General features: G+C 65.0%; 52 protein-coding genes, 2 tRNA genes and 1 pseudogene (2 of these 55 running past the window's edge). 21 read left to right on the forward strand and 34 right to left on the reverse strand.

What is annotated here, in order from left to right:
• The 6 genes from HSEST_RS02265 to HSEST_RS02290 form a co-directional block, all read right to left on the reverse strand.
• Positions 1-436, reverse strand: partial view of an A24 family peptidase gene (locus HSEST_RS02265; RefSeq protein WP_229121950.1) — the start only. Its footprint begins 620 nt before the window's first position; the window shows 436 of its 1,056 coding nt (coding positions 1-436); the start codon lies at positions 434-436; its stop codon lies beyond the left edge, outside the window.
• Positions 437-554: 118 nt separating this feature from the next.
• Entirely contained in the window at positions 555-2,960 is a 2,406-nt protein-coding gene (locus tag HSEST_RS02270; RefSeq protein ID WP_229121951.1) for a DUF2309 domain-containing protein, read from the reverse strand.
• The gene (locus tag HSEST_RS02275; protein WP_229121952.1) at positions 2,950-4,446 is read right to left on the reverse strand and encodes a proton-conducting transporter membrane subunit; all 1,497 of its coding nucleotides are present in this window, start codon (positions 4,444-4,446) and stop codon (positions 2,950-2,952) included. The genes HSEST_RS02270 and HSEST_RS02275 overlap by 11 nt, the downstream gene beginning before the upstream one ends.
• A 271-nt stretch (positions 4,447-4,717) precedes the next feature.
• Positions 4,718-5,191, reverse strand: a complete 474-nt coding sequence (locus HSEST_RS02280; RefSeq protein ID WP_229121953.1) for an Lrp/AsnC family transcriptional regulator — start codon at positions 5,189-5,191, stop codon at positions 4,718-4,720.
• A gap of 162 nt (positions 5,192-5,353) precedes the next feature.
• Positions 5,354-6,268, reverse strand: coding sequence for a serine/threonine-protein kinase RIO2 (locus HSEST_RS02285; RefSeq protein ID WP_229121954.1), 915 nt, complete (start codon positions 6,266-6,268; stop codon positions 5,354-5,356).
• A 161-nt stretch (positions 6,269-6,429) separates the two neighbouring features.
• Complete coding sequence (locus HSEST_RS02290) at positions 6,430-7,413, reverse strand: hypothetical protein (RefSeq protein WP_229121955.1); 984 nt, start codon at positions 7,411-7,413, stop codon at positions 6,430-6,432.
• 179 nt (positions 7,414-7,592) lie between these two features.
• Between HSEST_RS02290 and HSEST_RS02295 the strand changes: the two genes are divergently transcribed.
• Entirely contained in the window at positions 7,593-8,153 is a 561-nt protein-coding gene (locus tag HSEST_RS02295; RefSeq protein WP_229121956.1) for a DUF7097 family protein, read from the forward strand.
• Here the strand turns inward: HSEST_RS02295 and HSEST_RS02300 are convergent.
• Positions 8,144-8,662, reverse strand: coding sequence for a hypothetical protein (locus HSEST_RS02300; protein WP_229121957.1), 519 nt, complete (start codon positions 8,660-8,662; stop codon positions 8,144-8,146). The genes HSEST_RS02295 and HSEST_RS02300 overlap by 10 nt on opposite strands.
• A gap of 87 nt (positions 8,663-8,749) precedes the next feature.
• On the opposite strand from HSEST_RS02300, the gene HSEST_RS02305 reads away from it, so the two are divergent.
• A complete protein-coding gene (locus HSEST_RS02305) occupies positions 8,750-9,301 on the forward strand; it encodes a GMP synthase subunit A (RefSeq protein ID WP_229121958.1) in 552 nt (183 codons plus the stop codon).
• 155 nt (positions 9,302-9,456) lie between these two features.
• Positions 9,457-11,319, forward strand: coding sequence for a DUF2070 family protein (locus HSEST_RS02310; RefSeq protein ID WP_229121959.1), 1,863 nt, complete (start codon positions 9,457-9,459; stop codon positions 11,317-11,319).
• 40 nt (positions 11,320-11,359) lie between these two features.
• Here the strand turns inward: HSEST_RS02310 and HSEST_RS02315 are convergent.
• Positions 11,360-11,444: transfer RNA gene (locus tag HSEST_RS02315), tRNA-Ser, on the reverse strand.
• A 108-nt stretch (positions 11,445-11,552) separates the two neighbouring features.
• On the opposite strand from HSEST_RS02315, the gene HSEST_RS02320 reads away from it, so the two are divergent.
• On the forward strand, positions 11,553-12,500 hold the full coding sequence (locus HSEST_RS02320) for an AAA family ATPase (RefSeq protein WP_229121960.1): 948 nt from the start codon (positions 11,553-11,555) through the stop codon (positions 12,498-12,500).
• A 16-nt stretch (positions 12,501-12,516) separates the two neighbouring features.
• Here the strand turns inward: HSEST_RS02320 and HSEST_RS02325 are convergent, their stop codons facing one another.
• The 4 genes from HSEST_RS02325 to HSEST_RS02340 all read right to left on the reverse strand — a co-directional run bounded on the left by HSEST_RS02325 (position 12,517) and on the right by HSEST_RS02340 (position 16,706).
• A complete protein-coding gene (locus HSEST_RS02325) occupies positions 12,517-12,999 on the reverse strand; it encodes a DUF7519 family protein (RefSeq protein ID WP_229121961.1) in 483 nt (160 codons plus the stop codon).
• Complete coding sequence (locus tag HSEST_RS02330) at positions 12,996-14,936, reverse strand: DUF58 domain-containing protein (RefSeq protein WP_229121962.1); 1,941 nt, start codon at positions 14,934-14,936, stop codon at positions 12,996-12,998. Before HSEST_RS02330 ends, HSEST_RS02325 begins: the two co-directional genes overlap by 4 nt.
• Complete coding sequence (locus tag HSEST_RS02335; protein WP_229121963.1) at positions 14,929-15,849, reverse strand: DUF4129 domain-containing protein; 921 nt, start codon at positions 15,847-15,849, stop codon at positions 14,929-14,931. The genes HSEST_RS02330 and HSEST_RS02335 overlap by 8 nt, the downstream gene beginning before the upstream one ends.
• A gap of 783 nt (positions 15,850-16,632) precedes the next feature.
• Positions 16,633-16,706, reverse strand: a tRNA-Tyr gene (locus HSEST_RS02340).
• Between the two features lie 109 nt (positions 16,707-16,815).
• On the opposite strand from HSEST_RS02340, the gene HSEST_RS02345 reads away from it, so the two are divergent.
• From HSEST_RS02345 to ftsZ, 4 genes are all read left to right on the forward strand, one after another.
• Positions 16,816-17,049 carry an RING finger protein gene (locus HSEST_RS02345; RefSeq protein ID WP_229121964.1) on the forward strand — a complete coding sequence of 78 codons (234 nt, stop codon included), beginning with the start codon at positions 16,816-16,818 and terminating at the stop codon, positions 17,047-17,049.
• 69 nt (positions 17,050-17,118) lie between these two features.
• A complete protein-coding gene (locus HSEST_RS02350) occupies positions 17,119-17,685 on the forward strand; it encodes a double zinc ribbon domain-containing protein (RefSeq protein ID WP_229121965.1) in 567 nt (188 codons plus the stop codon).
• Positions 17,686-17,913: 228 nt separating this feature from the next.
• Positions 17,914-18,102 carry a ribbon-helix-helix domain-containing protein gene (locus HSEST_RS02355; protein WP_229121966.1) on the forward strand — a complete coding sequence of 63 codons (189 nt, stop codon included), beginning with the start codon at positions 17,914-17,916 and terminating at the stop codon, positions 18,100-18,102.
• Between the two features lie 3 nt (positions 18,103-18,105).
• Entirely contained in the window at positions 18,106-19,296 is a 1,191-nt protein-coding gene (ftsZ, locus tag HSEST_RS02360) for a cell division protein FtsZ (RefSeq protein WP_229121967.1), read from the forward strand.
• A gap of 145 nt (positions 19,297-19,441) precedes the next feature.
• Here ftsZ and ncsA read toward each other — a convergent pair whose 3' ends face one another.
• The 4 genes and pseudogenes from ncsA to HSEST_RS02380 form a co-directional block, all read right to left on the reverse strand.
• The gene (ncsA, locus tag HSEST_RS02365; protein WP_229121968.1) at positions 19,442-20,407 is read right to left on the reverse strand and encodes a tRNA 2-thiolation protein NcsA; all 966 of its coding nucleotides are present in this window, start codon (positions 20,405-20,407) and stop codon (positions 19,442-19,444) included.
• 71 nt (positions 20,408-20,478) lie between these two features.
• Positions 20,479-21,636, reverse strand: a pseudogene (locus HSEST_RS02370) (5-(carboxyamino)imidazole ribonucleotide synthase); the annotation flags it as partial.
• 36 nt (positions 21,637-21,672) lie between these two features.
• Positions 21,673-23,505, reverse strand: coding sequence for a flippase activity-associated protein Agl23 (locus tag HSEST_RS02375; RefSeq protein ID WP_229121970.1), 1,833 nt, complete (start codon positions 23,503-23,505; stop codon positions 21,673-21,675).
• 83 nt (positions 23,506-23,588) lie between these two features.
• Positions 23,589-25,418: a flippase activity-associated protein Agl23 gene (locus HSEST_RS02380; protein ID WP_229121971.1), complete on the reverse strand. Its 1,830-nt coding sequence runs from the start codon at positions 25,416-25,418 to the stop codon at positions 23,589-23,591.
• A 179-nt stretch (positions 25,419-25,597) separates the two neighbouring features.
• Here HSEST_RS02380 and ribH point away from each other — a divergent pair, with 179 nt between their 5' ends.
• Together ribH and HSEST_RS02390 are read left to right on the forward strand one after the other, a co-directional pair.
• Entirely contained in the window at positions 25,598-26,005 is a 408-nt protein-coding gene (ribH, locus tag HSEST_RS02385; RefSeq protein ID WP_229121972.1) for a 6,7-dimethyl-8-ribityllumazine synthase, read from the forward strand.
• Between the two features lie 16 nt (positions 26,006-26,021).
• Positions 26,022-27,182, forward strand: a complete 1,161-nt coding sequence (locus HSEST_RS02390) for a pyridoxal phosphate-dependent aminotransferase (RefSeq protein ID WP_229121973.1) — start codon at positions 26,022-26,024, stop codon at positions 27,180-27,182.
• A gap of 50 nt (positions 27,183-27,232) precedes the next feature.
• Here the strand turns inward: HSEST_RS02390 and HSEST_RS02395 are convergent, their stop codons facing one another.
• The 3 genes from HSEST_RS02395 to HSEST_RS02405 form a co-directional block, all read right to left on the reverse strand.
• Positions 27,233-28,756: a PAS domain S-box protein gene (locus HSEST_RS02395; protein ID WP_229121974.1), complete on the reverse strand. Its 1,524-nt coding sequence runs from the start codon at positions 28,754-28,756 to the stop codon at positions 27,233-27,235.
• 121 nt (positions 28,757-28,877) lie between these two features.
• Positions 28,878-29,303, reverse strand: a complete 426-nt coding sequence (locus tag HSEST_RS02400) for an adenylyltransferase/cytidyltransferase family protein (RefSeq protein WP_229121975.1) — start codon at positions 29,301-29,303, stop codon at positions 28,878-28,880.
• Entirely contained in the window at positions 29,300-29,815 is a 516-nt protein-coding gene (locus HSEST_RS02405; RefSeq protein WP_229121976.1) for a Mov34/MPN/PAD-1 family protein, read from the reverse strand. Before HSEST_RS02405 ends, HSEST_RS02400 begins: the two co-directional genes overlap by 4 nt.
• A 96-nt stretch (positions 29,816-29,911) precedes the next feature.
• Between HSEST_RS02405 and HSEST_RS02410 the strand changes: the two genes are divergently transcribed.
• A complete protein-coding gene (locus HSEST_RS02410; protein WP_229121977.1) occupies positions 29,912-31,816 on the forward strand; it encodes a DHH family phosphoesterase in 1,905 nt (634 codons plus the stop codon).
• Positions 31,817-31,818: 2 nt separating this feature from the next.
• On the opposite strand, the gene HSEST_RS02415 is transcribed toward HSEST_RS02410, so the two are convergent.
• The 3 genes from HSEST_RS02415 to HSEST_RS02425 form a co-directional block, all read right to left on the reverse strand.
• A complete protein-coding gene (locus tag HSEST_RS02415; RefSeq protein ID WP_229121978.1) occupies positions 31,819-33,438 on the reverse strand; it encodes a phospholipase D-like domain-containing protein in 1,620 nt (539 codons plus the stop codon).
• A 64-nt stretch (positions 33,439-33,502) separates the two neighbouring features.
• Positions 33,503-34,765 carry a HEAT repeat domain-containing protein gene (locus HSEST_RS02420; protein ID WP_229121979.1) on the reverse strand — a complete coding sequence of 421 codons (1,263 nt, stop codon included), beginning with the start codon at positions 34,763-34,765 and terminating at the stop codon, positions 33,503-33,505.
• A 59-nt stretch (positions 34,766-34,824) separates the two neighbouring features.
• A complete protein-coding gene (locus HSEST_RS02425; protein ID WP_229121980.1) occupies positions 34,825-35,520 on the reverse strand; it encodes a protein sorting system archaetidylserine synthase in 696 nt (231 codons plus the stop codon).
• A gap of 121 nt (positions 35,521-35,641) precedes the next feature.
• Between HSEST_RS02425 and HSEST_RS02430 the strand changes: the two genes are divergently transcribed.
• Positions 35,642-36,049, forward strand: coding sequence for a cupredoxin domain-containing protein (locus HSEST_RS02430; RefSeq protein WP_229121981.1), 408 nt, complete (start codon positions 35,642-35,644; stop codon positions 36,047-36,049).
• A gap of 83 nt (positions 36,050-36,132) precedes the next feature.
• Here the strand turns inward: HSEST_RS02430 and HSEST_RS02435 are convergent, their stop codons facing one another.
• The 5 genes from HSEST_RS02435 to HSEST_RS02455 all read right to left on the reverse strand — a co-directional run bounded on the left by HSEST_RS02435 (position 36,133) and on the right by HSEST_RS02455 (position 39,718).
• The gene (locus tag HSEST_RS02435; RefSeq protein WP_229121982.1) at positions 36,133-36,753 is read right to left on the reverse strand and encodes a 30S ribosomal protein S3ae; all 621 of its coding nucleotides are present in this window, start codon (positions 36,751-36,753) and stop codon (positions 36,133-36,135) included.
• On the reverse strand, positions 36,750-37,004 hold the full coding sequence (locus HSEST_RS02440; RefSeq protein WP_418886530.1) for a KEOPS complex subunit Pcc1: 255 nt from the start codon (positions 37,002-37,004) through the stop codon (positions 36,750-36,752). The genes HSEST_RS02435 and HSEST_RS02440 overlap by 4 nt, the downstream gene beginning before the upstream one ends.
• Complete coding sequence (locus tag HSEST_RS02445) at positions 37,001-38,125, reverse strand: hypothetical protein (RefSeq protein WP_229121983.1); 1,125 nt, start codon at positions 38,123-38,125, stop codon at positions 37,001-37,003. Before HSEST_RS02445 ends, HSEST_RS02440 begins: the two co-directional genes overlap by 4 nt.
• Positions 38,126-38,590 (reverse strand): 30S ribosomal protein S15, encoded by a 465-nt coding sequence (locus tag HSEST_RS02450; RefSeq protein WP_229121984.1) that lies wholly within the window; start codon positions 38,588-38,590, stop codon positions 38,126-38,128.
• 210 nt (positions 38,591-38,800) lie between these two features.
• Entirely contained in the window at positions 38,801-39,718 is a 918-nt protein-coding gene (locus HSEST_RS02455; RefSeq protein ID WP_229121985.1) for a PLP-dependent cysteine synthase family protein, read from the reverse strand.
• A gap of 135 nt (positions 39,719-39,853) precedes the next feature.
• Between HSEST_RS02455 and HSEST_RS02460 the strand changes: the two genes are divergently transcribed.
• The 3 genes from HSEST_RS02460 to HSEST_RS02470 all read left to right on the forward strand — a co-directional run bounded on the left by HSEST_RS02460 (position 39,854) and on the right by HSEST_RS02470 (position 43,836).
• Entirely contained in the window at positions 39,854-40,726 is an 873-nt protein-coding gene (locus HSEST_RS02460) for an aminotransferase class IV (protein ID WP_229121986.1), read from the forward strand.
• Between the two features lie 232 nt (positions 40,727-40,958).
• Complete coding sequence (locus tag HSEST_RS02465; protein WP_229121987.1) at positions 40,959-42,368, forward strand: dihydrolipoyl dehydrogenase family protein; 1,410 nt, start codon at positions 40,959-40,961, stop codon at positions 42,366-42,368.
• 91 nt (positions 42,369-42,459) lie between these two features.
• Entirely contained in the window at positions 42,460-43,836 is a 1,377-nt protein-coding gene (locus tag HSEST_RS02470; protein WP_229121988.1) for a UDP-N-acetyl glucosamine 2-epimerase, read from the forward strand.
• On the opposite strand, the gene HSEST_RS02475 is transcribed toward HSEST_RS02470, so the two are convergent.
• The 4 genes from HSEST_RS02475 to HSEST_RS02490 all read right to left on the reverse strand — a co-directional run bounded on the left by HSEST_RS02475 (position 43,833) and on the right by HSEST_RS02490 (position 49,080).
• Positions 43,833-45,275, reverse strand: coding sequence for an MATE family efflux transporter (locus HSEST_RS02475; protein ID WP_229121989.1), 1,443 nt, complete (start codon positions 45,273-45,275; stop codon positions 43,833-43,835). The two genes, HSEST_RS02470 and HSEST_RS02475, sit on opposite strands and share 4 nt — an antisense overlap.
• A gap of 180 nt (positions 45,276-45,455) precedes the next feature.
• Complete coding sequence (locus tag HSEST_RS02480) at positions 45,456-46,205, reverse strand: metallophosphoesterase (RefSeq protein ID WP_229121990.1); 750 nt, start codon at positions 46,203-46,205, stop codon at positions 45,456-45,458.
• Positions 46,205-47,809 (reverse strand): hypothetical protein, encoded by a 1,605-nt coding sequence (locus tag HSEST_RS02485; RefSeq protein WP_229121991.1) that lies wholly within the window; start codon positions 47,807-47,809, stop codon positions 46,205-46,207. The genes HSEST_RS02480 and HSEST_RS02485 overlap by 1 nt, the downstream gene beginning before the upstream one ends.
• Positions 47,806-49,080 (reverse strand): Single-stranded DNA binding protein, encoded by a 1,275-nt coding sequence (locus HSEST_RS02490; RefSeq protein ID WP_229121992.1) that lies wholly within the window; start codon positions 49,078-49,080, stop codon positions 47,806-47,808. The genes HSEST_RS02485 and HSEST_RS02490 overlap by 4 nt, the downstream gene beginning before the upstream one ends.
• Before the next feature lie 149 nt (positions 49,081-49,229).
• Here HSEST_RS02490 and HSEST_RS02495 point away from each other — a divergent pair, with 149 nt between their 5' ends.
• Complete coding sequence (locus HSEST_RS02495; protein ID WP_229121993.1) at positions 49,230-49,391, forward strand: hypothetical protein; 162 nt, start codon at positions 49,230-49,232, stop codon at positions 49,389-49,391.
• A 112-nt stretch (positions 49,392-49,503) separates the two neighbouring features.
• On the forward strand, positions 49,504-49,938 hold the full coding sequence (locus HSEST_RS02500; protein WP_229121994.1) for a universal stress protein: 435 nt from the start codon (positions 49,504-49,506) through the stop codon (positions 49,936-49,938).
• 19 nt (positions 49,939-49,957) lie between these two features.
• Here HSEST_RS02500 and HSEST_RS02505 read toward each other — a convergent pair whose 3' ends face one another.
• On the reverse strand, positions 49,958-50,848 hold the full coding sequence (locus HSEST_RS02505) for a DUF4380 domain-containing protein (protein WP_229121995.1): 891 nt from the start codon (positions 50,846-50,848) through the stop codon (positions 49,958-49,960).
• A gap of 117 nt (positions 50,849-50,965) precedes the next feature.
• The gene (locus tag HSEST_RS02510) at positions 50,966-51,955 is read right to left on the reverse strand and encodes a transcription initiation factor IIB (RefSeq protein WP_229121996.1); all 990 of its coding nucleotides are present in this window, start codon (positions 51,953-51,955) and stop codon (positions 50,966-50,968) included.
• Positions 51,956-52,187: 232 nt separating this feature from the next.
• On the opposite strand from HSEST_RS02510, the gene HSEST_RS02515 reads away from it, so the two are divergent.
• The 4 genes from HSEST_RS02515 to HSEST_RS02530 all read left to right on the forward strand — a co-directional run bounded on the left by HSEST_RS02515 (position 52,188) and on the right by HSEST_RS02530 (position 56,330).
• Positions 52,188-53,051: a bacteriorhodopsin gene (locus HSEST_RS02515; RefSeq protein WP_229121997.1), complete on the forward strand. Its 864-nt coding sequence runs from the start codon at positions 52,188-52,190 to the stop codon at positions 53,049-53,051.
• Between the two features lie 157 nt (positions 53,052-53,208).
• The gene (locus HSEST_RS02520) at positions 53,209-54,384 is read left to right on the forward strand and encodes an NAD-dependent epimerase/dehydratase family protein (protein WP_229121998.1); all 1,176 of its coding nucleotides are present in this window, start codon (positions 53,209-53,211) and stop codon (positions 54,382-54,384) included.
• Between the two features lies 1 nt (position 54,385).
• The gene (locus HSEST_RS02525; protein WP_229121999.1) at positions 54,386-55,324 is read left to right on the forward strand and encodes an NAD-dependent epimerase/dehydratase family protein; all 939 of its coding nucleotides are present in this window, start codon (positions 54,386-54,388) and stop codon (positions 55,322-55,324) included.
• A 25-nt stretch (positions 55,325-55,349) separates the two neighbouring features.
• A complete protein-coding gene (locus HSEST_RS02530; RefSeq protein ID WP_229122000.1) occupies positions 55,350-56,330 on the forward strand; it encodes an NAD-dependent epimerase/dehydratase family protein in 981 nt (326 codons plus the stop codon).
• 65 nt (positions 56,331-56,395) lie between these two features.
• Here HSEST_RS02530 and HSEST_RS02535 read toward each other — a convergent pair whose 3' ends face one another.
• A protein-coding gene (locus HSEST_RS02535) for a TrmB family transcriptional regulator (RefSeq protein WP_229122001.1) crosses the window boundary here: on the reverse strand, positions 56,396-56,709 show its end. 526 nt of this gene lie beyond the right edge of the window; only the last 314 of its 840 coding nucleotides appear in the window; its start codon lies beyond the right edge, outside the window — the gene reads right to left on this strand; its stop codon occupies positions 56,396-56,398.

Raw genomic sequence — 56,709 nt, forward strand, 5'->3', positions numbered from 1 at the left:
GCGCGAACACGCCGAGCGTGGCCTCGAACCACGGCAGCGTGAACCCGGGGAACAGAAATGTCGGATACAGCGGGAACAGGATCGCAAGCGTCATCAACGCTTTCGCGTCCGCACCGCCGAACCCGCCGAACCACCAGAATGCGTAGGCAAACGGCACCAGAAAGCCGACGCTGATCACCGTCCTGATGGCAAACAACTCGAGGGTCTCGGCGGCCTCCGCTTCGATGCCGACCTTCAGACCGTCAATGGTGAGAGTCCACACGGTGTCGGTCCAGACCGCGAGCGCGTCCCAGCTCAGGAGGACGATCCCGAGTGCGATCAGGGGCAGCCACGTCTCGTTCGGGACGCGCCGGGTCTTGACGTCTCGTATGGCTGCCCAGCCCAGCACCGGAACGGTGAGCAAACGCAGTAGATCAGTGAGTGCTGCGGCGAACACGCTTGTCGAAGTCTCGACAGGCAGCCTGTTATCACTTACGGAGCTCCGGGTCCCCGCTCGGTCGGCAGTCCGCAGGAGGACGCTCCCCCCGGGATGGTTCATCTCTGTGCGTCCGACCCTAGTCGTCCGCGACCACGGGCGCAGCCGGCACCGGCTGGTCGGCTTCAGGTCGTTCGGATACCGGCGTCCACTCTAGGTCGCTCTGGTACTGGAACGCGTGGTGGTCCTGCGTCGGATCGACGACCGTCAGCGAGAGCCAGTCGTTGTCGAGCAGCGTCGCCAACTCCTCGTGGCTAGCAAGGATGCCGGTGACACGTTCGACCGGGGCGTGGACGACCGTCGAGAGGCGGAGCGGCTGGTGGTGCGGTTCGTCGTCGGCTGCCATGAGCGACTGCAACGGCAGGCCGGCCATCAGGTCGCCGCCGTTGCCCTGATAGACGCCGATGTTCCCGACCGGGTTGTGCGTCACCTTCGACCCGCTGCCGTAGACGGCGTTGTCGACCGTCGAGAAGTAGTACTGGGCGTTGATCCACTGGGTGACGATCATCGGACCAGTCATGATGGCCTCAAGGGCCTCGCCGTCGGGATCGGTCGACCAGTCGTAGGAATGGAGGAACGAGCGGCCGTCGAGGTCGAGATCGCTCGTCAACTCGCGGGACCCGACGACGAACCCCGCGTTGCCGGCCAGTCCCCACTCCGGGCGGACCTCGGCCCAGTCGGCGGCCCGGCGCTCGGTCTCCCTGGTACTCGCCGATCCGTCGCTGCCCATCGACTCGGCACGCTCGGCGGCCGCGTGCTCGCGAGCGGTGTCGAGGTCGCCGCGCAACTGTTCGAGATCGTCGGCATGGGTCTCTGGCACATTGCCGTCGTACAGCTCGATCTCGTCAGTCGTGGTGTTGTGCTGGCCGGCGAGGAAGACGGTGTCGTCCGGGATCTCGAAGCCCTGCTCGCGTAGCTCGGTTTTGACCTCTGGGTCGTTGCAGATCGCCGCGAGGACGCGGGCGTTCGGGCCGCCGGGGTTGCCGGCGCAGGCCCCGCAGTCCAGGCTCGCATCGTAGGGGTTGTTCGTCGTCTCGCTGGCGTGGCCGACGAAGACGACGAGGCGGCCGAACTCCTCCCAGCCCATCAGATCGAAGGCGGTGGCGGCGTACTCGACTTTCTCCTCGGTGGTGATCCCCACCGGTAGATCGCCCGCGTACTCGTGCTGGTGATGGACGAGCGGCTCACAGAACTCCTGCTTGTTAGGTACCGACTCCTCTGTGGCGCCCAAGAGGTCGTACACGCGCTCGGGGACGAGCGTGCGGGCTGCGAGCGCGAGCCCGTACCCGCTCCCGGTCGTCTCGACGAAACCGTAGGCGGTGGCGGCGTTGGTCTCCAGCGACTCGATAACGTCGGTCGCAGCCTCGCGGATGCCGGTCCAGCGGTCGTGGCGTGTCCGCGTGTCGCTGTCGGTCGGGAAGTCGGTGACGTGGTGCTCTGCGTCCAGGATCGGTGGGCAGGAATCGACTGACACGTCGGCGTCGTATCCCTGGTACTCCATGGGGATACCGAAGAAGCCGGCGTACCCGCGGGTCTCGTAGCCGCCCGCCGCCTCGATGTGGCGACGGATAATCTCCGAGCGGGTGTCGATACAGAACACCAGCTGGGCGTCCGGCCGGCCCGACGGATCGCTGTCGGCCATCGATCGACTCTCCGCGGCGACGGTCCCGACGAGGTCAGCGCGGTAGGTCGCCTCCCACGCGCGAAGGAAGGCCTGCGCGAGCTCGTCGACCCCATTCGTATCGAGGCTGCCGGCTGCGGGTTCGATGTCGGCATCGACGGCATCCAGGAGCGCCAGCCGAGCCGCGAGGTATCCCTCCAGCGAGATCGGGTACGCCGACTGCCACTCGTTGCCGCTCTCGGCGCGCTGCTTGATGTACCCCGTCCAGCCCGGGAGGGCAGCCAGTTGCTCCTCGAAGATCGGGACCCACTGGCTTTCCGGGTACGGCTCTAGTACCGTCTCGATGGCCTCGATCGGTGTCTCCGGCAGATCTTCGAGGACTCCCGCATCAGGAACGTCGCTATCGTATTCGACCACCGCTCTGAAGGCTGTGTAAAATCCCGACTCGCGGTTGGGCATCGGCCAGTGGGCGCTCCCCTCCTCGAGGAAGGCGGATAGCCACTTCGCCAACACCTGATCGACGTGCTCCGTGGCAGTGTCCGTCTCACTCGCTGGGGCGTCGGTCGCGTCGGCCATGCGACCGAGCAGCTCCGCAGGGTCGTCCTCGTAGCCGGCCTCGGCGAGTTCCGTTTCGAGTATCTCCGGATCGATCTGACCGCGCTGAAGCGCCGTCCGGAACGTCTCGGCGCTCGGGTAGCCGCGGCCGCCCAACAGGGCAGCCGCCTGTTCGACCGCCTCGCCGAACGGCTGGTCTTCGAACCCCGAGAGCGGATTGGCCGTCACGAACGAGTGCAGTGGCCAGACCGAGCCGACGGTGGTCGCTGCCCTGTCGATGCTGTCGCGGATGGCGGATTTAGTACTCATTGTAGTCCTCCGTGGTAGTCAGGACGGTGTCGGGCGACGGCTGGCCGGCGTTCAGCAGTGTCACGTAGAGGCGCGTACTGTGCTCGTGGACGCCGGTCTCGATCGCGACGTAGATCCCGACGAAGACGGCGGCGACGATGCCGTGGAGCAGGGTCAGCTCGGTCGGTGCCGTCACCACGGCGAGCCCGGACAGGAATTCGGACACTCCCTCGTACACCACAGCGTAGACGCCGATAGCCGGGAAGAAGACCAGCGGCACGGCCCCGTACCGGGTCAGCGTCGACAGCGACGTGTGCTGGACCGCGTTGTGTGCCGCGTGGAGCGTGGTAAACACCACGAAAAACGTCAGCAGCAGTCCGGTGTCGACTCTGGTTCCCTTCCCAGTCAGCGCCGCGAACAGCGCGCCCCCGGCCAGCCCGGTCAGCAGCGTCACGGTGACGCCGGCGACGTTCGCCACCCGCCCCGTCGTGTGTGTTGCCCCATCGCCTGGACTGGTGTGTTCGACCTGCTCGCCCGAACGCAGGAACTGGTAGGCCTTGTAGAAGCCGTGCAACACGAGATGAGTGATGGCCGCCCCGAAGAAGCCCAAGCCGGCCTGCATGATCATGAATCCCATCTGGCCGACTGTCGAACAGCCGAGCCTGCCCTTGATGTCCGTCTGGACCGTCTTCAGGACCTTTCCGAGTAACGCGCTGGTCGCGCCTACTACGACCACCGCGAGCATGAGCGTGGGGTCGACGGTGATAACCGGGGCGAAGCGGGTAAGCAGGATCCCGCCGGCGTTGACGAACCCGGCGTGCATCAGTGCCGACGCCGGCGTCGGGGCGGTCATCGAGGAGAGCAACCAGCCGTGGAACGGCACCAGGGCGGACTGGATCATCGCAGCGAGCACGAGTGCGGCGGCAGCGACCAGCCACAGTGGGCCACCGAGCCCATTGGCAGCTGCGGCGACACCGGAAACTGTCGTCGCGCCGGTTGTCCACCACAGCGCCGAAAGCCCGATTGCCAGTAGCGCGCTACTGGCGAGAAAGTACCTGCGGGCGACCGCCGCGGCCACCTGTGCCTGTCCCCAGCCGCTGACGGTACCGATGAGGTTTGCCATCAACAGCCCCATCGCTAGCCACAGGAGCGCGAACAGTGCGAGGTGGTCGGCAGCGACCAGCCCTATTACGGCCGCTGTGAAACCGAACACAGTAGCGACAAATTTCGTCTCGTGGGTGCTTCCAGCCATATAGCGGCGCGAGTAGCTGTGGACGATGCCGCTGAAGAAGGTGACGACCACCCACATCAGTACGGTCAGTCCGTCGATGGCGACTATCCCGGGAATCTCCCACGTGCCTCCGGTCCGGACCCGGATTGCAACCGTTGCGATGCTCGCGGCGAACAGCGACCACACGAGCCACGTGAGTGCGACGGGCACGAACGGCGACTCCGACGCCGTGTCCGGAAGCGATCCGACCGTTGTCGTTGAGCTGTGTCCTGACATCGTTCGGTCCATCTGTGACCGCTCGGCAACCGGGCGTCCCGGAACGCCGATTCTGGTCGTCTCTACTATCTATGCGAACGTACTGTTTGTTAAATCCTTCTATATTACCAGAACGTTCTCAAAATGGGGGATAATAGAACATTATGGTTTCAGTGCTGGGAAGCGATACTGGGTTGGCGCTACAACTGTCTCCAGTAGTCGATACCCAACGAACCTACAGTCAGAGCAGGCCGCGTGTCCCGGGATCGTTCGGCAATCGAAGATTTCGGGATTACTTACTGTTTTCGGGGTCGAACGTCCCGAACGGCGTCGTCTCGTGGCTCCGGACGAGTACTTCGTCGGCGACTGTCAGCCCCATATCTAGCAGTTCCTGCGCGACGGGCGTGATATCGCTATCCGACTCGCCGACGACCGTCACGAGGAGGTTCTGTTCACCGGTCACCAACTCCTGGACCGACACGACGCCGTCGATCGCAAGTATCTCGGGGATCAGGTCCCCACGTTCGGGTATCGAAGCCGTACAGTACAGCAGCATTCGGAGTGGGAACCCCGACTGCTGGTAATCGACGCTGGCACTGTAGCCTTTGATCACGCCGTCGGATTCGAGGCGCTGGATGCGCTTGCGGACAGTGCTGTCGGAAGTGCCAGTCCGTTCAGCGATATCTCCGGATGACATGTTTCGAGCATCTTCCTGTAGTGCATACAGAATCGCTCTGTCCACGTCGTCGATTTCTTCGTCAGCCATACTAGAGTGTCCACGACAGAGGCACTTTATTTGCCCCCATGCTCGTCGCGTGCGCTGTTCCAGTGTCAAAACCACACTCTGTAGCTGGCGGCCTGGGCCGATCGGGCATCCCTGTATCGAGACGAATATCCTACACCCGTATTCTATATTGCGAAATATAATTTATTCTCCGTCAAACGACGCCATCGACTCGAACTCCCCATCCCGGATCGCACGGCTCAAGTCGTCGATATCTACCGGTTCAGACACCTGGCTGGGGTACTTTCGCTGGACGTATCCGACGATGTTGTCGATATCGCGTTTGAGCAACTCGTCGCTGTTCTCGTGGTCGGTCGGCACGGCCTGGGGCCAGTCGAAGATGGTGATCCCACCGCTGGCGACGAAGATATTGTACTCGCTGATGTCGGCGTGGACGTACCCTTCCTGATACGCTGTCTGGATCTCCCGGAGGATCATCTCCAGCAACGGCCGCACTTGTTCGCTGTCGATTCGCGCCTGTGAGAGCTCCACACCGTCCATCCGTTCCATGGCGATCGCATGCCGGTTGTGGTCGATCGGCTGTGGGACCGCTACGTCCGGATACAGCGTTTCCAGCGCGTCGTACTCCTTCTCGGCCGCCTTGCGTGCGGTGTACTGCCAGGAGACGTGTTCGCGGTCGGCGGTGTACTCCCGTTCGCGCATCACTTCCCGGAAGTTCGTGTACCCTTCCCGGTGGAATTTCAATGCCAGTGGCCGGTAGGATTGGGCCTCGTAGACGTCGCTCTCCTTGCCGACCCCCAGCGGTGCGCCGACACCGCTGATGGTCTCTCGCTCGGCGAAGGTATGCAACGCCAGCGCGTCGTACCCCTCGAAGGTGAGGGTGTACCCCTCGTACTGGATGGTTTTTCGCTCGATCAACTCTCGATCCATACAGCGATCGAGCCGGTATTCGACGTCCTCGGCTGTCAGCCGCGAGTACTCCGGAATCTTCTCACGCTGGACCCACTCCGAGAACCGCATCCCCTGCTCGATTCCCGAGAGCAGATAGAAATCCTCGGGTTCGAGCTCTGCCATCACCGGCGCGACGTTCTGAACCATGTGCCGGTTCTACTCGCTTGAGTGCTAAAAGGCCGATGTGTCCGGGTATAAATCTTATGTCGATATATGGAATTCTCGATCAACCCCGACTGCACATTGATGGGTTGTAGTGAAAAATCAGCTTGAGCTCTAATTCGTATCGTTACCAGTGGCGTGGCGAGTTAGTACAGCACACTCGACACTACTCCTCCCGTAGTCCATTCAATCGACACGCGGCGACCGCTAATTGAGTAGGATGGTCGCTCTTCGGCTCTGGTAAACTCACCACTCTCGGCAATGTACGTTTTGATATCGTTCTCGTCCACGTCTCGCTCCTCGTCGAAGACGATCACTCTTGTGATATCCACGTCAGTTCCGTTTACCGTATACGTCGTCCCCTGCGCCACCGTTCCGCCGAGACGACCATTTTCTGGGCCCTGATCTCCGCTCAACTCTGTCTCGTTCTGTGTACTGGCGCTTATGGTATGGCCCATCGAGAGGCCGCTCGCGAGCTCACTCATATCGCTCGTTTCGGTATACGTCGGAACTTCCCCCGCGTTCGCGTCGAATAGCAACTCCGCTACACCTTCTGCAGTCGGAAGCGTGTCGGTTTGATCGTTCCCTCCGATGTTGATAACCACATTCTCGTTTTCATCGACGACAAACGCGTCTAGATTTGATTCACCTGCATTTTCCTGTCTAAATAGCGTCCGACTGTCCGTCATTTCGCTGGTCGTTGCGTATCCGGCGCCATACTCGATTTTGTCTCCAATCCAATCAGCATCAAACGAACCCGTATAGATGGTCGCCTCGAAGTCCGAGGAGCCAAAGCTGTCCTCACTGGAGACTCTGGCATTCATCGAGATTCTGTACTCGACGTCTTCTGACGGAAGCGATCCGAACTCGGTCGAAACTCTTTGCGAACTTTTCCACAGTGTGTCGTCGACCGCACTGTAGATTCCCGACGGCGTCCGTGCCGAGAAACTGTAGTGGTTGAGGCCATCACTGATCTCTCCGGGTTCCGGTAGCCAGGAACTGACCGCCGAGAACGATCCCGTTGAGCCGTCGTCCCCGCCCAGGAACGGAACGCTGTTACATCCTGCCAGCCCCATCGCCGAGGCGGTTGCCGCTGCGCCAGTCGCTTTCAGCATTTCGCGCCGCTTCATAACATTTTGCCAATCATATCCCTCTCATATAACTATGACGGAGATGACATCATCTGTGCATTGTGGTGCCGTCTCTCATCTGTTCTACTACCCGGTCCGTTTCGAGTCCGCGCTCGTTATCGCACTATCACAGCAATCCTGATCGACAGGTAATTCCGGTTTCCACCGTACCACTGTCTATGGAGCGAGCACCAGGTGGATCACCGGTCGGCGTGGACGACCCGTACGCGCACGTCGATCGGTGTGACCACGTCACCGACGATGGCCGGTGTCGGTGGGCGCTCGAACGCGACTCCCGTGATCCGGAGTTCGTCGCCGACCGGCGTCGGAACGACTTTCGCTGTCCCGTCGTCGCTTCCGACGCGGATCCCGACCAGGCATCGTCCGAAACACAGCACAGCGACTGGTCGTGGTCGGACTGCCCCCACTTCCGATCGCTGACGGACGGTCGAACCTGCCGCCGCTGTGGTCTCGAAGAGCGGCGTCTCGCCCACGACGATGCGCGACCGCTACTCGAGGAGCATCACCTCTCGTACGCCGATCGAGAGGACGGTCCGGGCCACGAGATCACCGTCTCGCTCTGTCGGTGGTGTCACGCGAAAGTCCACAACTCCTGGGCGCGGATCGACGATTCGGCCCAGCCCGACCCGGAAGCGCTCGCTGTCGCCGAAACGCGAAAGGGCAGAGAGGTCGAGGAGCTGTCCTTCGAGTCCGCGAGCGAGCGATTCGATTATAAATAGCGGTTGACGATGCTGACGACGCGGTTTCGCAGCCCTTCTTCGCCTTCGACGCTTCCGTCGCTGCTGACAATGTATTCAGACCCGTACTTTTCGACGGTGAGCGTCGCCGTCTCGGTGTCCTCGGTCACCTCGAAGCCGTTCTCTTCCAGACGGTCCGTGATCGTCTCGAACTCCTCGGGGACCGATGCAGCGTCGGCCTCCTCGTCAACGACCGTGAGCCGACTCTCGGGGAATCCGTAGTAGTCGATCCCGTGCTCGCGCACGCCGTCGAACAGTCCCCCGGGTGGCACGTCCTCCCAGTCCGGCCACTCCTTCGTGAGCTGGTCGAGAAACGCGATCACGACGAGCTGTTCGTTCGGGTCGTACTCCGGGTTGGACTCGGCGGTCGTGTAGGTCTCGCCGTCGACCTCGTACTCCCAGTCCGCGATCGTCTTCTCGGGCTGGTGGACGACGACGGCCTCGTCCGGATCGTCGTCCTCGCGGTCGAGCACCCGTGTCCCTTCGTTCATCGGTACTCTCTCGGTGGCTCTCACACTTGTCTTTTCCGTCGATCGTTTTCCGCGGGTATTTACCTGCCAGTCGTGTAGCACTGCCCAATGACCCGTATCGACGTCGTGGACAACCACGGCCAGTTCACGCATCTGGAGCAACGCGCGCTTCGTGATATCGGCGTCGAGGTCGAGTTGATCGACAACACGACCCCACCCGAGGAAATCGATGCCGACGGGCTCGTCCTCTCGGGCGGGCCGGATATCGAACGTGTCGGCAACTCCGCCGAGTATCTCGATCTCGATATCCCGGTTCTCGGAATCTGTCTGGGTATGCAACTCATCGCCGACGAACGCGGCGGAACGGTCGGCTCCGGGGAGTACGGCGGGTACGCCGACGTGACCGTCGAAATCGACGATCCGTCCGATCCCCTGGTCGGCTCGCTCGCGCCCGAGACCCGGGTCTGGGCGAGTCACGCCGACGAGGTCAAATCGGTCCCCGAGGGATTCGTCCGGACGGCCCACAGCGACGTCTGTGGCGTCGAGGCGATGGCAGACACCGACGCGGACATCTACGGCGTCCAGTGGCACCCCGAGGTTGCCCATACCGAGCAGGGTGACGTGGTCTTCGAGAACTTCCGGTCGATCTGTGACCGGTAGTCGCCCGATGGCATCGCTCGGGACGACCTCGACACGGCTGCCACCGTGGGATCGTATCCTCGACACGCCTACCACCGTGGGGTCGTATCCTCGACACGCCTACCGCCACCGCTGGGTCGTATGCTTTATCCTGCTCGCAGTTGCCCTTCCAATAGATGACGACGACGCAGGGTAATCTGGCTGCGCTCTCACGGTTCGTCTTCCGGGCGCCCAGGTGGTACACGACGCTGGCGTTCGCGTTACTGATCGCGGCCGTCAGCGGCGTCGCTGCGTTCGACTCGGCGTTCGTTCTCGAGGACGCCTGGCAAGGCGTGTTCTTCCTCGGCATTCCCACTGTCGCCGCGAGCGTGCTGGTCCCGCCGATCGATCGCCGGCTCGGTGGCCGCCTCACCTACAGTCACTCCTCGCTGCTGGCGCTGGCCAACGAGTTGCTGGTCATCGGCGTTCTGACCATCGCGGCTGTCGTCGCGCTGGGGACGCCGCTGGGACAGCCGTTCGTCTTCGACGCGCTGCTGTTGGGGCTGGCTATCGCCTTCGCGGTCTGGTTGCTGATCGTGGTCGCTGTCTCCCGACACCGGATGCTGATCGCTGTGATTCCGGCGAGTATCCAGACCGCCACGGCCGCGTTTTTGCTGTTCGTGTACACGGGGACGCTCCGGTATTTCGAGATCGGCGGGTCGCTATCCAACCGGCTGTTCTCGCGGGCGTCCCACGCGAATCTCCCGGTCGTCTTCCAGCCGCAGGATCTACTCGTACTGGCGCTTATCTGTCTTCTCTACGCCGGCGCAGTCTGGCTATTTCTCGTCGTGATCGACCGGCCCTGGCGGCGCAGTCTGGACGTCAGCGTCCTGGCGTTCATCAGCGGGTTTCTGGGCCATCTCGTGGACGGCTCCCGCGAACTGGAGGATTTCTTCGAGGAGATCGGTGAGACGGCCGTCGTCCCCGTCTCCGTACTCTCCGTTCGCCGGGCGGACGGCTCCGAACGTGACCGGGAGAAGGCTCGGTTCGTCTTGCCGATGATCCATCCCGGGCCGATGGGTGACATCGGCGGCGGCAACCTCCCCGTCCGGATCGACGAGCACGCCGAGGGGCTCGCGTTTCCGCCCCACGCCACCGCCGGACACGACTTCAATCTCGTCACCGAACGAGAGGTCGAGGCGCTCATCGATGCCGCCGATCGCGCCCACGACCGGATCGAGTACGCGAGCACGGCCACGGCCGGCCACCGCGTCGAGGCCGGGGACGCGACGGTGACGGGCCAGGCCTTCGGCGACGACCTCTTCTCGACGGCCACGTTCGCGCCGGGATTCGCTGACGACATCGAGTTCGGCGTCGGCCTGTCCGCGATCGCCGGGGCTCGCACCAGCTACGAGGACGTCATGCTCGCGGACGCACACAACTGCAACGACGGGTTGACTGGCCCTGATCTCGGCCACGTCGTCCCTGGAAGCGAGCGGTCGTTCGATCTGATCGAGGGCGTTGGGGGACTCGCTGACCGCCTGGCCGACGCGTCCCAGTCCCGGTTCGAGCTCGGGACGGCCCACGACGCGACGCCGTGGAGTGTCGAGGACGGTATCGGGTCGCTCGGGATCCGCGTCGCGCTCTTTCGGGTCGACGGTCACACCACTGCGTACGTGCTGATCGACGGCAATAACATGGTCCCCGGACTGCGTGACCGGATCCTCGCGGAGATCGACGGCGTCGATCTCCTCGAAGTGCTGACGACCGATACTCACGCCGTCAACACGATCGACGCCGAGAACCCGGTCGGCGAATCCATCCCCGAGGACGAACTGATCGCGCTGATCGACGACCTCCTCGCGCAGGCCCGAGACGACCTCGAAGTCGTCGAGGCCGGGATGGCCACCGAACGGGCCGAAGTGACCGTCTTCGGCAACGATCGCACGGAGATGCTCGCGAGCACCGCCAACGCCGTCGTGACCCTCGGTGCGCCACTCGCCGGGGCGTTCATCGTCGTGGTACTCGCCGTCAGTGTCCTCCTGTTTTTCCTGACGTGAGGTGCAGACGCCACTTTCGATGGGTTGTCCAGCGCAGAAACGCCGAGGGAGAGATTTGAACTCTCGAGTCCGTGAGGACACCTGCTCTCGAGGCAGGCGCCTTGGCCAGGCTAGGCTACCTCGGCTCATAAGTCCGTATCCGCGAGGGACTTGTATCGGTTTCGATCCACGCCCGGGCTGGCAACGACTGGCATTTCGATACCCTGAAGGGACGGGCCTGAAACAACGAGCGTATGGACGTTGCTGAAGCCAGTGCGGCCTGTGACTCGTTGCTCAGCGAGATCGAGGGGGCAGTCGTCACCGATCGGGAGTTTCTCGAAACGGTGCTGTTGGGTGTCGTCGGTCGGGGACACGTCCTGCTCGAGGACGTGCCCGGGACGGGCAAGACGCTGACGGCCCGGAGCTTCGCGACGGCGCTCGGGCTGTCCTTTTCGCGCATCCAGTTCACCCCGGATCTGCTGCCCGCCGACGTGACGGGGACACACGTCTTCAACGAACGCGACGGCTCTTTCGAGTTCAGCGAGGGGCCGATCTTCGCGAACGTCGTGCTGGCAGACGAGATCAACCGCGCCCCGCCGAAAACCCAGTCGGCACTGCTGGAAGCGATGGAGGAAGGGCAGGTCACCGTCGACGGGGACACCCACGAACTGCCCAAGCCGTTCTTCGTGCTGGCCACCCAGAACCCCGTCGAGATGGAGGGAACCTTCGAGCTACCGGAAGCGCAGGTCGACCGGTTCGCGATCAAGACCGCGATGGGCTATCCCGACGAGGATGGGGAGTTCGAACTGTTGCGACGGCGCGCCGGCCGCACGGAGCAGAGCCCCACCGTCGAGACGGTGCTCGATCCCGAGTCGGTACAGGACCTGCGAACGACGCCGGAGTCAGTCACCGTCGAAGAGGACGTGCTGCAGTACCTGGCTCGACTCACTCGCAAGACTCGCGAGCATCGCTTCGTCGAGGTCGGCGTCTCCCCGCGCGGGACGCAGCGCCTGTTCGAAGTCGCACGCGCTCGCGCGACGATTACTGGTCGGGAGTTCGTCACGCCGGACGATGTCAAGCGAGTCGCGCAACCGGCGCTCGCGCACCGGCTCGTACTCACGCCGGACGCGCGGGTCGAAGACGTTCACAAATCCGCCGTGATCGAGGACGTACTCGACAGCGTCGAAGTCCCGACGGTCTAACGTCTCGCTCGTCGGTTCACCGTCCGAGCGCGAGCACGACCAGCACGACTCCGAACACGAGCAGCGACAGCGCGATCTCGGGCTGGCCCGCACTGGCGACCAGGTAGACGCTGTACCCGGCGACTGCGACGGTGAGCGTGACCGTGCTCACCGCCGCGGCGTGTACGATCTCGGCTCGCTCGCCCGCGCCGGTCCGGAGCTGTCCGGCCATCGAGATGGCGTTCTCGCCGACGTCCCAGGCCAGCACCGTTCCGATCATTGCGACGACGACCGCTTCCGGAGCGCCGCCGCCCGCTCCGGCGAGCACGACGCCCGCGAACAACAGCGCCACGCCGCCGGCCAGGATCGCTCGCGACGTGCGATAGACGCCCGCGATCGCCACGGGGACACCGGCGATCGCCGCGGCGCTTCCGCCCAGCAACGCACCGATGGCGGCGACTGTCCCGGTGAGTCCAGTCAGGACGAGCCCGGTGGCGGAAGGTGTGCGCTCGACGCTCATCGCGACCACCGCCGTTGTGCCCGGTTGATGGCGATCCCGAGCGGCTCGCTTCGTCGCCAGTCGATCACTCGCACGTCCGCATCTCTGAGCCGCGACAGCCGAAGCCGGCGCTCCAGATGGGCGACGGTCTGCCCGGGCGTGGCCGTCGCCGTCGCGTCCGGTGCGACGACCGTCATCGGGTAGCCATAGGCGTGCAACCGGCGTGCCATCGAGACCGCAGTGTCGTCGGCCAGCGGGGAGAACAACACGAGTTGCGCGTTTTTCGGCAGCCGTTTCCGGAGTCGTCCCATCGCGAGCACCGGATAGAACGTCTCGTCGCTGCCCTCGGTGAACGCGCTCTCGGTCGTCAGCAACCGCTTGGCCAGCGCCCAGTGGCCGTGTCCCGCGCCGGGGGCCAGCCAGCAGTCCGCCGCTCCGAGCGCTCCCAGTCCAACCCGGTCGTCGCTGTCCAGGCGACTGTGGAACACGTCTGCGATCGCACCGAGACTCCGCTCGATCGCGCTCGGGGCGTCGCGTTCCGGCGCGACGAACGCGTCGCTTCGGGCGTCGAGCAACAGCACGACCGTCGCGGCGTGCTCCTCCCGGAACTGCATCGTCGCCAGCTCGCCGCCGCGTGCGACCCGGTTCCAGTCGATCCGTTTGAGTGGGTCCCCGGGTCGGTACTCCCGGATAGAGTGAAACTCCAGGCCGCTGCCGCCGACGTCGGTGACGACGCGGCCGACATTGGGGCTCGTCTTCGCACGGACCGGCACTGAGAGATCACCCGTCGGCTTGGGTTCACACCGCAGCCGCATCTCCCCGGACGCGCCGAGGTGCCCGACGCCCTCGACGGTTCCACTCGCGTCACGCGACACGAGCAACCCCTCCTCGAAGGCGTGCTCGCCGCGCTCGGCTTCGACCACGTAGGCGAATCGTGTCGACGCACCTGGCTGGAGTGCCGTCCCGTGACGAGGCGATCCTTCGACGACGGTAAGGCCCGGCGGGACGCCGTCCAGATACCGGAGATCGAACCCCATCCGATCGCCGACGTTCGTGATCGTCACCGTCACGCGAACCCTCCCGTTCGGGTCCGGTTCGGTGTCGTCGATCGTCCGCTCGATTTCGAGCTGTGGCGTCGGCGTCGATCCGACGTATCTGAGTGCCAGTGGGCCGAGTCCGACCACACCGGCCAGAACCAGTGTGCCCGCGTCGAGCAAGACCCCGATCCCGACCGCCAGTAGCGTAAGTGCGGTCACGATCCGTAGACGGCCCGTCTCTCGGATCTGTGAGTCGACCTCCGATAGCCGTCCGACCCACCCCTCGTCGACCGTCGATCGGGCGCCGGCCTGTTCGGGGCCGCCCCAGTCCCGATCTGTCACGCCCAGTCGGTCCGCGATCGCGTCGATCGCGTGGCGGGCCTGTGTCACGAGCGCGTGCTCGCCCGTGAGGCGCATCCGCAGTCGCTCGCTCCGTGAGAAGGGTGTGCTCGACTGGAAGAAACCGGCCGCGATCCGGTCGTCGGTCCAGCCGCCGGATTCGACGGTCGCCACCCGATCTTCAGGAGCCACTGCCGTTCGTGTCAACACCGAATCCAGTACGGTTCGCAGACGCTTTCGGACCGAACTGATTCGCTTGTACCGACCGAGTGGCCCGTCCGCCGTCGTGCCGGCGAGATCCGCGTCGACCGACGTTCCCGGCACGCTGACTGTCGATCGATACTCGACCAGCGGCGGATCGAATTCCGATCGCTCGCCGCGCAGGTAGTTGACGCTCAGCGACAGCGCTGCGCCGATTCCGACCAGCGGCATCAGATACGCGAGTAACAGTACCGGATCGAACGCCGGTGCGAGACCCGGATCATAGATGAAGACGATCGCCAGCACGACCGCGAGCGATCCGACGACGATCAGTCCCAGCGTCGACCCGGAGAGGCGCTCGGTCGCTTCTCGTTCACTCATCGTTGCCCCCAGCGTACGTTCGCTGTATGCGCCGTAGTGCCTCCCGAGATCGCTGTTCGCGCTCCGGCGTCGGCTGTCGATTCCCGTAGCGCACCTCCTCGAAGACGCGAGTCAGCTCCCGGACGTCCTCGTCGGACATCCCGGCCTCGATCGCGATCTCGGCAAACTCTTCGGGGGTCGTCGTCCGCGGCTGGGCGACATCCAGCGCGTCGGTCATCTCCCGCCAGGCTCGATAGATCGCGTTTTCGAGATCGGATTCCGCTTCGAGCCGGTCGGCGGCTCGCCCGGCCGCCTGTCCGACCGCCTGCACGGACGACGGTTCGTCGGTTTCGTCCGTTCCTTCCTCGAGTGCGATGTCGACATCGGTACCGGAGTACCGATAGACTGCCGCGGCCAGCAATACCATCGCCAGCCCGACGATGCCGAACAGCAGTGGGGTAGCCTCGGTACTGCTCCGTGGCGAGTCCGACGCCGCCTCGCCGCCGGTCCCGCCGCCGCCACCACCGTCTGTCCCGTTTTTCGGCTCCATCTGGACGCCGCCCATCTCCGGCACCGTATCCATGAGCGCCCCCAGCACGAGCAGGCTGACGACGGCGACGACGCCGATGACTATCGCGAGGCCCACGGTTCGACGAGGCGTGAGCCACTTCGCAAACATGGCCAGCGTGGTCAGCACCCCGACGACGAAGACGATCACTCCGAGGACCACAATGAGTCTGCTCTCGCCGCTGTCGTCCGTCCCGGAAGACGACCCCGGAGCGTCGGACGCCCCCTCGTCATCCTCGCCCGCGGCCTCACCGGGTCCAGTTCCCGGGTCCGAACTCGACGGCGTCGATACCGTCGCTGCAGCAATCGCGAGCCCGCCGACGCTCAGCAGTACCACCGCCACGACGAGAAGCTGGTTGCTATTCACTCACAGCCCGTTTCGTGTCTCCCTGATTTCGGTTTATCGGTCTCCGTCGGTGCTCGGTTCCCACTCTGGCTATGCGTCACACGACCGTCCGACAAATATAAGAAAACAGTCAAATGTTTCCACAGGAATGGTCAGTTTGCGTATGGTAACTCCTGCTCTTATCATCAGAAAAACTACTCATAATGGCTTACGGCAGCCGGATAGATCTATAAACATGGTCCGGTCGTAAACGTCCAGAGCGAGTCCACGCCGGACGCACAACTCTCGATAGGCGGGGCTTCACGCGCGCTTCGTGGCATATGTCGGAGGTCCGCTCGTTGCGTATCCCATTTCGAAGTGATTCGACACGACGGTCCGGCGAACATCTGTACGACCGAGTGGCCGGCGGTATCACTCGTCGATCCACTTCGTCGCTCGGATGTCGTAGCTACCACACTCCGGGCAGGAATGATACTGCACCGAAAGGTCTGCCCCACAGGACATACACCGATACGGATGCGTCTCCGTATCTCCCCTCGCGAACCACGTTGTGCGATCGAGGACACCCATCGCTCTCTATCTGCGTAGACGCGTCGCAGTCACAAAAAAGGGTCTGACTGTTCACGACCGTCCCCTTTGTTGATTCGTGACATCGGTACTGGCCACTCTCCGCGGGTTCGATCGGTACCTGAACGAGTGCGCACTGGACGGATGGGGCGTTATGTCTGCAGAATGATCATCTCGCTCAAATCGGGTCAGGAAGAATACACACGCGGCGCTCGCGAGTGAGCGCCGCGAAAAGTATCCGCCCTCCCCGATTTGAACGGGGGGCAAGTCGATCTACAGTCGACTGCTCTACCAGTCTGAGCTAAGGGCGGTCGCATCTCAACGTAGTCCGCCTGGCAGACTTAAGGATTATTATTCGGGCCGGTGGTCGGGCGGGCCCGACGCCAATTGTTATATCACTGTGGGACGAATTTTCGGCCGATGCAGGCGCTCGAGTCGTGCCACTACTGCGGTGAGAAACTCGCCACGGGCGGCCGACCTGTCACCTGTGACGAGTGCGAAACGGGCTTTCATCTCGACTGTGCCGACCGAGCCGGTGAACTCACGATAGACGTCAACTCCCGACTGCTGCGCTCGGACACCTACGAGATCGAATGTCCCGAGTGTGAGCACCGCTGGAAACTCGGTTTCGATCCCGACGAGTGGCTCGGGTAGCGATATGACGCCCGTCAGACGGTCGGGAAGATTGAAATAGTTCGGCTGACAACGTGTATGACGAGTCGGATGAGCAAGATAACGTTCCGGGCCGATGACGACCTCATCGCGCAGCTTGAGGAGTTTGACGCCTCCAAAAGCGAAATCATGCGTGAGGCTCTGCGCGCGTACCTCGGGGAGACGTCGGTCGAACGCCCGTCGTCCGTCGAGGCCTCGCAATCGGAACCCGTGTCCGACGCGGCTGACAGTCTCGACGAACTCGTCGCCGAGCGCGTCGATGCGCTCGTCGCGGAACGGCTCGAAACGGCGTTTACACCCAGTCAGCCCCAGGATATCAATGTCAACATCACTGTCGACGGTGCTGATGCTGACACGCAGCCTGCGGCGTCACACACTACGTCAGATCGCGACTCCTCCGAGCGTAAGACAGACGTTTCCGAGGACGATGACCAGCGTAACACGTGTGCACAGTGTGGTGAAACCCTGTCGTCGTCGGACGTTTACTGCCCGAACTGCGGGGAGAAAGCGTCACACCGAGTCTTCTGTGAGTGCGGCGATGAACTCCGGTCGGACTGGGCGTTCTGTCCCAGCTGTGGCCGGCGCACTCCAGCAGCGGATGTCCTCGACAACACCTAAAGTCTCGAAAACACATGGTAAACACTCTCTACTCTCGTAAACGACGGATTGTCATACGTTAACCCTAACCTTTATTATCCCTTGGTCTGTGGTATTTTGTGCGTAAGACGGTCGTCTTACACAGTGGCCGCGGAACCGACTATCACGTCGCTTCCGTGCGATTTCACTGTGTAAACGCAGCGTGGACGTGAGTTCACCGCCGTCTTACCCAAAGGGGAACGACAAAACATGGAGCGTGTGACACTACGGATTCCGAAACAGCAGATCGAGGAAGTCGAGCGAATGGTCGAGACGGGGGAGTACCCCAACCGGAGCGAGGCGATCCGGTCGGCCGTTCGTGAGATGATCAACGAAGAGGGCACCGAGCAGGAGCGCCCCTCTGAAAAACGTAAGCGCCGGACCTGGGCCAAGGTGTAGACCATGCAGGACATAGTCAACGACGCCCTCAAGAACGCGGAGGCGGAGCAGCGATCGATGGACGACGCGGACGGTGGCGAGTTTGGGGATCCCCGGATCGTCATCGTCGGCTGTGGCGGCGCCGGCAACAACACGGTCAACCGTCTGTACAACATCGGCGTCGACGGTGCCGACACCATCGCGCTGAACACCGACAAACAGCACCTGCAGATGATCGAGGCCGACACGAAGATCCTGGTCGGCAAGTCCTTGACTAACGGGCTCGGCGCCGGTGGCGACCCCGGGATGGGCGAGCGTGCCACCGAGATGGCTCAGGGCACGATCAAGGAGATCCTCGGCGACGCGGATCTCGTGTTCGTGACCGCCGGGATGGGCGGCGGCACGGGGACCGGCGCGGCGCCGGTCGTCTCCAAGATTGCCAAAGAGCAGGGCGCGATCGTCGTCGGCATGGTGTCGACGCCGTTCAACGTCGAGCGTGCCCGCACGGTCAAAGCCGAGGAGGGCCTGGAGAACCTCCGCAACGAGGCAGACTCGATCATCGTCCTCGACAATAATCGACTGCTGGACTACGTCCCGAACCTCCCCATCGGGAAGGCGTTCTCGGTGATGGACCAGATCATCGCCGAGACGGTCAAGGGGATCTCCGAGACCATCACCCAGCCGTCGCTGATCAACCTGGACTACGCGGACATGACAGCGATTATGAACCAGGGCGGCGTCGCTGTGATGCTCGTCGGCGAGACCCAGGACAAGAACAAGACCGACGAGGTCGTCAAAGACGCGATGAACCACCCGCTGCTGGACGTCGACTACCGCGGCGCCAGCGGCGGCCTGGTCCACATCACCGGTGGCCCCGACCTCACACTCAAAGAGGCCGAGGGCATCGCCGAGAAGATCACCGATCGTCTCGAAGCGAGCGCCAACGTCATCTGGGGCGCCCGGATCCAGGAAGAGTACAAGGGCAAGGTGCGGGTCATGGCGATCATGACCGGCGTCCAGAGCGCCCAGGTACTCGGTCCGACGACCCAGAAGCAGGCCGACAAGTCACGGCAGGCCATCAGTGACCCCGACGAGGTCGACTTCGACGCGAGTCAGAACGTCGAGAGCAGCTCGGCCGGATTCGGCGAGACCGACGGTGGCCGCAGCGACCTCGAACGGAACAACGGCCTGGACGTCATCCGAACCAACGATTAATACGATTTCGCCCCGACCGCGACGCGTGCGGTCGGGACGGAATCGATAGACGACACCCACGTCGGCACGTGCACACGCCGTCCATCGAGGGGTGGTACGGCGTGCCGGTTCCACTCTTTCGAACGACCGTGTTCAGTTCCACCGACTACACCGGTTCTTCCAGCGCCTCGACCAGCGCGCACTTCCGACAGATGTCACGAGCAGTCGGCGCACCACAGCGCTCACATTCGCCGTACTCCTGGCGCTCTGCACCGTATGCGTCCGCGGCCAGCGCGGCGAGTTCCTCGTAGCCGGCCATGATCGAGTGGCGCGTCCCGGGATGGTTCTCTTCGAGGTCGAGCATCAGTCGCTGAATTTCGCCGCGGAAGGCCTCCTCTGCGTGGGGGCATTCGGTGATGTGTGCCGGCAGGTCTTCGAGTTGCGCGTACAGCGCGACTTCCTTCTCGGGAACGTCCCGAAGCGGTTTCGCGCGCGGGACGTGATGCTCCTGTTCGGTCCGTTCCTCAAGCGGGCCGAGGCTGGCGTCGAAGTGCTTCGCGATCTGCTCGATGTCGCCTTCGAGGACGTTCATCAGCGCGGTCTCGGCCTCGTCGTCGAGGTTGTGGCCGGTCAGCATGAGATCGGCGTCCAGTGCCTCGGCATACCGCGAGAGGAGGTCTCGACGGAACACGCCACAGTACGCACAGGGTGCCATGTTCTCCGGGTCATCCTCGACGACGTCGTCCATGCGAACGCCGAACTCCTCGGCGTAGCTGACGGTTTCGTGTCGGATATCCAGTGCGTCGGTCAACTCCTCGCAGGCCGCCAGGCTCTTGTCGCGATATCCCTCGATCCCCTCGTGAATGGAGAGCGCGACCAGCTCGATCCGCGGGTCCTTCGCGAAGGTGTCGTGCAGGATCTCCGTGAGGACGACACTGTCTTTCCCGCCGGAGAGACCGATCACCCAGGTCGACGGGTCCGCGGGCGTGGCCTCCTCGGGGACGAGTCCGTCCTCGCGGATCCGTCGGCGGACCCGCTTTTCGACGCTCCGGGTGAAATGTGTCCGACAGAGATGGAGCCCGGAGTAGGCGGCGTGCATGACCGCCTCGGCGTCGCATTTGTCACACTTCATCTGGCCGTCTTTACCGATACGGTCGTATCACGGTTTCGGCTTCGGAACTCGGCGGTCGTCGAGAGGCGCCCTCACCTGAAGGTCAGCTCGTCGCGGACGGCCCGCGTGGCGTCCAGTAGCTCGCTCGGGTCGTCGTCGATCCCGCCGGTCTGGGTGAGATGGCCCATCTTCCGGAGTTCGTACACTTCGTCTTTGCCGTAGTAATGGAGGTGACAGCCGTCGGCCTCCAGCGCGCGGTCGACGTTCGACAGCGTCGCCCGGCGTCGGTCAACGTCACCCAGAATGTTCGCTGTCACCGTCGGACACCGTCGTTCGGTCGAGCCCAGCGGCCAGCCCAGCACGGCCCGGACGTGCTGTTCGAACTGGGAGGTCACACAGCCTTCGATCGTCCAGTGACCGGAGTTGTGCGGCCGCGGTGCGATCTCGTTGAGCAGGATCTCGCCGTCGGTCGTCTCGAACAGTTCGATCCCGTAGACGCCCCGTCCCGACATCTCCCCGAGTACGTCCCGGGCGACCGCTTCGGCGCGCTCGATGGTCTCCTCGTCGGTCCGGGCGGGCGTGACCGTCTCCCGGAGAATCTCCTCGCGGTGGATCGTTTCAGTGACGGGAAACGTGTCGATCTCGCCGTCGCCTTTGACGCCCATGATCGCCAGCTCGCGCTCGTAGTCGACGAAGCCCTCGACCATCGCGGGGCCGCCGATCCGCTCCAGGGCCGGTTCGACGTCGCTTTCGCCCTCGATGGCGACGTTGCCGCGGCCGTCGTATCCGCCCATGCGGGCCTTGAGCATGAGCGGATAGCCCAACTGTTCGGCCGCATCGTGGACATCGGCTGCGTCTTCGACTTCACGAAACGGCGCAACGGCGATCCCAGCCGATTCCATCCGTCGCTTCTGGATCAGTTTGTCCTCGATCAACGACAGCGTGTCCGGATGGGGGTGGACCGGCGTGTCCGTCTCCTCGCTGACGGTTCGCAGCGTCTCGGGGTCGACGAGCTCGATCTCGAAGGTCAGTACGTCGACTCGTTCGGCGAGTCGGCGGACGGTATCCGGATCCCCGAACCCCCCGGGGAGCTGCTCGCGGGCGACCGGCGCGGCCGGCGCGTTTTCGGTCGGGTCCGAGACGATCACGTCGACGCCGAGCGGCGCGGCGGCCTCGGCGAGCATCCGTCCGAGCTGGCCGGCACCGACGATCCCCAGCGTCGGGCCTGGAAGCGTCGTCATATACCTGCGGGTATCCTGCCGGCGGCGAAAAGCGTTGTTATGTCGTCACTCCTCAAGTGCGGCCGGGTCGAACAGGATCACGGTCTCGGTGCCGCTGGTCCGAAGCTCGTAGACCGAGTACTCGTAGCCGCCGATCCCTTCGAGTTGCTGTGAGAGGATCGGGACCGACCGCTCGCGGGTGACGATGATCGGTGGGGGATCGCCGCTGACTCGATCGAGGTCCAGGGAGTTTTGAATGCACGTGACGTTCGCGTCGGCGGCGTAGAGATACCACGACAGCGGCAGTCCGTTGAACCACTCCGATGTGCCCATGCACGCCGGATAGAAGTGCTCGCTTTCGTCGTTGCCGACGAAGTAATTCTCGTAGAGAAGAACGTCAGTCCCGTCGTTTTCGGCGGCGATCCGGTCGAGTTGCTGGAGGTCGTACCGCATGTCGTCGGCTGGCTGTGCGTACTGAATCAGTTTGTTCTTCTCGGCGTCCGTGTCGTTGACGTACGCCGCGCCGGCCGCCGTCGCGACCACCTGACCGAGGACGATCACGAGCAGCAGTGCCGCGACGAGCGAGGTGATGGAAACGTCGTCAGCTAGTGCCGTTTTTGCTTGGCGATAGACCGCGCCAAGTCCGACTGCCGCCGGAAGCGCCAGCATGACGATCGGATGAGTGGCGTTCCACGCCCCGAAGATGTCGAGTCCGAGCGGGTAGCCGATCACCGAGGCGACCCCGCCGTAGGTGAAAAACAGCACCAGGTTCCGCGAGCGCTCGCGACCGTAGCGCTCGCTGAGGAAGCCGATCCCCGCGAACAGCAGCGTGGTGAGGGCGTACTCCCGGAGCACCGTGAGGTACTGGGGGGCGAACTCCAGATACCGCTCCGAGAGCGATGAGTCCTCGCCGCTGGAGAGGGCTTTGTCTGACCACATCGGGTAGTTGCTGTACCAGTAGTCCCAGGTATTTTCGACCAGTGCCGGCAGTTGCAGCGGATTGGCGAGCGCGTCCCCGAATCTGACGGTCCCGATTGCCGCCTCGCTCACGGGGTAGTGCTCGGTGACCGCTCCCCGGGGCGCGAACGTGTACAGCCAGACGAACCCGAGGACTGCGAGCGCCCCGACGAGGTGTAACGCGGGCACGCCCACGCGCCGTCGTGTCTCCGGGTCGGTTTTCAGCCGCCCGGCGTATCGACGTGCCGTCCCTGCGTGCGACCGAAGCAGATCGAGTCCGGACGGGGCCGTCCGCGGGCGAAACAGGGCCGTGTCGACCAACAGTGCCGCCCCGCCGATCCAGACGAGGACGTAGATCAGCGCGTTCTCCTTGGAGGCGATCCCGAACCCGAGAAACAGCGCTACGGGGTAGAGATACCGGGGCTTGCGCGTATCGTAGACCCGAACCAGAAAGCCCAGCGCGGTGAGCATGAACGCCGCGACGAGCACGTCACTGCGAAGAAACCGCGAGTAGTACAACAGGACGGGATTGGCCGCAAACAGGACGGCGAGCAACACCGTTTCGTGATCCCGCAGGTGCTCGCGAAACAACAGCGCCGACAGGGGGAACAGACCGCCGACGACCGCGACCGGGAGTCGGCCGAGCAGGTCGCTCGGCCCGAACAGCGCGAACAGCGGTTCGGCGACGTGATGGATGAACGGCCCGTGGATGATGGGGCGGTAGACGAACGCCCCGGTCTCCTCGTAGCGGAGGATCCAGTAGGCGACCCGAGCCTCGTCCCAGTGGGCCGTCCGGTAGCCGAGCCAGAACAGCCGGGCCGCGAGCGCGCCGAGCGCGATCGCGACCACGGCGAGGACGACCGTGTTGCGACTCCGGAGGGTATCGACCACCTGCGCCGAGCGCTGTCGACCACGAGGCTCCGGCGCGCTACCCGCGTCCATATCGGCACCTGTTCGGCCGGGGATATATGGGTTGTCGTCGCCGGTCGACCCCGGGACGGGTGACCTGTTCGCGTACGAGCACGTCACCGCCGGACGTACAGGCGGATCGTCGGCACTGCCTGCTCGTAGTATCGCAGACTGTAGGCTCCGCGGTCCTCGTAGCGGTCTTCGAGCCACTCGGTCGGAACGCTGTCGTCCCCCAGCCGGGTGATCACGACGTCTGGCTCGTGGCGCTCGACCCGGTCACGCAACTGGAATTCCCTGGCACAGGTCGCGTTCGCGTCCGCGGCCGCCAGGTACCACTGCATCGGCAGGAAGTTCCCGAAGTCGGCACAGACTGGTCGAACGTCTTTCGTCGAGCCGACGTACACCGGCCCGACGATCGATCCGTCCGCGCTGGCGTTGTCATAGACCAGTACGTCGGGGTTCTCGCCCGGCGCGGCCGCCTGTAGTTCCTCGATCACGGGGTCGAGGTCGTCGTGTGGCTGGCCGAACTGGACGAGTTCGTTGCTCTCGTGGGTCGGGTTGAGATAGACGTGGCTCAGCCCGGACCAGGCGACCGTCGAGGCGACCAACACGAGGATCAGTGCCGTCAGGCCGACATCGATCGAGTCGTTCTCGCGATAGGCGTCGCTGCCCCATCGATAGACCGTCGCCATCCCGACGGCGGCCGGGACCGACAGCGGCAGCAAGATATGGACGTTGTTCCACTTCCAGCCGGCGCCGATCGAGAGTCCGAGCGGGTAGCCGACGATCGACGCCACACCGGCATAAAACAGGAAAAAGACCAGCACGCGCCCCTCGGAGACGGCGTATCGCTCGCGGACGAACCCCGCGATCGCGAAGAAAACCAGCGGGGCCGACGTGTAGAACAGCCCGTCTCTGACCGCGGCGCCGAGTCGACCCTGATAGGTTTCGAATGTCAGATCGCCCGACTTGCCGCCCCAGGCGAGGTACTCGCCGCGGAACTGCTCGACGGTCGCATCGATCAACGGCCCCCATTTCGCCGGATCGCTCACGGCGTCCCCCAGGCCGACGGTCTCGGCTTCGACGGCCCCGGTGTACAGCCCTTCCAGCCCGTCGCCTCGTGGCGCGAACATGAACAGCCAGACCAGTGCGAACACTGCAACTGCGCCGATACCGTGCAGCGCGTACACGCCGATGCGTCGTCGCTCGCCTGGCTGGGTCTTCGCTCGTCGTACGACCAGTCGGCCCGCCGCAGCCAGCACGCGGAGTCGGTCGAGGCCGGTCCGGTCCGACCCTGGACGGTCGAGCGCGCGGTCGGCCACGAGCACGCCCGCGCCGAGCCAGGTGAGGACGTACAGCAGCGAGTTCTCCTTGGATGCGACCGCGAGCGCGAGGAACAACGTGCCGCCGTAGAGATACCGAACCCGCCGACGGTCGAACAACCGGACGAGCATGCCGAGCGCGACGAATGCGAAGGTCCCGACCAGAACGTCGCTGCGCATGAACCGCGAGTAGTACAGCAGCACGGGATTGAACGCCAGAAACAGCGAGAGCGCGATAGTCTCTGATCGCCGGAGGTGATCACGAAATAGCAGCGCGGAAAGCGGGAGCAGGCCCCCGATCACCGCCACCGGCAGCCGCATCACGAAGTCGCTCGGTCCGACCAGTCCGAACAGCCAGCGATCGACGTGCTGGATAAACGGGCCGTGGACGATCGACCGGTACGCGAAGTGCCCCTCTTCCTGGGCGTACAGCGTCCAGTAGGCGACGCGGGCCTCGTCCCAGTGGGCCGGCCGCGCACCGAGCGCGACCAGTCGGGCGACAAGCGCAAGGACGGTGACGACTGCGACGCCGAGGAGGACGGCGTCGTACTCGCGAACACGGGAGACGAGCGGATGCGGGCTCGGCGACGGGGAGGTCCGTGCGTCCGGCTGGGCGTCGGACATGCCCGGATGGGTGGTGCGAGCGGATAGAAATCTTCCGGTCGATCATACTGCCGACTGTAACTTCGTGAAAACATTCGCCACCCGGGGTGGCGAAATTCTTCACGTGATTACAGACGGTCGTATCACCGCCTCCGCGCGGGAACGGTACATCTTTCACCGACGGCGCCGACCCGCCAGACATGGTCAGGCTCGGGCTGGTGATCGGCCAGTACGACAAGCACGGAGCGGTCCTCTCGGAGATGGAGCAGTCGGCCCGCGAGGCCGCCGACGAGCGCGGCGCGGAGATCGTCGAGACCCTGGAAGTCCCGGGCGCGTACGATACGCCGCTGGCGGCAGACCGGCTCGCCCGTCGTGACGAGATCGACGCCGTGGTCACGCTCGGGGTCATCATCTCGGGAGACACCGACCACGATCAGGTGATCGGCCACGCCGCCGCACAGGGGCTCACCGACGTGAGTCTCGATCGGGACACACCCGTGACTCTGGGAGTCATCGGCCCGGGCATGAGCCAGGACGAAGCCGCGGCCCGCACCCACAAAGGGCGCGAGGCCGTCGAGAGCGCCATCGACATCGTTTCCGAACTATGAGTCAGGTACACCAACTATGAGCTACGAACCAGATTTCGCCGACCGCGTACAGCGCGTCGAACCGTCCGCGACGATCGCCATCTCGAACCTCGCCGCCGAGCTCGAAGCCGAGGGCAAGGACGTCGTCGACCTCTCGGTCGGCGAGCCCGATTTCGACACGCCCGAACCGATCAAAGGGGCCGCCAAGGACGCGATGGACGCCGGCCACGTCGGCTACACCTCCTCGAACGGCATCCCCGCACTGAAGGATGCGATCGTCGAGAAACTGCACGACGACGGCCTCTCCCAGTACGGCACTGAGAATATCATCGTCACGCCCGGCGGCAAGCAGGCCCTCTACGAGGTCTTTCAGACAGTGATCGACGACGGGGACGAAGTCGTCCTGTTGGATCCCGCTTGGGTCTCTTACGAGGCGATGGCCAAACTCGCCGGCGGGTCGCTGGCCCGCGTCGATACGTCCGCTCACGACTTCGACCTCGAACCCGCGCTGGACGATCTGGCCGAGACGGTCAGCGACGACACCGAACTGCTGGTGGTCAACTCCCCGGGTAACCCTCACGGGTCGGTCTACTCCCGGGAGGCACTGGAAGGCGTGCGCGACCTGGCCGTCGAGCACGACTTCGCCGTGATCTCCGACGAGATCTACAAGGAGATCACCTACGACGACGCCGAGCCGATCAGCCTCGGCACCCTGGACGGAATGGAGGATCGGACGATCACGCTCAACGGCTTCTCGAAGGCCTACGCGATGACGGGCTGGCGGCTGGGCTATTTCGCCGCCCCCGAGTCGATCGTCGAACAGGCCGGGAAACTGCACAGCCACTCGGTGACGTGTGCGGTCAACTTTGTCCAGCATGCCGGCGTCACGGCCCTCGAAGCGGTGGACGAAGAGATCGTCGAGATGCGCGACGCCTTCGAGGAACGGCGGGACATGCTCGTGGATCTGTTCGCCGAGCACGGCAAGGACGTGCCCGTCCCCGAAGGTGCGTTCTACCTGATGCTACCCGTTCGTGAGGACGATCAAGCGTGGGCCGAGGAGGCCGTCGAGCAGGCCCAGGTCGCCACGGTTCCGGGCAGTCCCTTCGGCACGCCGGGATACGTCCGACTCTCGTATGCGGCGAGCAAGGAGCGACTCCGCGAGGGCGTCGAACGGCTGGCCGAGGCGGACCTGTTGTAGGAGTTCGTGCCAGGGGTCCGTCTGAGCCGGATCTGCTACCCGGTGGCAACCTACTCTTCGGTGATATCACGCCCGGAGACGATGAGCGATACCACCTCGTCCTGCTCGTCCCGGACCGGCCTGAACACGGCTTCGACGGTATAGGACGCGCCGTCCGGACGGCGCAATTCGAGATCTCGCTCGACGTACTCACCGTCGGCCGCCCGCTCGATCCCATCGACTATGTGCTCCCGGACGGCACGCGAGTGGTCGAACCACGGCGTCTCCTGGAACGGCTCCCCACGGATGTCATCGAGCGATGCCGTTATGTACTCCAGGGCCGTCTGATTGACGTCCAGCACAGTCCCGTCCGTATCGACCAGCCCCACGAAGATATTCGGGTCATGGAAAATAGCTTCGTATCGACGCTTTTGCTGCCGCAACTCCTGCTCGCGTTTCTTGTGGTCGGTGACGTCGACGATGAACCCGTCGAGAAATTCCTCCCCAGTCATCGGGTCCGCGACGATCTGTCCCTGATCTCGGATCCATCGCTCTTCCCCGTCCTTGGTCGTGATCCGGTACGTCAGATCGAAGCGACCGTTCGCGTCGAGTCCGTCCTTGACGCCCTCCCAGACAGTCTCCCGGTCCTCCGGGTGAATGATCTCCTCGGCGAGGGAGACGTCTTCTTCCAGCTCAGTCGTCGTGTACCCGGTGATCGTCTCCGCTGACCCCTTGACGAACTCCAGGGGCCAGCCCGGTTCGTATCGATGCCGATAGACGTATCCCGGGAGATTGTCGACAATCGACGATAGTTCGTGTCCCGACCGCCGTTTCTCCGTGATGTCCCGACTCGTGACGATGATCCCACCGATGACGGGGTCGTCCAGACGGTTCCGGCCACGGACTTCGAGCCAGCGCAACGAGCCGTCGGCGTGACGGACGCGGAACTCGACTGTCAACTCCGCCTCGGGGTCCTCAAACAGTGTCACGAATGCGTTTTGCGCGACCGGAACGTCCTCGGGGTGTATCGGATCGAACGCGTCGGTGTTCTCTATCTCCTCGCGATCGTAGCCGAGCACCCGCTCGACGGCCGGCGAAACGTACTGCACCTGTCTGTCTTCGTCGACGATCATCACGTAATCGGAGGCGTGTTCCAGAATCGTGCTGAAGTACTCCCGCGTGCGATCGATCTCACGCTCGGCACGGACCTGCGAGACCGCGTTTCCGATACGATTTGCCAGGATGGCGTACTGGTCCGTACCACCCTCCTTCTGGAGGTAATCCGTCACGCCGGCGGAGATCGCTTCGCTTGCGACCTCTTCCGATCCCTTTCCGGTAAACAGGATAAACGGGAGATCCGGATACGTCTCGCGCACGGTCTCGAGGAACTCGATCCCGTTCGTTCGGGGCATATCGTAGTCGGAGACGATACAGTCGATATCCGCTTGCTCCAGCGTCGAGAGTGCTTCGGTGGGGGTCGTGGCCGTCCGAACTGTGACTTCGTCGTGCTCCCGTTCAAGGAACGTCGCCGCCATGTCGACGAACGCCGAGTCGTCGTCGACGTGAAGCACGTCGATCGTGTTACCGCGGGCCATGTATCTTCATCGTTATGATCTTTTCAAAGTTAAGAGGTGGCACTACGTGTGGTTGTGTTCCGATTTCTCGGGACACCTGTGCCGGCTATCGGAGTCTCTCGATGCGCTGTCGTCGCCATAGCTACTCCCGCGTTTCGAGGATCCGATCGATGATCTGACCGGTCGAGAGGAGTCGTTCGTCGGACGACTCGAGCGCGCTCGCCCGCTCGACCGCACAGTCGATCCCGCGGGTCGCGAGCGCGTCCGCGATGGCGGCCTCGTCGTGGTGCTGGTCGTGGCCGAGCACGATCACGTCGGGTTCGATCCGTTCGATCGGGACGAAGATATCCTCGGTGTGGCCGAGGTGTGCCGTCTCGACGGGGTCGAGCGCCTCGACCATCGTCGCCCGCTGGCGGTCGGGGACGATCGGTGGGTCCTTGTGGGTGACGTTCTCCCGGCGAGCGACGATGACGTGCAACTCGGAGCCGAACGATGCCGCCTCCTGAAGGTAGTGCAGGTGGCCGGGATGGAGGATGTCGAAGGTGCCCTGGGCGACGACCCGGGTCACAGGAACCACCCGCCCTGGTCGTCCTCCTCGCTTGGCATCATCTCGCGATCGATGTCTTCCTGGGTGAAATCGAAGAACTCCTCCTCGGGCGGGTCGACGTCGAGCACCGGGAGATCGATCGGTTCGCCCTCGCGGTCGAACGCCTGCCAGTCGTCGCGTTCGTAGGGCGCGCCGACGATGATGTGTACGTCGCCTTTGGTGAACGTGGCGAGGTCGGCGTCGCTGGGCCGGAGGACGCCGTTGGGGTGTGAGTGGACCGACCCTGCCGCGCGCATGTCGTTCGGGATCATGCTGGTCTTGACCGTCGCGCTGACCGGGTTCGATTCCGTCCCGGGGATGATCAGCACGTCCGTCAGCACCGTCCCCGACTGTTCGAGGCCGAGCTTGTGGGCGTCCTCACCCCGGAGCAGTCCCATGTACTCGTTGGGATGGCTGTCCCGAGAGGCTTCGAGCGCGAACGTGAGTGCTGACTCGGCGATGCCGATGATCCCCGAGCTACGGAACAGCCGCATACCCGTATCTGGGGGTGGGTTCCTTCTAAACCTGTCGAGGCAGCCGAGAACCGTTTCCAAAGCTTAAAACCCCGACAGAGCCGAGTTCCTTTCAATATGACAGCATCCGATTCCGAGCCCGGCGACGGCGAGTCCGGGCCGACGGTCTACGATCTCGACCCTCGCTGTGATCGCGAGGCAGTCGAGGCCGGTGCACTCTATCACGCGACGGTCAACGGCGTCGTCGAATACGGCGTCTTCGTCGACATCTCCGATCAGGTCTCGGGACTGGTTCACGAGTCGAACCTGCTCGGCACCTACGAAGTCGGAGACAAGCTCATCGTCGAACTCGACGACGAGCGCGCGAACGGCGATCTGAGTTTCCTCGAGCGTGCACCTGAGACCTACACCACGGAAGCTATCGAGTACGGCGCGGGCACGACCGTTGCTGACCTCAGCGAACACGTCGGTTCGACCGTCCATCTCGAAGGCGCGGTCGTCGGGATCAACCAGACCGGCGGGCCGACCATCTTCCAGGTGCGCGACGAGACCGGCGTCGTCCCGTGTGCGGCCTTCGAGGACGCCGGCGTTCGCGCCTACCCCGAGATCGAACTCGACGACATCGTCCGGCTCAGCGGCCACGTCGAGGAACGAAACGACGGTCTCCAGATCGAGGTCGAGTCGCTCGATCGACTCGAGGGTTCGACTGCCGAACAGTTCCGCGAGCGACTCGGCGCGGCCCTCGAGGAAGCGGCCCAGCCACACGAGGTCGAACCGCTCGTCGAGTGGGGGGCCTTCGAGCCGCTGTACGAGGACTTGCAGGAGGTCGCACACCTGCTGCGCAAGACGATCCTCGAAGGGCGGCCGATCCGGATGCGCCATCACGCCGACGGCGACGGGATCTGTGCGAGCGTTCCACTGCAACTCGCGCTGGAGCGGTTCGTCGAGGAGGTCTACGAGGACAGCGATGCCGCCCGGCACATGCTCAAGCGCCTGCCGAGCAAGGCCCCGTTCTACGAACTTGAAGACGTCACCCGCGATCTCAACTTCGCGCTCGAAGACCGGAGTCGCAACGGGCAGAAGCTCCCGCTCGTGCTCATGCTCGACAACGGCTCGACCGAGGAGGACGTCCCCGCCTACGAGAATCTCGCTCACTACGACATTCCGGTCGTCGTCGTCGATCACCACCATCCCGATCCCGAGGCCGTCGAACCGCTGCTGGAAGCACACGTCAACCCCTATCTCCACGGCGAGGACTACCGGATCACGACCGGCATGCTCTCGGTCGAACTCGCCCGGATGATCGCGCCCGATCTGACCGAGGAGCTCCGTCACGTCCCGGCCGTCGCGGGGCTCTCGGATCGCTCGGAGGCCGGGGCGATGACTGACTATCTCGAACTGGCGGGCGAGGAAGGGTACGACCGCGAGCAGCTCCGGGAGATCGGCGAAGCGCTGGATTACGCGACGAACTACCTCCGCTATGACGACGGCGGTCCGCTAATTACCGACGTGCTCAACGTCGACTGCGACGACCGCGATCGCCACGAGGAGCTCGTCTCGTTCCTGGCCGACCGCTCCGAACGGGACGTACAGAAACAGCTCGAGTACGCGAGCGACCACCTCGAACACGAACGGCTCGACAACGACGCCCACCTCTATCAGATCGACGTCGAGAACCATGTCCGGCGGTTCAGCTACCCCGCGCCGGGCAAGACGACCGGTGCGATCCACGACCGGAAAGTCGAGGAGACCGGCGAGCCGGTCATCACGATCGGGTACGGGCCGGACTTCGCCGTCCTCCGCAGTGACGGTGTCCGGCTGGACATCCCCGAGATGGTCGAGGAGCTTCGCGAGGCGTTCCCGGGCGCAGGTGTCAGCGGCGGCGGCCACCTCGTCGTCGGCTCGATCAAGTTCGTCCGCGGCAAGCGCGAGACGGTCCTCGATGCGCTGGTCGAGAAGATGGCCGACGCCGAACTCGATGCCGACCTCCAGAGCTCCGTCTCGCTCCCTCACGAGGAGTAGCGTTACTCGTCGAACTCGATCCGTCGAGCGAGCAGTGCCGTGGGCGTCGCTGCGATGAGAGGTGCCGCAAGCGACCCGGCAGGGACGAGCGTGATCCCGCCGCGCCAGTCGCGCTCGAAGACCTCGCCGAAGTACGCGCCGACGTCCTGTCCGTGTAACACCAGCGCTACCTCGCGGTTGTTCTCGTAGGCGTTGTCGTTCCAGTTGAGACTGCCCAGCACGACCGTGTCGCCGTCGATGATGACGCCCTTCGCGTGGATCTTCTCGTATCGGCCACCCGGATCGGCCAGTCTGACCGAGAGCGCGACCCCCTCGCGTCCGGCCACGCTCCGAAGGTCGGCGACGAGTCGTCGGTTGTCCTCGCGAGTGTACCACGCGCTCGACAGCAGGATCTGCACCTCGACGCCGCGTTCTGCGGCCGCGATCGCTTCCCGGAGCAGGCGGTCGTCACGCCCGCCGATCGACACCTGGACAATCCGGATCGAATCGGTCGCGTTTGCCAGCAGGTCTTCGACCCGACCGGCCGCGTTGTCGGGCGCGACCAGTAGTTCCGTCCGCTCGACCTCGACCGTCCGCGGTTCGATCCGGGTCGGGTATCGACCGCTCGTGGGCGCTGCCGGCTCGATCGTCGCGTCTGCACGGAACTGCTCCCACGGACGGGCGCCCCGGCCGTTGCTGTCGGCCCGGAACGTCCGGACCAGTCCGTCGACGACCGTCGCGGTGTCGACGACGGCACCCCATCCCCGACTCGACGCGCCGCCCGTGCCCGCCGGCTTCCAGTTCTCGGTGAGCACGACTGCCCGGTCGTCCACGACGGCGTATTTCGCGTGATGAAAGCGATAGCGGGCGCTCTTGCCACCGAGTACGGTGACCGTGACGTTCGCCGCGACCAGCCGATCGAGCGCGGCGGCGCTGCGGTTGGTCAGCCCGCCGACGGGTGCTCCATCGACGAGCACCTCGACCGCGACCCCTCGCTCCCGTGCCGCGATCAGTTGGTCGACCACACGCTCGGAGGTGAGTGTGTACCCCGCCAGCAGGAGTCGACGATCCGCCCGGTCGAGCACGGCCAGCGGAACGCCCGGCGCATCCGGTAGCGTGAACGCTCTGGCCGTCCCGCCGCCGCCCTTGATCGGCTCGAAGGTCGTCGCCCCGAGCGGCCGCCAGCGCCGGTCGCCGCTGGGCCGGAGGACCTCCCCTTCCGGTGCGTCGGCGTAGCGTACCGTCGTCACGTCGCCGTCAGGTCCCGAGAGCCGCAGCGTCTCGCCGCCGTTCGCCAGCGCTGGCACCCCCTCGACCTCCAGCATTGGCCCGTCGACGCTGTCCGGCACGGCACTTTCGTTGGCTGTCAGTACTACTCGCCCTCCGACGGTCCGGTTCGGGAGGGCTGTCTCGCTGTCGTCGTCCCCCAGTCGATACGTGCCCAGATCGGTCCCGTCAGGCACGGAGAGGGTGAGAAACTCGCCGGCGTCGCCGTGTGCGACCGGGTTCGGGTAGACTGCGACGATCTTGGGGGTCGTCGCGTTCTCACCTGCAGTTGCTGTCGCCACGTCAGCGGTCGCGCCGACACCCGCAGCTACCACGATGACGAGCACGACCACCAGCCCCTGCCCGATCCGGGACACGCCACGGGGTGGGGCGACTTCAGGTATAAATCTCGGGGGATGAACGCCCGAAACGGCCGTCCGATCAGGACGACAGCGCGGCCTTTTCGGCTTCGACCTGGACGAGATACGAGTCGTCGGCGTTGTCTTCGACGGCTTCGAAGGCGCGTTCGGTACCGATCTGGACGAGTGCCCACGCCGCGCTGGCACGGACGTTGTCGTCGGGGTCCGCAGCTAGCACGTCCGCGAGCGGTTCGATCGCTCGGGTGTCGCCGATCCGGCCGAGTGTCCGAGCGGCCGCGGATCGGATGTCGGCCTCCTCGGCCGCCAGGCGGTTCGCGACCGTCTGGGTGGCCTCCTCGCTACCGATCGCGCCGACCGCGCGCAGCGTCTCCAGCTGGAGCGAGCGGTCGCCGTCGCCGTCGATAAAGTCGAGCAGTGAATCCAGCGCCTTGGGGTCGCCGATCTTCCCGACGACATTGATCGCCTTCTTGTTTCGCTTGCCCGCCATCGGAAGCACGTCCTCAAGCGCCTCCGGCGGCGCGATACGGGCCAGCGACTGGAGGACGTTCTCCTCCATGAAGTGCTCTTTCCCGCCGGGGAGCTTTTCCAGGGCCAGCAGGATCATCTCGATCGCTTCCTCGTCGCTCCGGTCCTGCTGGTATCGTTTCTCGTAGAGCTTGACTGCGTTCCACTCGGGCGGGTAATCCCTGTGCTCCTCCGGACCGAGTACGTCGTAGAAGCCCTCAGCGGTGAGCTGCTCGCGGACCGTCAGGTCGTCCCAGGACTCGGCGGCGTCGACGTCCTCGGCCAACTCGCCCGTTGCGGTCAACAGCGCCTCGATCGTCTCGCTGTCCTCGTCGGGGTCGAGAGCCAGTTCCGAGAGCGCCCCGACGGCGGCTTCGAGTCGCTCGGCCGGCTCCCCGTCGTCGATCTCCCCGTCGATTTCGTCGCCGATCGCGTCCAGAAACGTCGCCACGGCGTTCGCAAGGTCCGCGTCCCCGTCCTCGGTCCAGCGGGTCCCCTCGATCGTCGAGACGGCGTCCTCGACCGCGCCGATGACGTCGTCCAGATAGGGGCCGCGCTGTTCGTCGAGCTCCCCGCGGAGGTCGCCGATCCGGTCTTCGAGCGCGTCGGTCGGATCGTCCTCGTCTTCGTCGTCCGGTTCGGGCAACTCGGCGGCGTCGAGTGCCTCGGCAGTCGCGTCCAGCGTCGCCTCGATTTCGTCGAGGTCGGCCTCGGTCTCGGCGGCCTCGAGCGACTCGGCTACCGAGTCCAAACGCGACTCGAACTCCTCGAGGTCGGTCGGTGCCGCCTCGTCCTCGTCCGGCTCGTCCCCGTTGCTCATACCCGAGTTTGTGGGTGTCTCGGGCAAGAGCGTTTCCCTTCCGGCCACCGTGGGCGCCGTCACCGCGATCGCGGATACAGCATCGGCGCGAACAATAGATACGCCAGCGCCGCCGCGAGCAGGGCTCGCGGGAACACGCGCGCGAACGCGAGCGGTGCGAGTACGGCCCCGGCCTGCACGACCCCCATCGCCAGCGCGTCCCGCTCGCTCAGCTCCGGATACTCGATCGAGGTGATCATCAGATAGACGAAGACGCCGGTCGCGCCGAGCAAGAGCGCGGGATCGGTGACGCCGGAGAGATACGCCGCCGCCAGGACCGTCGCCGCCAGTGTCGTCTGGACGCCCCGGGTGGTCCGGTCGTCCAGATCGTAGGCGGTGTACATCCCCAGCCTGACGACCGCCGCCGCGACGTACAACGCCGGAATTGCCAGCGCTGTGAGTTCCGGCACTGACAGCGTCGTGAGCTCCAGTTCCCACGACCGGCCGGCGATCGCGTAGACGAACACCGCGGGCGCGACGCCGAAGGACGCGACGTCGGCCAGCGAGTCGACGTATTCCCCGACCTGGGTACTCCCGTGAACCCGCGCGAGGACGCCGTCGAGGCCGTCGGCGATCGCCGCCAGCAGGATGAGCTGTGCCGCGAGCCCCGGATCGGTCATCGCGGCCACGGCGGCGGTAAAGCCCAGCGCCGCGTTGGCGACAGTCACGATGTCGGCCGCGCCGAGGCGACCGAGAAATCGGGGCCGGAGCTGCATACCCGTCTTCTCGCCGAGGGTCGCCTTAGTCCGTTCGGTCTCGGGGTGTTCCACCGAATGATATCAGATATCAAATGTATTCGCCCGAGGTCTCTTTACCACTGAGGCCCGACGGACGGGTATGAAGCGACGGGCGTTTCTCGCGACCGGTGCAGCGACGCTGGCCGGCGGCTGCACGGCCCTGGGGTCGGGCGGCGGTGACTACGACATCGGTATGACCTCGATGGCCTTCGAGCCGGCGACGCTCGAAGTCGAGGTCGGCACGACGGTCGTCTGGCAGAACACGAACTCCCGTGCCCACACCGTCACGGCCTACGAGGAGGGGATTCCTGATGGAGCCGAGTACTTCGCGACCGGCGGGTTCGACAGCGAGGCCGCGGCTCGCGAACAGTGGTACGAGAACGGCGACGGCAACCTCTTCGGTGGCGAGACGTTCAGCTACACGGTCGAGGTGCCCGGGACCTACGAGTATTTCTGTATTCCTCACGAGGGTGGCGGGATGGTCGGCACGATCGAAGCGATCGAGTGATAACTCGGCAATCCGGAAACAACTCGGCAATCCGTCCCTGCCGTGGTGTCACAAACAGTCGCCGAAACGCCGGTGAAAAACCGCTACTCCTCGACGTCGACGCTGGTCTCCTCTTCGGCGGCGACCTCTTCGGGTCGGGCGACCAGTCGTGCCTTCTGGATCTCGACGCGGCGCAGCGGGTAGATCGTCTTGGCCTCGTTGTAGATCGCCGAGGAGAGCCGACCCTCGACGACGGTGTCGATGAGGTCCTCGAAGGTGTGATCGACGGCGGTCTCCTCGACCATGTCGATCATCGTGCGGCGGATGGCCTTCTCCTGGCTCTCGTCGGCGCTCTTGGTCGTGAGTGCGACGGGCTGGATCTGGACGCGGTAGTCGTCGGTCGTCAGGACCGTGATGAACGCCTCGATCTTCGAGGAGCCACGGCGGACGAGACTCCGCATGTAGTCGCGGGTGAGTTCGTGCTTGATGAACTCGGTGTATGCGGTATCGCTGCCGACGTCGTTGATCTTGAAGGTCAGCTTGGTGTTGTTCTCGCTGGCGTCACTGCGGAGTTCGCCCAGCGTGGTCTCGATCTGTCGGTCGTAGAGCTGTTCGACTTCTGTTGCCGGTGTCGAACCGAGTTCCTCCCGCCCGAACTGCTCGGGGGCGAGGACGGTATACCACCGTTTCTGCTGTTTCTGCTTGGATACGGATCGTTCGCTCATATGTTATCGTTGGTGTCGTGGTCGGTCGTACACTGTGCTGCTACGTGGAGATTGACGACGTAATCGTCCGCCGTCGAGTGCAGTCCACCCGTCGTCTCCCGCGTGATTTCCGTCTCGATTTCCTGTCCGTTGAGGTCGGTCGCCATCTCGTCGGTGTTGTCCGGCCGGACCGAGGCGGCGATCGCCTCGGGGTCGTCGTGCGTCGTCCGGACGACGAGCGTTCGCGTCACGTCTGGGTCGCTCTGACTCACGTCTGGATCGCCTCCCTGACGGCCGTGATCACGTCGGCGGTCTCAGCCTCGACGGTCGCGACCGCGCGCCGTCGCGTTCCGAACGCGGTCCCGTCGCCAAGCCGGTCGATCGTGCCCTCGAAGACAGCCGCCAGATCGACCTCGGCCACGGGCGTCGCGGCTGCGGCGGCCCGCCCGTCGGTCAGTGCGAGTACGACTGGTTCGGGCGATCGCGCGTCCCGGAGCAGTCGCGCGACCGTCTCGACGGGCACGTCGCCGTCGTCGCGGGCGACGAACAACCCGTCGTACCGGCCGGTCGTCGCGGCCTCGATCGCGGCGTGTGCGCTCCGGGCGTGGCGTCGCCAGGCATCGAGTGCGGCCTCGCGAACGTCGTGGCCCAGCGCCAGCGCGACGGCGGTTCCGGGGTCCTCTCGGACTGTGGCTTCGAGCACGTCGGCGTAGCCGCCGACCGTCTCGAAGGGACCGCCCTCGTATGGCCGGAGCGCGGCGCCGATCGTCTCGGCGGCTCGCTCGCTCGGACTGTCGTCGAGGACGGAAAGCGCGACCATCGAGGCGACGCGTCGGTCGTAGTCGTCGGCCTCGTCGTCGATCGTCGCCAGTGTGTCGGCGACCGCTTTGGGATCGCCCGAGAACGGCGCGTGCGTCAGTGTCGTGTGTGCCAGCCCGTCCGCGAGATCGTCGGTCGGTACGGCGACGCCGGGTCGCCGTTCGAGACCGGCTCTCTCGGCGAGGTCCGCGGTCGTCGGCGCGTCGGCCATGTGGGACCCGGCCAACGCGAGCACCGGGTCGGCGCTCTCGGCGTCGAGTTCGCGTGCGGCCTCGAAGGCGGCCCCGCTGGCCGAGCCGGCACCCGACAGCGAGAGGTCGCCGTCGATTCCGGTCGGGCCGATCGCGACGGTCAGGTCAGCGTCGGTCGCGCGGTCGGCGCTCGCCCAGGGACGTGCGACGGTCACCTGGAACGGGATCGCATTCCCGTCGAGCGCGCGGGCGAGGAGCCCGGCCCCAGCCAGCGAGTCGGCGTCGGCACCGGCGACGAGCCGAACGAACTCGGCGGTCGCCAGCCTGCCGGCGATGTCACTGGCCTGAGGGGCGTCCTCGCGGGAGCGACCGGTGGTGGACATCTACTCGAGGTACTCTTTGGCGACGTCGTAGCTATATGTGAACTCCTCGTCGAGTTCGTCGCCGCGGTAGTAATTGACCAGGCGACGGATCTTCGACTCGGTGTTCTGCAGGGCGCGCTTGTTCTGGTGGTCGCCGGGGTGCTCGTCCATGTGCTCGCGCAGGCGGACGGCACGCTCGAAGAGGTTGTAGAGATCTTCGGGGAGCTCGGGGTCGGCGTCGTTCTCCTCGAGGATCTCGGTGATCTTCTTGCCGGTCGCGAGCTTGACGTCCGGCACCGGCGTGCCCTGGACGCCCTCGTCGCGCAGTTTCAGCCCGATCTCGCTCGGGCTGAGGCCGTCTTCGGCCAGCTCGACGACGCGCTCTTCGATCGCGTCTTCGTCTACGTCACTCCACTCCGGGGGTTCGTCTGCCACGGGCTTGTCCGAACTGGACGAGCCGCGGCGGCGTGTGTGCATTCGTGCCATTGTTCTGATTGGAACGACACTGACCGCTTCCCGTGTGGCGTCACCATTGCTCGCGCGTCAGCAGCAGATACTGCACTCGGCGCGTGACGCCGGACACGTCCGCAATCCCGAGCCGTCCAATCGGACGGCGTGTCAGATTTGCGGTCGTGTGTTCCCGTCTCCTTCTTCGTGGGCGGCCACTAAACGGTTTCTCTTCCGTTTGCAAGTCCTTTACTCGAACATCCCGGTGGACATGTACCGTTCGCCGCTGTCCCAGAAGACCGTTACCACAAGCGGCGGGTCCTCGCTGTCGGCCGCGTCCGGATCGGCGAGCCGCTCAGCGACCTGCCGGGCGACGACGCCCATCGCGCCGGAGGACTGGCCGACGAGGATCCCCTCCTCGCGGGCGAGCCGCCGACACTCCGCCTCGGCGTCCTCGACGGCGACGGCTTCGAGTTCGTCGATCAATTCCGTATCGAGGATCTCGCTGACGAAGCCCGGCCCCATCCCCTGGAAGTCGTCGTCGCCGGCCTCGCCGGTCGCGAGCACCGCGTTCCCTTCCGGTTCGACGCCCACGATCGTCACTTCGGGGAACGCCTCGCGGAGCCGTCGACCCGTCCCGGTGATCGTCCCGCCGGTGCCGATCCCCGCGACGAAGGCGTCGACCGTCCGGTCGCCGACCTGTTCGATGATTTCCGGCCCCGTCGTCTCGTAGTGGGCCTGCGGGTTGGCCGGGTTCTCGAACTGGCGCAACTGGACCATCCCCTCTTCGCGTTCGAGGCGGTCGGCGACTTCGCGTGCGCGAGCCATGTCCCCCTCGATCAGGTGTAGATCCGCCCCGTAGGCACGCATGAGTTGCTGGCGCTCGATGGACTTGTCCTCGCTCATCACGATCGTGATATCGTAGTCCTTCGCCGCCGCGGCCATCGACAGCCCGATCCCCGTGTTGCCGCTGGTCGGCTCGACGATTCGGTCGCCGGGCCCGAGGTCACCCGCCTCCTCGGCGGCTTCGATCATGTAGGTGGCCGGGCGGTCCTTCGCGGACCCGCCGGGGTTGAACGACTCCACCTTCGCGGCGACTGTCGCACCCGCCGGCGACTCTAGTTCGACCAGGGGCGATCCCAGTGTTTCGAGGATGTTGTCTTTCACTGTCCGGATCTAGGCTCCCGGGCTTTCTTATCCTGTCGACTCTCCCAAGCGTTGCCCTGTGGAACCGTCGGCTGCGTCGAACCCGACCGCCGATAGCCGGAACGCACAAGCCCTCGACCGCCCAACCGCGTCACGATGCAGTTTCACCTCGACGGAAAACTCGTCCCCGAGGACGAGGCGACCGTCAGCGTCCGCGATCGGGGGTTCGCCTACGGCGACGGGGCTTTCGAGACGCTGCGGGCCTACGGCGGGACGGTCCTGGCGTGGGACGCCCACGCCGACCGCCTGGAGCGGACCGTCGCCGCGCTGGGCTTCGCGGAGGCGATTCCCCCGCGCGAGGACCTCCACGAACGGGTTCACGAGACGCTGGACGCGAACGATCTATCGGACGCCTACCTCAAACTCTCGATTACGCGCGGGGTCCAGCCCGGGAAGCTCACGCCCGCCGAACGGGTCGACCCGACGATCGTCGTTCAGGTATCGCCGCTCCCGCGTGGCGGCCTCGACGGCCAAGACGTCTGGGACGAGCCCGCCTCGGTTCAGACAGTGGCAACCCGTCCCGTGCCCGACGCGTCGATCCCGGCCGACGCGAAGACGCACAACTACCTCGACGGGATCCTCGCCCGACTGGAACTGCGACGGAGAGGCGGCCACCGGGCCGACGAGGCGCTCATGCGCGACGCAGGCGGTCACGTCGTCGAGGGCGCGACGAGCAACCTCTTTTTCGTCGACGACGGCGTTCTCAAGACTCCGTCGACCGACCTCCCGCTCCTGCCCGGCGTCACTCGATCGATCGTGCTCCAGCTCGCCGACGAAGAGGGCCTCCCCGTCGAGGCAGGCCGCTACACCGTCGGGGACGTGCACGGGGCCGACGAGGCGTTCCTGACGAACACGACCTGGGAACTCCGCCCGGTCGAGTCCCTTGACGACACCCCGATCGGCGACGGGCCGATGACCGCACTACTCGCTCGCCTCTACGACCAGCGGGTCGAACACCTGTGCTACTGATTCGATCTCGGCGTTTCGAACGCGCCCTCTCTGCCCTGTAGTATTGGGTGAAATACGAATTTCTACTAGGGGTGCTCGGACAGGGGATATCGCGATAAACGTGACATCCAGTGCAGTATTGAATCACCTCTGCCGACAATACCGGCCGGGCAGTCTCCCAAATCTGAATGGTCGAAAATGATTATTGTATCGTTTCCAAATGATTAAGGTTCGCGGTCACTGTTGCCAGAACATGAGTACTCACGTTGCGATTGTCGGTGCATACGGTAGTGCGGGCGGGGCGGTAGCCAAGCAACTCGCCGACGACCCGGAGGTCGAACTCACACTGATCGACGACGGTGACCCCGGCGGCGGACTCTGTATCCTCCGTGGCTGTATGCCTTCGAAGGAAGTCATCTCGGCGGCGAAACACCGGTTTGCGGCCCGGCGCGACGACCGTCTCGTCGGTGACCCCCCCGAGGTCGACCTCGAGCGGACGGTCGAGCGGAAGAACGAGCACACGTCCAACTGGGCTGGCCACCGACGGAGCGGTGTGGAGTCGCTCGCCGAGCGCGAGAACGTCGAACTCGTCCGGGAGACGGCGACGTTCGTCGACGATCGCGTGATCGAAGTCGGTGATCGGACGATCGAGCCCGATTACGTCGTGATCGCGACCGGCTCGACGCCAAACGTCCCGCCGGTCGACGGTATCGATGACGTGACTGTCAACACGAGCGCCGACGTGCTCGATGCGACCGAGTTCGGGGACTCGGCGGTCGTGCTCGGCCTGGGATACATCGGACTCGAACTTGCCCCCTACCTCAGCGAGGCTGGGGGCATGGACGTGACCGCGGTCGACATCCTCCCGGAACTGCTGCCCGAGGCGGACGACGGGTTCGGCGAGGAACTCGCCGACTACTACCGCGAGGAGTTCGACATGGACATCCTGCTCGAAGCCCAGGCGAGTCAGGTCGAGGAGACCGACGACGGCGGCGTCCGCGTCACCGTCGAGGTCGATGGCGACACTGAAGTCGTCGAAGCGGACCAACTGTTCGCGTTCACGGGTCGCAAGCCGGCGCTCGACGGCCTTGGCGTCGAGAACACGTCGCTGTCGCCCGGCGAGGACTGGGTCGGCGACACGATGCAGGCGGCCGATGACGAACGCGTGTTCGTCGTGGGTGACGCCAACGGCCGCGAACCGATCCTGCACATCTCGAAAGAGCAGGCCGCGACGGCCGCGACGAACATCCAGGCACACCGCGAAGGCGGCGACCTCACGGAGCACGACTCCACCCATCACCACGTCATGTTCTCCGGGCTCGCCAGATTGCCGTTCGTCCGCGTCGGCCACTCCGCCGACTCCGCCGAGGCGGCCGGACTCGACTACGTCGCCGTCGACTCCCGCGCCGAGAACGACGGTGTGTTCAAGGCCAAAGACGCCTCCGAGGGCTGGGCCCGGCTGGTCGTCGCGCCCGACGGGACCGTGCTGGGCTATCAGGGGTTGCACTACCACGCCGACGCGATGGCAAAGACGATGCAACTCGCCGTCGAGATGGAACTGGACGTCCGCGAGATCCCCAACCGGGCGTATCACCCCACCACGCCGGAGATCCTCGACGCGCTGTTCCGGAAAGCGACCGAGAAACTGGCCGAGCGCGAGTGACGGGCGATCGGGGTCGGCCACCCTGAGCGGTCGCTGTTCTGCCCGCACTCGAACCAGAACCTACTACCGACTGGTCTCCCGAGAGGGAGATATGCCAGGCGAACTGACGATCTACGAGGACCGGCTCGCTCGTCAGATGGACGCGGGCGAGTTCGTCCTCGCGGTCGTGACGGCGACCAAGCCCGACTTCTACAAGCAGGCCCCGGTCGTCACGGCCGCCCGGGACGCGGGCGTTCCGGCCTTCGTTCTCCACACGGGCCAGCACTACGACGACGTGCTCGGTCACGGTCTCGCCGAGTACGGGATCGAGGACCGCGTCGCGGTCGATCTGGCGATCCGTGGCTCGCTCTCGGAGAAGACCGCGCAGGTCCACCGACGGATCGACGAACTCACCGATACGCTCGAAGCCCAATGGCCCGACACGACGGTCCTGCCGATCGTCCATGGGGACACCCACGCCGCCGGGATCGTCCCGCAGGCGTGGCTGTTCGCCACCAACCAGGCTGTCGCCCACAACGAGGCCGGCCTCCGCGGGATGTCGCCCGATTTCGAGAACTACGAGGACGTTCCCGCGTTCGTCGACGCCCAGTGGTCCGGGGAGTGGTCGATCAACCGCGCCGAGCCGTTCCCCGAGCAGTACGACACCTTCGTCGGGTCGGCGGGCTCGATCTATCACTTCGCGCCGGTCGAACTTAACCGCGAGCACCTCCAGCGCGAGGGGTATCCGGCCGCAGTCGAGGGCGGCGAGCGGATCCCCGTGGTCGGCAACAGCGTCGTCGACGCCATCGAGCTGAAACGCGACGCCGACCTCGAGGAGAGCATCTTCGACATCTACCCCGTCCTCGAAGCGCGCGACGACTGGATCCGCGTCGACATCCACCGCCGGGCGAACCTCCTGCCGGAGCGCTTCCGGGCCATCGTCGAGGGTGTGATCGGACTGGTCGAGGACGGCTACAACGTCAACTTCGTCGAGCTGACCGCGACCCGGAAGGCACTGGAACACTACGGCTATCGCGACCGACTGCTCGAACTCGACGACGAGCGCGAGAACTTCCTGTTTACCGGTCTCTGGAAGAAACACGCCCACGTCTACGAGTTTCTCACCTCCGGGCAGTGTTTCGCCGAGTTCACCGACTCCGGGAGTATGCAGGAAGAGCTCAACGCAATCGACGAGGCGATCTGCCTGACGGCGAGGTTCAATACCGATCGCCCGGAGACGGTCTTCGATGCGGGGACGAACCTGCTGGTCCCGCCGGTCGACGGCGAGTACGTCCGCGAGATGATCGAGTACGTCGCCGAGACCGACGCCGTCCGCGAGGAGATCCAGACTGGGCCGAGCCTCTACGGTGAGGACGTCGGCGAGTCGATCGTCGAGTTTCTACAGGAGAAACGCGAGGCGACGCCCTTCGACTGGGCCCACGAGCGCGTCGGCTTCGAGACGGGCAAGCAGGACTTCGAGTATCTCTAGTCGTTCGCGGGCGCGGCGTCAGGCCGGTATTCCCGGCTGATCGCGCGCCACTTGCCCGTCGCGAAGCGGTAGTAGTTGATCACGGCTGGAATCCCGCTCTCGGCCAAAAAGGCCAGATACAGCCCCCAGACGCCAAGCGGCGTCGTCGCGCCGAGATACGCAAGTGGGATCGCGCCGGCGAACATCCCCAGGGCCTGACTGTAAAATGGCCAGCGGGTGTCGCCGGTCGCGTCGAGGGCCCCTGCGATGGTCGCCTTGACTGCCTGGGGGAGAATAGAGATGCTCGCGGCGTAGATCAGCCCGACTGCGACTGCCATCCCGGCCGGCTCGACGCCGAACAGTTGGACGAGTTGCGTCGCGAAGATCGCGGTTAGCGCCGCACCCACCGCGTAGACGGCCACGGCCAGCCGCGTGATTTCGATCCCGTAGGATTCGGCCGCGTCCTCGTTTTCGGCGCCGAGTTCTTGGCCGACCAGACTCGAGGCGGCCAGTCCGAAGCCCCAGCCGGGCGTGTTCATCAGCCCCCAGATGCGTCGGACGACGATGTACGCCGCCAGCACCGTCGGGCCGATCATACCGACGATCGCCAGCATCGGGAAGCGCGCGACCGTCCAGACGCTGTTTCGCCCGGCGACCGGCAGCCCGATGGTCACTAGATCCGACAGCGTCTCCCGATCGAAATAGCGACTGACGAGAGCGACCTCGGCCGGGAACGCTCTGGTCGCGGGCAATCGGCCCACGACGAGACTTCCGGCGAAGACGGTCGCGACGACGGCGTTCGAGACGACCGTCCCGATGGCCGCCCCGACGACGCCCATGTTCAGCCCGAATATCAGCACGGCGTTGATCGCGATGTTCGCCAGGGCACCGCCGGCGCGGACGACCATCGGCGTCCAGGCGTCGTCGACACCGATGTAGACCCGGCTGCCGATGAGGTTCAGCCCCGCGAAGGGCACGCCCAGCCCGAGGATCTTGAGGTAATCGCTCCCGTATTCGATCGTTCTGGGATCGCCGGTCAGCAGGCTGATCAACTCCGTCGGGAACAGCCAGAACAGCGCCGTCACCGGCAGCGTCAGGACGACGACGAGGGCGGCGCTGGAGCGGATCGCCTGCCCCATCTGGTCGTAGCGTTCGGCACCGTACCGCTGGGAGACCAGCGCGACCGTGCCGGCGGCGACTCCGCCGCCGATCGAGAACGCCAGCCCCCAGAACGGTCCCGCGAGCCCGACGCCGTTGATGGCGAACTGCCCGAGGGCGGCCCCGACCATCGCCACGTCGACGGCGTTTTTCGACATCCGGGCGATGCCCGTGACGATTCGCGGCCACGCCAGATCGGCCGTCCGGCGCGTCCGCTCGCAGTCGACGAGTCCAAAGCGGTGCAACACAAGTCCAACGCCGATAATGATCCCCTTGATCGGATTGCGTGCGAAGCGAGCCACCGCCGTAGCTATCCGTCGCACGAGCGACTCTGGACGACTCGAGGGGGAGGACACAGGATTACGTTGGACTAGCGATTCCGCGGGTTAATCGGTTTTCATCCGCGATCCGTTCGACAAAGGCTGGCACATCCGAACAGAGGACAACTACCACTGGATTATTTGGAGAAGTAACTAACACTATCACAGCCGCCGATACGGACCGAGCCGCGTGCCATCCAGCAGGTACGCCTCGCCGTCGGCCAGTCCTTCTGGCAGAAACGGCGAGAGGAAGTCCCGCCCGTCGACGTTGACCCACGTCCCGCCGGAGCGATCGTTGAACGCGGGGCAGACGACCAGCTCCGCCGATATCTCGCCCAGCTGATCGCCGTGCTGCTCGCGGAACGGCTTCGGTTCGATCCTCCCCCGGAGCCACACTCGCTCTGCGCGAGCGCCGCCGACCTCGTCTTCCAGTCGGACGACCGGGTGTTCGTGGGCGACGCAGACGATCTCGGCTTCGAGGACGGCCGGCCCGGGCCAGGTGTGACCGTGGGCGAACCCGACCGAGCCGAGTCGCGTCCCCTCGCTGTCGGTGACGGTGACGCCGCCGATATCTTCGACGATCGACTCGATCTCGCCGTCGTGGTTGCCCTTGACGATCGTGACCGGCACGTCGACGGCCTCCAGAAGCGTCTCGATTTCGCTGCGCTCCTCGCCCGTGGGTTCGCCGATCGTGGTCGCGAGATCGCCCAGCAGGACGAGTCGGTCCGGGCCAGTCTCGGCAAGCAGCGACAGGAGTCGAACGCGGCGCTGCTCGTCGGCGGGGTCGAGTTCGACACCCTCCCGACGGAGCTGTGCCTCCAGACCGGCGTGGTAGTCCGCGACGACGAGCGCGCGCTCCGGACCGGTGTCGGCGACCGCGGCGGGCGCGTCGGGGATCGGTTCGACGCCCATCAGATCGGTTTGAGCGTCTCGTCGTCGGGTTCGTAACACCGACCGTCCATCAGCGCGTCCTGGACGGCGTCCTCGACGGCGCCCGGATCGGCCCCCTGCTCAACGACGGCGGCGATCACCTGTTCGCGGTCCGCGCCGTCGCCGTCGTCCAGCTCCGTCATCGCGTCCATCACTGCGTCCTCCAGGTCGACCGCCTCGCTTTCGTCCGGGGACTCGCTTTCGCCTCCCTCGGTCGTGGATTCGCTTCCGGTTGCTTCCTCTGGGTCTGCCGTCTCTGTCTCGGGTTCGCTTGCTGACGTTTCGGTTGTGGGCTCACTTCCGCCGGTTTCCGTTGCGGTGTCCGACTCGACGGCTGGCTCCTCGGGTTCTGGGGTGTCAATGCCTGCTTCGCCCGGTTCGTCGACCTCCGTCCCGCTCTGGAACTCCGTGCCGTACTCCGATTGCACTTCCTCTCGAGTCTCCTCGTCGAGGTCGAACTCCTCGGGATCGAAGTCCCCGAGCTCGTCGCCTCCGGTGTCCGCCGTCTCGCTTTCGGCGTCCGTTCCCGTCTCGCCTCCGGTGTCCGCCGTCTCGCTTTCGGCGTCCGCACTCGACTCCCTCGTGACGCCGTCCGCCGTGGCGGCTTCCCCGGCCGGCGCGGTCGTCTCTTCGCTCGATGTGGTGTCTTCGGCTGTCGCTGTGGACTCCTCGACCGTCGTGTCCGTCTGACCACCGGTGTCAGCCACTGATTCGGCCTCGTCTGCCGATTCGGTCCCGCCCCCGCTCGGCTCCGAGTCGGGCGTTCCAGCCGGCTCCGACCCCGTGGCCGTTCCGGCCCGGGAGTCGGCCGTCGCCGCGTCCGGCCGTGCCGCCGGCTCGTCCGGCTCCGGCGTGGACAGTTCGATGTTCGCGAGAGCCGACAGATCAGCTTCGCCGCTCGCGTCGGGCGCGACTGATCGGTCCGCGACCTCCTCGCGCTCGCCGGCGACCACCCGGAGCGCGTCGAGTGCCGTCTCTCGCAGCGCGTCCAGGTACTGCCCGCTCGTCCCGTAGTGTTCGATCGCCAGCGGTATCCCCGCCGCCAGTCCCTCGGGGACGCCCTGGTCGGCCAGCCGCTCCTGTAGTCCCTCACCGCCGTTGCTCTCCAGCGCGGCGGCCATCGCCCCGATCCGATCGAGCGTCCGTTCGGCCGTCCGGACCGTCCACCGGTCGCGGGTCTCGGCGTCGACCTCGTTGATGCTCTCGGGTCGGATCGACGTGTAGACCACGTCGCTGTCCTCCGGCTGGAAGGTGCGTGCCTTCCCGGCGACGGCGACGAACGCCGGCGGCTCGGTCCGTTCGAGAAACGCCTGTTCGTCGGGCTGGTACTGCCCGGCGTAGACGACAAAGGCGCCGGTCGGGTCGACGACTCGCGCGCGCAGTACGTCGTCGCTCACCTGCTGTACCTCCGTCAGGACGCCGACGACGAACAGCCGGTTGACCCGCGCACCTGTCGGCGTGATCACGTAGTTCGGGGCGCGCTCCTCGTCGCTCTCGGTGTATGAGACGTCGCTGTCCTCGAACTCGGTCGCGAACAGCCGGAACGCGGTCTCGCGACGGTTGACGGTCTCCTCGTCGGCGCTCATGCGTCCACCTCCGAGAGCAGGGCCGCGGCACGATCGGCCGGATCGTCGGTGATCGCCGCGAAGTCCGTCGCGTTCAGGTTCGCGCCGTATTCGTCGATGCTCAACGTGCCGCGAACCCGGAACGACCGTCCGACGATCGCCTCGCGGATCGCGTCCGCGACGACCTCCTTGTCCATCGCGTCGCGCGCGTGTTCGCGAGCGTCGTCGACATCCCCGCCGTAGATCTCGGCGGTGAGTTCGTCGTCGAGGATCGCCGTGACAGTGCCGGTACCGTCGTCGAGGATCGCTTTCGTCCGGAGGTCCTCGACGGGCTCGACCTGCCCGTGAGTTCGACACTGGCCGTTCTGGACGATCCGGCCACACTCCGGACACCGCTCGATCAGCCCCGAGCCGTCACGGACGGCGATCGCGTCCCCGACGATCTCGACGTCGAACATCCCGCCGGATTCGAGCGCGTCCCGGATCGACAATCGCGGCGCCGACTCGGTCGCTTCGACCGTCCGATCGAGCGTCTCGACCGTCGAGAACTCCGAGACGTTGACCGACGGTGCGCCCCGGAACTCCCGCACGTAGGTGTTTTCGATTCGAACCGACTCGCCGGTCTCGATCTCCGAATGCGGGTCCCAGTCCGTGAAGGGCAGCCGTGCCGTCTCGTCGGCGAGCACGCCGCTGAGAATCTCGGTCTCGCCGTCGCGGCCGTCGATCACCTTCCGGTCGCATTCGAGGACGGTCACTTCGGCGTTCACGCCGCGATCGCCGGGTTCGAGATCGATCAACGCCGCGTCGCCGCCGATCTCGTAGGGAACCTGGAGCGTCTCCTCGAGCTTCTCGACGCTGGTCGATTCGCCGAGGTTCAACTCGGCGCTGTCCTCCCACTCGCGAACGCCGGCGTTGCCTGCCTGGATCGTCTCTCCGGGTTCGAGATCGAAGTCCTCCCACGCGGTATAGGACAGTTTCCCCGTCTCGTCGGCGATCTCGCCCTCGAAGATCGTGTGATCGGCACCCTGATACCGGATCGACCGCTTGCCGACCGAGAGGACTCGTCCGGTGACGGTGACGTTCGAATCCTCCGGTGTGATCTCGGCCAGATCCTTGCTCTCGGGCTCGGGACCGGAGCCGTCATCCCCGTCGCCGTACTTCCGGCGGAGACTCTGCTTGGCCTCCTCCAGCGGGACGCTGTAAGACACCAGGTTCTCCAGATCGCGCTTGACCTCCGTTTTGTCTACGCCGAGGGTGGAGGCGAGTTCCTCGGCCTCGTTGTCGAGATTCATCATCGGACCTTCGACTGGCCCGCACAAAAAGGTCGCCGTCGTACCGGGAACGTCGCCAGTGAACCCTGGCTGCTACAACGGGTGTTATATGTATGTTAACATTAGACAAATACTATCATCGTGGGCGTCGTCTCTTCGAACGGAGGGCCATGACGCTCGGGATCGAGGTCGAACGGGCGGTGAACGGGGATAGGGGGATCGACCCCGAGTTGCTGGTGTACGGGTGTGAGGGCTGTGGCCGCGCGTTCGCACGCGAACACGAATCGTGTCCGGCCTGTGGTGGGGCCGTCGATAGCGTTCTGCTTTACTGATCTGAGGGGTCACGGGCCTCTGTGGTCTCTGCGTGCTGTCCGCGTTACCCGTGCGTCCGCGACCCAACACCGGCGGGTACAATTATGACGCTGCCGAAACGAATGGTCTATCATGTACGATCGAATACTCCTGCCGACCGACGGCTCCGAGGAAATGGGACCCGTCATCGAGCACGCGGTGTCGCTGGCCGATCACCACGATGCGACGCTGCACGCGCTGTACGCCCTCGATACGGCTTCTCTCAACAGTCTCCCGATGGAGACGTCCTGGGAGACGATCTCGTCACTGCTCGAAGAGGAGGGGACGAGCGCGCTCGAGGCGGTCGACGGGCACGCCAGTGATATCGACATCGAACGCGAGATCGTGGAGGGGTCGCCGAGTCGCCGGATCGTTCAGTACGCCGACGACGAGGACATGGATCTGATCGTCATGGGGACGCACGGCCGTGGCGGGATCAACCGTCTGCTGTTGGGTAGCGTCGCCGAACGCGTCGTTCGAACGTCGTCAGTGCCCGTCCTCACTGTCCGGGTCGAAACCGACGGCTGACACGCGCTCCGCTGGCCTCTCACTCCGGTGTGAGCGCCGCGGCGTCGGCACCCTCTTCCGGTTGTGTGACCCCATCGACGAGGTGCCACCGCTCGGTGTGGCTGGCAGTCTCGCCGGGATCGAGTTCGACCAGCGGCCCCAGCGTTTCCAGCTCGAGCATGAAATCGAGCATGAAGACCTCGATAGAAGCCCCCCGATCGGGATAGGTCTTCCCGGAATCGTGCTCGAAGGTCTTGATAAACGCCTGGCCGTCGTTGACGTAAGCGGTCCACCCCTCCCGTCCGTTGGCACCGATCTTCAGTTCCGGGCCGTCGGCCTGCTCGACGAGGACGTGGTCGTCGACGTACGACAACCGCTCGTCGCCGATGTCGGTACTCGGCCAGAACACCAGCGATCGGTCGGGCAGCAACTCGTCGGGGTCGCCGTCCGGGAACGGAACGACTGCCGTTCCGCCGGGTTTGCAGACGGATATCGCCCACGGCGCGAGTTCGACGCTCCAGGCTCCCTCGTTGGTTAGCTCGTGGGTGAGCTCGACGGCGGGTTCGTCCTCGGCCATTTCGATCTCGATCGCTTTCCGGACCCCGGTTTCCGCCTCGACTGGCTGGACGAGCCGACAACCACGTTCGGTCACCTCGGCCGCGATCGGCTCGTTGTCGGGTTGATAGGTCCTCGGATCGCTTTCCGGACTGTGCCACAGGCGGTGGCCACCGTACAGCTCCCAGCCGTCGTCCCCGGTCGTACCCGTCGCGCTCTCGTCGAGAAAAAAGACGTTCTCCCCATCGGTCTGCCGGAAATCGACGATCCGCGGGCCGATGTCCGTCGTCGCGACGAGCTCGATCTGACCGTTGGTGATCCGAATACATTCCTCCCAACCTTCGTAAGTGACGCGCTCGATTTCTATCCCTGACATACTTGTTCCGGACTGCAGGGGCCGGCATTCCACGCTGGATCGATTTCCGGCACGCCGGCTGCAGCCTACTGATCTGTCGTTCGCCTGGCTCCCTGATAATATTGCCGTGCCGCTGGATCAATCGCCGTCAGCGGTTTGTGTGTCGCCGCTGCCGTGTGCTCCGGTCGACGACGGGGTTCGTGTCCCGTCTCTGTCGTTGACGTCGGGACACAGCGGTTCGAACTCGTCGAACCGCGTTCGGACGGTCTCCGCGGTCACGTCGGCTGCTGTCGCGACTTCGCGCTGACTGAGCATCGTCTTCCCCCCTTCGAGCCGTGCGACGGTGTAGACGGCCCCGGCGGCGACGCCCTTCGGGTCCCGCCCGCTGTGGAGGTTCCGCTCAGTGACGACCCCCAGCAGTTGCCGGGACTGTCTGAGGAGTCGATCGTCTACTCCGAGCGTCGATTGCAGTCGCGGGAGGTACGCCACCGGTGATATCGGTCCAGCCGTGATCGCCAGTTCACGCTGGAGGAACCGCACGTCCCGTCTGACGCTGTTGTTCGGACATCGACTCACGCTCGCGACTTCCGTCAGCGTCCGAACGAATCGCGCTCTCCTCGCTCCGAGATAGACCGTCGCTCCGGCGATAGACTCGTACGCGCGTCCGTATAGCAGGTTCTCCGCGAGCGCCTGCCGGAACAGCACGCTCGCGCTCTCCCGGACGGTCGTGGTCGCTTCGAGCGCAGCACAGACGCGTGCGATCTCGGCGAGCCCGGGCTGGAGTGTCTGTTTGTTCGCCCCGCGAGCGGCCCGTCGCTGCTGTGTCCGCTGTCGCTCCAGCTGTCGTCGTGCCCGCGGAGAGACGGGGCTTCCGCGCGCGTCTCGTCGTCGTCCGATGTACGACGAGAGGCGGCGATTCGCGTGCACCGGTGTCAGTGGCGCACCCGTGGCACGACCCCCATCGCGTGCCTGCGGCCGCGTTGGTCGCGGCCGCCGATCCGTCGGTGACGCGTCGAGGACGACCCCGCAGTCCCGACAGACGACCTCGCACTCGCTGACGATTCGACCGCCGCATTCCGGACAGCTGCCGATCCCGCCGTCCCGCTTCGAATATGACTGTCGATACATGTGTCGTGTTCCGGCCATCGCGACCAGCCACAGTGACGGAGTGTCTACCCCAGTGTCCCACCCGGGACAGTGTCGTGTAGCCGCTCGTTTGACGACCGTTCGTCCGATGGTAGTGTGTAAGAATCGGTTAAATTTTCCGGATCATGTCCCAAACCCATTTCGGGAGAGCGGTTCCCCCAATCCATTTGGTACGTCTGATATCCACGATCCTGTCGTACTCCTGTATGGAACAATGTCACAGCCCATTTCGGCCACTGTCTTGGCGGCGAGTCAGCAGGACCTGTTCAAACACGTGCTAAACGACCCGCTCCTCGGGAGTTCGATCTACATCAATATTGCACTCGCGGGGCTAACGCTGCTGTTGTTCGCGTATATGGCACGGGACCTCGTCGACCCGCGTGCCAAATTGATCGTCGTCTCGGTGATGGGCGTCTCGGCCGTCTCGATCGCCAGCTATACCGGGCTCGCTTCGGGCCTGACGATCGGCGTCTTGCAGATGCCCGAGGGACATGCCATGTACGAGGCGACGACGGAACTGGCCCACAGCGGCGAGACCGTCGACGGAACAGTCAGCCTCTGGGGTCGGTATCTGACGTGGGCGTTCTCGACGCCGCTACTCTTGCTCGCGCTCGGCCTCATCGCGGGATCGAACCTCACGAAGATCTTCACAGCGATCGCCTTCGACGTCGGGATCATGATCACTGGCCTCGCCGCCGCGCTGACCACGTCGTCGTACCCCATGCGATGGGCCTGGTACGGCATCAGCGTCGCGTTCTTCCTCGTGGTGGTCTACATTCTGCTGTTCGAGTGGCCAGCGGACGCCAGAGAGGCGGGGACCGAGGAGATATTCAACACGCTGAAGCTCCTGACGGTCGTGCTGTGGTTCGGGTACACGATCTGGTGGGCGCTCGGCAACGAGGGGCTGGCGATCATCGAATCGGTCGGGATCACCTCCTGGGGCTACAGCGCTTTCGACATCGTCGCGAAGTACCTCTTCTCGTTCCTGGTGGTGAAGTACGTCGTCGACAACGTCGAGAAAGTCAGCGGCGGCGACGACTACGGTGCCACGATCTCCGGTCAGCCCGCTGACGACTGACTCTCCCCGCGGCTTTCGTTCGATCGGTTCGGCGTCACTGTCACAGTGGCAACAGCGCGGAAGCCCACGAGCTCAGCGGTGGGTAGCTGAAACAGGACCGCCGTTCGTCCGCCGATACAAAGATTTATATCCGTTACTCGGAAACTGAGTAACACCGATGTCGATCATTGTCACCGGCGGTGACGGCTATCTCGGATGGCCGGCCGCCCTCCGTATCGCGGACCGAACCGACGACCGTGTGGTTCTCGTGGACAACTTCGGCCGACGCGAGTGGGTCGAGGAGATCGGCTCCGTCAGCGCCGTACCGATCGCTTACCCTGACGAGCGTATCGAGGCCGCCGAGGAGGTCCTCGGGCTGACGAATCTCTCCTTTGTCGAGGGAGATCTCACCGAGAAGTCCTTCGTCGATCAGCTACTCGAAGTCCACGAACCGGACACGATCGTCCACACGGCCGCTCAGCCCTCCGCTCCCTACAGTCAGATCAACGGCGAGCGGGCCAACTACACCCAGCACAACAACATGCAGGCGACGCGGAACCTGCTGTGGGGGCTGGAGGAACACGACATGACCGACACTCACTTCGTCGAGACGACCACGACGGGCGTCTACGGTGCGCCCGAGTTCCCCATCCCCGAGGGCGGCGCGACGATGGAGAACCAGGGCGAACGCGACGAGGTGCCGTTCCCGGCGATGGCCGGTTCGTGGTACCACCTCACGAAGAGCCACGACGCGGCCAACATGCGACTGGCCCACAGCCAGTTCGACATCCCGATCAGTGACGTTCGGACAGCGATCACCTACGGAACAGAGGTCGAGGAGACCCGCGCGGACCCCCGGCTGAAGACCCGTTTCGACTTCGATTACTACTTCGGCGTCGTCGCCCACCGATTCGCCGCCCAGGCCGTCTCGGGGTACCCCGTGACGATCTACGGCAAGGGTGAGCAGCGAAAGCCGTTCATCAGTCTCGAAGACGCCGTCGAGGGGCTGGCCCGCGTCGCGCTGGTCGATCCCGACGAGCGACCGGACGATCTCACCGTCTACAATCAGGTCACTCGCGCCATCTCCATCGTCGAGGTCGGCGAGACCATCGCCGAGGTCGCCGACGACTACGATCTGGACGTCGCGGTCGAGCACTTCGAGAACCCGCGTGACGAGGACGAGACCCACAAGATGGAGATCGAGAACGACCGCTATCTCGATCTGATCGACGGGCAGGATCAGACCTTCGCGGAGGGCGTTGCGGACATCTTCGCGACGCTGACCGAACACGCCGGCCGTATCGAGTCCCACGAGGACCGGTTCCTGCCGGGCGTGCTCGAACCCGACGAGTAAGATGCACGTACTCGTCACCGGGGGCTGTGGCTACATCGGCAGCGCGCTCCTCCCGCTGTTGCAGGACGATTCGACCGTCGATGGCGTCACGGTACTGGACTCGCTGGCGAACGGATCGCCTCGCAACCTCCTGGAAGCCGAACTCGGTGACGGGCTGGCCTTCCGGCGCGGCGACGTCCGCGAATACGGCGATGTCGAGAGCGCGATGCGTGAGGCGGACACGGTGATCCACCTGGCTGCGATCACCGGCGCATCGAGCACCCACGACCGTCGCGAGGAGACCTTCGCCGTCAACCGCGACGGGACGACGAACGTCCTCACCGCCGCGGCGAAACTCGGCGTCGAGAACGTCGTCTTCGCCTCCTCGTGTAACAACTACGGGCGGACGACGGAGACGGACATCGACGAAGCGACGGAGATGGACCCGCTCAATCCCTACGCGGAGACGAAAGTCGCCTCCGAGCGGGAACTGATTGAACAGGCCCAGGAAGGCGAGTTCGACGCGACGGCCTTGCGGATGGCCACGAACTTCGGGTACTCGCCGGGCGTCCGGTTCAATCTCGTAGTCAACCTCTTCGTCTTCCGGGCGCTGACCGACCGCCCGCTGACTGTGTACGGCGACGGGACCAACTGGCGGCCGTTCATCCACGTTCGGGACGCCGCCCGGGCGTTCAAACACGCGGCGGTCTCGCCGGAGGACTGGGACCGCCGGGTCTACAACGTCGGGTCCAACGACGGCAACTACCGAATCAGCGAGATCGCCGAGGTCGTCAGCGAGGAAGTCGGTGACGTGGACATCACCTACCTCGAAGACGAACATCCCGGCCCGTCCTATCATGTCAACTTCGACCGCGTCGCCGAGACGGGATTCGAGACCGAGTGGACGCTCCGGGAGGGGGTTCGCGATCTCGCGGCGACGTTGACGGAACGACAGCGATAACCGATATGCCCCCACAGCCATAGCCATGACCGACGACTTTCACGTCGCAGTGACCGGTGGCGCGGGCTACATCGGCAGCCGTGTGATCGAGCGCCTGCAGGCGACCCATCCCGACTGGACCGTGACCGGGATCGACAACTTCTATCGCGGTGACGTTCGCCAGGTCGGCGACGTCGAGATCCAGCACGTCGACATCCGCGAGCGCGACCGCCTGGAGACCGCTCTGGATGGGGCGGACGTCGTGATCCACCTGGCGGCGGTCAGCGGGGTCGACGACTGCCGGAACAACGCGGATCTCGCCCAGGCTGTCAACGTCGATGGGACCGCCAACGTCGCGTGGTTCTGTCGGAAGCGCGGTGCGGCGATGGCCTTCCCGTTCAGTATGGCCGTGCTGGGTGATCCCGACCAGTTCCCGATCACGATCGACCAGCCCCGGGACCCGATGAACTGGTACGGCCGGACGAAGGTGCTGGGCGAACGGCTCGTCGAGACCTACGCCGACGGCGCCTTCCCGGCCCATCTGTTCATGAAGTCGAACCTCTACGGCGATCACGTCGTCGGCGACACGGTCGTCTCGAAAGGCACAGTGATAAACTTCTTCCTCGGACGGGCGATGGCCGGCGAACCGCTGACGGTCTACGAGCCAGGCAGTCAGGCCCGCAACTACATCCACGTCAAAGATGTCGCTCGCGCATACGTCCGCAGTGCCGAGCGATTCAAAGCGCAACTCACGGCGGGCGAGACCGGCGTCGAGAAATACGAGATCGCCAGCGACCAGGACCCCAGCGTGATGACCGTCGCCGAGCAGGTCCAGGCGATCGCAACGGAGTACGGCATCGACGTGGATATCGAACTCGTCGAGAATCCCCGCGCCGGCGAGGAGACGCTGGTCGAACAGTTCGACGTCGACACCACGGCCGCTCACGGGACGCTGGGCTGGGACACCGAATACACCGTTGAGGACGCAGTCCGGGAACTGTTCGAGCGACGCGCCGACGAGCAGTAATACCGCGACCCTGCCGTCTAGCGGACGCCCGTATCATCGATCCCGGCGAGCGTCCCGTCGCCAGATCAGTACGCCTCGTCGCTGTCGTGCTCCCAGATCAGATCGAACAGCCGCTTCAGCCCGGCGACGAAACTCCCGTTGTCGGTGACGGCGGCCTGGCGCATCGAGAGCGGGATGTCCTTCTCCTCGACGAGCAAGATCGCTTTCCCCGACTCGTAATCCATACTCGGATCGGCGACCGTCCCACGGAGCGGGAGCTGTTCGTTGCTGAACCGGACCGCGACCTCGGGATAGCTATCAGTCAGTTCCTCGTATATCTCCGCCTGGATCTCGCGGTTGTCCGGCGACAGGTGCGCCGGGTCGAGCATCAACACGCGAA

This window comes from Halapricum desulfuricans, assembly GCF_017094465.1.
In the GTDB taxonomy this organism is placed as follows: Archaea; Halobacteriota; Halobacteria; order Halobacteriales; family Haloarculaceae; genus Halapricum.

Coding starts and splice junctions, on each gene's coding strand:
- HSEST_RS02270 (WP_229121951.1), bottom strand. CDS start 2,960: ATGAGTACTAAATCCGCCATCCGCGACAGCATCGACAGGGCAGCGACC.
- HSEST_RS02275 (WP_229121952.1), bottom strand. CDS start 4,446: ATGTCAGGACACAGCTCAACGACAACGGTCGGATCGCTTCCGGACACG.
- HSEST_RS02280 (WP_229121953.1), bottom strand. CDS start 5,191: ATGGCTGACGAAGAAATCGACGACGTGGACAGAGCGATTCTGTATGCA.
- HSEST_RS02285 (WP_229121954.1), bottom strand. CDS start 6,268: ATGGTTCAGAACGTCGCGCCGGTGATGGCAGAGCTCGAACCCGAGGAT.
- HSEST_RS02290 (WP_229121955.1), bottom strand. CDS start 7,413: ATGAAGCGGCGCGAAATGCTGAAAGCGACTGGCGCAGCGGCAACCGCC.
- HSEST_RS02295 (WP_229121956.1), top strand. CDS start 7,593: ATGGAGCGAGCACCAGGTGGATCACCGGTCGGCGTGGACGACCCGTAC.
- HSEST_RS02300 (WP_229121957.1), bottom strand. CDS start 8,662: ATGAACGAAGGGACACGGGTGCTCGACCGCGAGGACGACGATCCGGAC.
- HSEST_RS02305 (WP_229121958.1), top strand. CDS start 8,750: ATGACCCGTATCGACGTCGTGGACAACCACGGCCAGTTCACGCATCTG.
- HSEST_RS02310 (WP_229121959.1), top strand. CDS start 9,457: ATGACGACGACGCAGGGTAATCTGGCTGCGCTCTCACGGTTCGTCTTC.
- HSEST_RS02320 (WP_229121960.1), top strand. CDS start 11,553: ATGGACGTTGCTGAAGCCAGTGCGGCCTGTGACTCGTTGCTCAGCGAG.
- HSEST_RS02325 (WP_229121961.1), bottom strand. CDS start 12,999: ATGAGCGTCGAGCGCACACCTTCCGCCACCGGGCTCGTCCTGACTGGA.
- HSEST_RS02330 (WP_229121962.1), bottom strand. CDS start 14,936: ATGAGTGAACGAGAAGCGACCGAGCGCCTCTCCGGGTCGACGCTGGGA.
- HSEST_RS02345 (WP_229121964.1), top strand. CDS start 16,816: ATGCAGGCGCTCGAGTCGTGCCACTACTGCGGTGAGAAACTCGCCACG.
- HSEST_RS02350 (WP_229121965.1), top strand. CDS start 17,119: ATGAGCAAGATAACGTTCCGGGCCGATGACGACCTCATCGCGCAGCTT.
- HSEST_RS02355 (WP_229121966.1), top strand. CDS start 17,914: ATGGAGCGTGTGACACTACGGATTCCGAAACAGCAGATCGAGGAAGTC.
- ftsZ (WP_229121967.1), top strand. CDS start 18,106: ATGCAGGACATAGTCAACGACGCCCTCAAGAACGCGGAGGCGGAGCAG.
- ncsA (WP_229121968.1), bottom strand. CDS start 20,407: ATGAAGTGTGACAAATGCGACGCCGAGGCGGTCATGCACGCCGCCTAC.
- HSEST_RS02375 (WP_229121970.1), bottom strand. CDS start 23,505: ATGGACGCGGGTAGCGCGCCGGAGCCTCGTGGTCGACAGCGCTCGGCG.
- HSEST_RS02380 (WP_229121971.1), bottom strand. CDS start 25,418: ATGTCCGACGCCCAGCCGGACGCACGGACCTCCCCGTCGCCGAGCCCG.
- ribH (WP_229121972.1), top strand. CDS start 25,598: ATGGTCAGGCTCGGGCTGGTGATCGGCCAGTACGACAAGCACGGAGCG.
- HSEST_RS02390 (WP_229121973.1), top strand. CDS start 26,022: ATGAGCTACGAACCAGATTTCGCCGACCGCGTACAGCGCGTCGAACCG.
- HSEST_RS02395 (WP_229121974.1), bottom strand. CDS start 28,756: ATGGCCCGCGGTAACACGATCGACGTGCTTCACGTCGACGACGACTCG.
- HSEST_RS02405 (WP_229121976.1), bottom strand. CDS start 29,815: ATGCGGCTGTTCCGTAGCTCGGGGATCATCGGCATCGCCGAGTCAGCA.
- HSEST_RS02410 (WP_229121977.1), top strand. CDS start 29,912: ATGACAGCATCCGATTCCGAGCCCGGCGACGGCGAGTCCGGGCCGACG.
- HSEST_RS02420 (WP_229121979.1), bottom strand. CDS start 34,765: ATGAGCAACGGGGACGAGCCGGACGAGGACGAGGCGGCACCGACCGAC.
- HSEST_RS02425 (WP_229121980.1), bottom strand. CDS start 35,520: ATGCAGCTCCGGCCCCGATTTCTCGGTCGCCTCGGCGCGGCCGACATC.
- HSEST_RS02430 (WP_229121981.1), top strand. CDS start 35,642: ATGAAGCGACGGGCGTTTCTCGCGACCGGTGCAGCGACGCTGGCCGGC.
- HSEST_RS02435 (WP_229121982.1), bottom strand. CDS start 36,753: ATGAGCGAACGATCCGTATCCAAGCAGAAACAGCAGAAACGGTGGTAT.
- HSEST_RS02445 (WP_229121983.1), bottom strand. CDS start 38,125: ATGTCCACCACCGGTCGCTCCCGCGAGGACGCCCCTCAGGCCAGTGAC.
- HSEST_RS02450 (WP_229121984.1), bottom strand. CDS start 38,590: ATGGCACGAATGCACACACGCCGCCGCGGCTCGTCCAGTTCGGACAAG.
- HSEST_RS02460 (WP_229121986.1), top strand. CDS start 39,854: ATGCAGTTTCACCTCGACGGAAAACTCGTCCCCGAGGACGAGGCGACC.
- HSEST_RS02465 (WP_229121987.1), top strand. CDS start 40,959: ATGAGTACTCACGTTGCGATTGTCGGTGCATACGGTAGTGCGGGCGGG.
- HSEST_RS02470 (WP_229121988.1), top strand. CDS start 42,460: ATGCCAGGCGAACTGACGATCTACGAGGACCGGCTCGCTCGTCAGATG.
- HSEST_RS02480 (WP_229121990.1), bottom strand. CDS start 46,205: ATGGGCGTCGAACCGATCCCCGACGCGCCCGCCGCGGTCGCCGACACC.
- HSEST_RS02485 (WP_229121991.1), bottom strand. CDS start 47,809: ATGAGCGCCGACGAGGAGACCGTCAACCGTCGCGAGACCGCGTTCCGG.
- HSEST_RS02490 (WP_229121992.1), bottom strand. CDS start 49,080: ATGAATCTCGACAACGAGGCCGAGGAACTCGCCTCCACCCTCGGCGTA.
- HSEST_RS02495 (WP_229121993.1), top strand. CDS start 49,230: ATGACGCTCGGGATCGAGGTCGAACGGGCGGTGAACGGGGATAGGGGG.
- HSEST_RS02500 (WP_229121994.1), top strand. CDS start 49,504: ATGTACGATCGAATACTCCTGCCGACCGACGGCTCCGAGGAAATGGGA.
- HSEST_RS02505 (WP_229121995.1), bottom strand. CDS start 50,848: ATGTCAGGGATAGAAATCGAGCGCGTCACTTACGAAGGTTGGGAGGAA.
- HSEST_RS02510 (WP_229121996.1), bottom strand. CDS start 51,955: ATGTATCGACAGTCATATTCGAAGCGGGACGGCGGGATCGGCAGCTGT.
- HSEST_RS02515 (WP_229121997.1), top strand. CDS start 52,188: ATGTCACAGCCCATTTCGGCCACTGTCTTGGCGGCGAGTCAGCAGGAC.
- HSEST_RS02520 (WP_229121998.1), top strand. CDS start 53,209: ATGTCGATCATTGTCACCGGCGGTGACGGCTATCTCGGATGGCCGGCC.
- HSEST_RS02525 (WP_229121999.1), top strand. CDS start 54,386: ATGCACGTACTCGTCACCGGGGGCTGTGGCTACATCGGCAGCGCGCTC.
- HSEST_RS02530 (WP_229122000.1), top strand. CDS start 55,350: ATGACCGACGACTTTCACGTCGCAGTGACCGGTGGCGCGGGCTACATC.